The following is a 57,671-nucleotide window of genomic DNA, read 5'->3' as shown; positions in this document are numbered from 1 at the left end:
TTTATCCTTGAGGTGCCAATAACACCTCATCTTTATCAAATGACCTTTGGCTATTGGTTAACATACAAGGCGGTATGTTGATTAAGTTCGCTGTTATAAGCAGTTTCACACAAGCGTAACGGCGGCATAATAGTCTCAATGCTTGCAAATTTATGGACCGATCGGCAAGGATGCACCAGCAGGCATTGAATCTTAGGCTAAAAGCATGACCATCAGATTTGATGCTTCAGGATAAGAGGATTATTAAGTCAGGGGAAAACGAAAACACTGATTTTCGAAAAATTAAAGGTAATGGACTTTTATACATATATGCATAACGAAAAATCGTTATCGATATGGCGTGAATATGAACCGATTCTAGAGATCATCGGTATTGTTGTGGAGTAAACTAACATGTTGGGAGATTTCTTTCGTTTCGGGGGAAGCGCCAACATGGCAAAGCCTCAGTCTGACAAATCTCAGGAGGCCGTCAACGAGATACCCGCCAATGTTGTGGACACGCGTATCGCCATTGATCACTCTGCTTCCGGTGGATCTGCCGCAAAATTCACGGAAGTACCACGATTTGGCCTGGCACTCGGTGGAGGTGCTGCGCGTGGTTGGGCTCATATCGGTGTTTTAAAGCTCTTATTGCGTGAGGGCCTGCGACCCACCGTAATCGGGGGCACCTCCATTGGTGCCGTTGTTGGTGGATGTTATGCGGCCGGAAAGCTTGAAGAGCTGGAAGAGTTTGCCCGCTCACTCACGAAGCGGCGTATTGTAAGTTTGATGGATTTCCATCTGAATGGCTCCGGCCTTCTTGGAGGTGATCGCCTCCAGAAATTGCTGGAAAAACATTTGGGCATGTTGAAAATCGAAGAACTACCTATCCGCTTTGCAGCTGTGGCTACAGAGCTTGGTTCTGGCCACGAAATTTGGCTGACACGCGGTCCGTTAATAGAAGCACTGCGCGCCTCTTATGCACTGCCTGGTGTATTCGATGCAGTGCGTGTGCGTGGCCGTTGGCTGATGGATGGCGCGCTTGTGAATCCGATCCCGGTAACAACTGCACGGGTATTAGGGGCGGAAACCGTCGTGGCGGTCAATCTGAATGGCGATCCACGCGCCCGTACAACCATTGCCCCCTCGATAGATCCGGACGAGGGCGAAGATACCATCACGCATGTAAACCATCCTTCGGAAAAAATGCGTCGTCGTTTTTTCGCCCCATTCCAGAGTGGCGCTCCTTCAGCTCGCGGCAAGCAGCAGGCACGCGGCCCTGGCCTTGCTACTGTGTTGATGGATGCCTTCAATATAACGCAAGATAGAATCGCGCGCTCACGTTTGGCGGGCGATCCTCCTGATATTACAGTTTCCCCCCGTCTTGCACGCATTGGTCTCTTTGATTTCGATCGCGCTGGCGAAATCATTGATTTAGGTGAAAAAGCGGCAGAACGTGCCCTCCCGGACCTGATCGAGTATTTTCAAAACCAACTGAATAGCACTCATCAAGCTGGGTGACGTGCCGAGTGCTCATCACGCTGTCGCGATATACTCACGCATAGCCTGATGCTCGCTCTCAAATGCTGCCAAGCGATGTTTTACAACATCCCCTATCGAGACGATTCCAGAGAGCTTTCCCCCTTCCATAACCGGCACATGGCGAAAACGACCTGCTGTCATCATTTCCATAACATCATCAGCCGTATCAAAAGGCGTACAGGTTTTAACCCGGGATGTCATGATACGTGCAACTGTACTATCGAGCATTCGCGCACCCTCACTGGCCAATACCCGCACTGCATCGCGCTCTGACAAAATGCCCAGCACCGCCCCATCAACGCCGGTAACAACAAGCGCGCCCACGCCACGCTCAGCCAGCATTTCAACGGCTTCGCGCATTGTACGATGCGGAGCAATTGTTAAAACCGCATTCCCCTTGATGGCAAGAATAGAAGCAACCGTAACCATAATGACCTCCCCTTAGGTGTTGATGGGTCATCTGCTTATGGATCACACTGATCAAATTAGTCGCAGTCTCGACCCCTGGCGTGCATATAGAGTCACGCAACTTCATGGCCTCATCTTATCTGCGGGCCTTTCATAAGGGAGTGTGCCTCCTACTTTCACATATGGCAAGCTAGATACGTGCTTACCCTTTATGAGAGCGTGGCACGGGGTCGAGTGGTACAAACAGAATAAGCCCCGCCAAAAAGCCGCCTATATGGGCTTCCCATGCAATGGTGCCTTCCATACCAATAACGCCCGAGGCAAATCCTGTTATCAGATTAATGGCGAACCAGGCGATGATAAAGCCTAAAGCCTGTTTGTTCGCGATCACCTCAATAAGGGGGCGTGCGGGTGAATAGAGACCTCTCTCTTTTTCCCGACCAAAAACCCCCGGCCCGTTTTCGGAAAAGATGAAGCGTATGGCTGCTGCCATAACACCCGATATAGCGCCAGATGCCCCCACCATTGGCACAACATCAACCGGGCGCATTATCCAAAAGAATAGCGCACCAGCGACACTGCAAATCAAAAAGAGCGCCAGAAACCGCCACGCCCCAAACCGTCGTGCAACAGGTGCGCCGAAAGCCAATAGCCATAGGGAGTTAAATACAAGGTGCATCCATGAGCCATGCAGGAAAGCATAGGTCAGCACTCCCCATGGGGGGCTTCTTTCTGCCAGAACGAAGCGCGCAAGCGCCAAATGCTCACCACCAACAACGAAAGCTGCCTCAAAAATTGCCGGTGCCTTAGCCGGGTCAATGAAGACGGTGAGCCGCGCGGGTATGAATGCAAGCTTAAGCAGAAGATCAAGATCATCACTGAAAGGCAAGAAAGCCCGTATTCCATGCACTACAGCAAGTATGAGAATAATCGCAACGATCACTACAGGTGCGTTAATGGGCGGTTCTTTATGCGGCAATGGATAACCATGAGGTGAAGGATTATGTGTGTGCGATGATTCGACACCTTTATAGCGCGGATCGCATGGGGGATGGTCAGACACAGGCACCTGCACTCCAGCATATTAGTCGCGCAAAGCTGAAACCCGCGATAAGGCGCAGATTAAGGCCGGTGAACGACACACAACATTCAGCATTCACTGCTATCACATAACCACCATCGCACCAAAGAGAGGTGCCGAAGTGATTGTAAATACACTCACAGCAACCATATCTGCGCATACCCAAAAACATGTTGCGGCAAAGCAAATGCCGTCAAAATTCATCTTCATCTTGACATATGCGCTCACAACTGCATGTTTCCTATCCGTTCACGGTGTATTTGAGGTGATTCACCGAGGCATTTTTCGAAGGTAGGTGAGCAGCTATTGTTCATGGATGCCGAAACGGTTGGTTAGAGAGCTTTGCGTATCCTTTCATACGGAACACGCAGAACTTGCGAACCTTGTGTTGGCGCTTATCGACAAGAGCGCCTCTATGGTGCAAATAGCAGCGTCTGATCTTTGAGCATATGAATGGGCATGACGTTGATTGTGATGAAATTGGGCGAGCACGATGATAGATGACAGCGATCTTTTCGGCTCGGCCGTAGACAGCGCAGGCACAGCTGTGAGCATTCCCGCAAGCATTGCAGACAGCTCCTCTGATGATGGCGATGACAGAGCAGGCGCTCCAGCGCCACTCATCAGGAAAAGCGCGCCCTCTAAGGCAGAAACAACGCGTCCCTCACGCGCGAGCACACCGTTGTCTAGCGCTTCTCCCGCAACTGGTGAAGTCGCTTATGACGCGTCCTCTATCGAGGTGTTGGAGGGGCTTGAGCCGGTGCGGCGCCGTCCGGGCATGTATATTGGCGGCACGGATGAAAAGGCCTTGCATCATCTTTTCGCCGAAGTCATCGACAATGCCATGGATGAAGCTGTCGCAGGTCATGCCGGCTTTATCGAGGTCGAGCTTGAGGCGGATGGTTTCTTGAGCGTGACTGATAACGGCCGCGGTATTCCGATTGATCCTCATCCCAAGTTTCCCGATAAATCAGCGCTTGAAGTTATTCTAACGACGCTTCATGCGGGCGGTAAATTCGACTCCAAGGTATATGAGACTTCGGGCGGCTTGCATGGCGTCGGCGTTTCGGTGGTAAATGCACTGTCTGAAAGGCTGGAAGTTGAGGTTGCCCGCGGACAGATTCTATATCGCCAGGTGTTTTCCCGTGGCCTGCCATTAGGACCACTTGAAACGCTAGGACGCATCCAGAACCGGCGAGGCACAAAGGTACGCTTCAAACCTGATGCTCAGATTTTTGGCGTTGATGCACGATTTGATCCCGGTCGTCTTTTCCGCATGGCGCGCTCCAAAGCGTTTTTGTTCGGTGGCATCGAAATCCGCTGGCGTTGTGCGCCAGAACTGTTGACTGCCGCAAGTAAAGTGCCCACTGAAGCTACATTCCGTTTTCCTGGTGGCTTGAAGGATTATCTGACGCAGGAAATTGAGGGACGCGAACTGGTTGTTGATACCGTCTTTTCAGGGCGTATTGATAAATCGACGAACGGCACCAAGTCAGGTGGGCATGGATCACTAGAGTGGGCCATTGCCTGGTATGTGCAAGAAGATGGTCATGTAGCGTCTTATTGTAACACAATCCCAACTCCTGAAGGTGGCACGCATGAACAAGGCCTGCGTACAGCTTTATTGCGTGGACTGCGCGATCATGCTGAGCGCGTGAACCAGAGCAAGCGTGCAGCACAGCTCACGGCGGATGACATTATGGTGTCATGTGCGGCTATGCTGTCGGTATTTATCCGCGAGCCAGAGTTCCAGGGACAAACCAAAGATCGTCTGGCGACCACAGAAGCTGCGCGGATTGTTGAAAGCGCCGTTCGCGATGCTTTTGATCACTGGCTCGCGGCCTCTCCGCAGCAAGCATCGCGACTACTTGATTGGACAGTAGAGCGTGCTGAAGAGCGTCTTCGTCGAAGGGCGGAGAAGGAAGTTGCACGCAAGACGGCAACCCGACGCTTGCGCCTGCCAGGCAAACTTGCAGATTGCACCAAAGCAGGCGCAGCAGGTTCTGAGCTTTTTCTTGTTGAGGGAGATTCGGCAGGTGGATCAGCCAAACAGGCACGCGATCGCGCCTCGCAAGCCATCCTGCCTTTGCGCGGAAAAATTCTCAACGTGGCCTCAGCCGGACGCGATAAACTAGCCCAAAATCAGCAAATCTCTGATCTGATGCTGGCTTTGGGTTGTGGCACAGGCGCAAATTATAAAAGCGCGGATCTACGTTATGATAAGGTCATCATCATGACCGATGCTGACGTCGATGGTGCACATATCGCATCGCTCCTGATCACGTTCTTCTGGCGCCAGACACCACGTTTGATCGATGAAAAGCACCTTTATCTGGCTGTGCCCCCGCTATACCGCCTTAGCCATGGCGGAAAAACTGTCTATGCGCGCGATGATGCGCATCGGCAAGAACTGATGAAGACCGTCTTCAAGGGAAAGAAAGCAGAGATTGGTCGCTTCAAAGGTCTCGGTGAGATGATGCCGGCACAATTGAAGGAAACTACCATGGACCCACGCAAGCGGATGCTCTTGCGCGTTGTGGTCAATGATGACATGCGGCCCGAAACAAGCGATGCTGTTGAACGATTAATGGGTAATAAGCCAGAGGCCCGTTTCTCATTTATTCAAGAACACGCTGCCTTTGCGTCTGACCTGGATATATAAATAGTAAGCAGCCACCGCCTCTCGTTAGTATGCGCGAGCATCAAATAGGGAAATATTACTGATAATGCAGGGTGATACAGATTTCGCGAAAGCGCAAAGCTATAGTATCCCCTGAATTATACACTCCTTATCATTACCAGTGAATAAAGTTATCAAAAAGTGAATTTTTAGGGGTCTTTGTTGAAGATACGCTTGCGGAACACATAAAGAACTTATATGGTGTTCGTGCTTCGTTTCGAAAATTCAATTATGTGAAATTCACTCGACAAAGACCCTGGAAGGACATGTAGACCATGTTGACGCGTAAGCAACACGATCTGCTTCGATTTATTCATGAACGCATGCGGGAATCTGGGGTTCCACCTTCGTTCGATGAGATGAAAGATGCACTCGATCTACGCTCAAAATCGGGCATTCACCGCCTGATAATTGCATTGGAAGAACGCGGTTTTATCCGCCGTTTGCCTAATAGAGCGCGTGCAATTGAAGTTATTCGCATGCCTGAGGTGCCCACTGTACCAGCACAACGCACCCGCTTCAGCCCCAGTATTGTGGAGGGAGGCCTTGGCCGCCCACCAATCAGTACGCGCGGCAACGTGGATTGGCAACAAGCCGAGCGTTATAGCGGTGATAGCAGCGGATCTGATGCGAATGGTATTCTGGTACCTGTTATGGGACGAATTTCAGCAGGTACGCCGATCAGCGCTATCCAGAGCAATAGCCATTCTCTTAGCATTCCACCCGAGTTGCTAACGACTGGGGAGCATTTTGCACTTGAGGTCCGTGGCGATTCCATGATCGACGCTGGTATTCTAGATGGCGATACGGTTATTCTTCGCAAGCAGGATAATGCTGATACAGGCGATATTATTGTCGCACTTATTGATGATGAAGAAGCCACGTTAAAACGTTTGCGCAAGCGGGGCTCTTCCATTGCTCTAGAAGCAGCTAATCCTGCCTATGAAACGCGTGTGCTGGGGCCGGATCGGGTGCGCATTCAGGGCAAGCTTATCAGCCTGGTGCGCCGCTACTGACTGCTGTTACGTCTCCAAGGCCTGCCGATCTCTTCAGCAAAGCTGCTTTGATCATTCTTATTAAAGGCTTGCGCGATAACATTAATATCGCGCAAGCCTTTGAGAAACAAGGAGTCTCCCTTAAAAGTACCAGCGATTGAGCCGTATCGCTCAAGATCATTCCGATCAATAATATACTTTGCGGCACAGTTCTTTGGCGTCCGCCAGCGGGTTATGAAAATGGTGGCGCGTTTACAATCTTCTTCCGCAGCCCGTTGATCGAGAGCAAAAGCAATACTGCGCCCATCGTGCAATGTTGTGACACAGCCAAGCTTATCACATGCAACATTTTCTTTGAGGCTGGGGTCTTTAACACGTCGGGCATCTCCATCCGCACGTAGCCATTGCTCTACAACGAACCCTGATGGTCTGCCCAGAATAACAAAACGTCCGTTTACCGCACGCACAGCTGCTCCCCGCCCCTCGCGATCAATGCGAATGTCGGGACGGTCTGGTGCTGCAGCGAGCGCTATCCCCAATCCAGCAGGCAAAACGGCCAGCCACCGCAAAGGCGTTGACCACAAACATCCCCATAACAGGGCAAGAACCATAAGTGCCAGCACACCTGCGCCAAATGCAGGCACCACGACGCTTGAGCCCTCAAAGTTTGCGACGATCCTGGATCCTTCCAGGACAGGAACAGAAGCAAGACCGGCAAGATACCAAAACGGACCATCCAGCCCTAATGGATGAAGCAAAACAGCGGCGAATGACAGCGGCATCACCAAAAGCTCAACCAATGGCAGACCAAATGCATTCCCCACTAACCCCCATGGGTTCAGCGTCTGGAAGTGATAAGTGCTAAAGGGGCCAGTCGCGAGCATAGCAACTATTGTTGTAGCCAGGCTGGCCAAAATCATCCGATAAAGCTTACTTCCCGGATACCCATCGAGAGACAAATTCAGTTTACCGCCTTCACGTAAAGGCATTATAGCGCCAACTGAGTCATTGTTTTCCCAGCGTTCAAATAAGGCAATGAGCGCCGCAACACCCGCAAAGGACATCTGGAAGCTTGGCCCAAGCAAGGTTTCCGGCTGAAAAGTCAGACAGACTAGCGCGGAAAGCGCAAGGTTGCGCATAGAGAGCGCTGGCCGATCTACGAGAATCGCGCCCATGACAATTATAGTCACGAAGAGCGCGCGTTGCGTATCGATCCCTGCTCCCGAGAAAATGCAATAAAGACTTGCTCCAATGATACCTGTCACTGCTGCCATTTTTCGAATGGGATAGAGCAATGCCAAGCCTGGCACGAGCGCGAGAAGCGCACGGGTTAGAAAGAAAATCGTTCCCGCAACCAGGGTCATATGAAAGCCGCCGATAGAAACCACATGATAAATGCCCGCTGCTCGCAGCGCCTCATTGGTTTCATCCGAAAGCATACCGCGTTTTCCGGTCACAAGGGCAGCTACGAAAGCGGCTTCCTGCGCTCGCACCTGTGCAATAGCCTTGCGCCGATCCCCACCTGATGTTGCTGGCATTTCTGGTCCACCAGCACTTTGCAAAATCCGGCGCGTAAGCGCATTCCGATGGAAATCAATCCAGGCAATGAGTCGCGAACCGTAATTGGCTGTATATGGATTATCCGCAGCAAGCTCCACCTTGCCATTGACCGAGCCCACAGCGCCAATACCATTAAAAAATGCATCACGTGCAAAATCATACCCACCAGGTCGTGCAGGTTCTGGCGGCGGGACCATGCGCGCAACCGTAGAAATTATGGTTCCAGGGACAACTTCACTCCCTCTGCGGAAGCTCACACGCACATGGGCAGGCTGTTTATCTGGCTGCAAATCACCCATTTTGATGACATCAATTACTGCCCTGGGGCCTTGCAGACGCTCATCAACAGAGCGCACGAAGCCCTGTAGCGGCACAATCATAGTATGATCGAGAACAGGTTCCCTCACCATCTCTGTACGGAATGAAGCCACGAAAAAACCTAGAAACACCATTCCGATAAACAAAGTGAAAAGCTGGTATCGCCAATGGTTGCGCAAGGCCACAGCCATTGAAATCATAGCTATGGCAGCAATAGGGGCGGCCCATATTGATGGTTCCCGATCAGCTGAAAAATAAAAAGCTACGCCCAGACCATAAGCAACCGGTAGCCATAAAAATAAACGCCGACGTTCCATCTCGATATGAAACCAGCGTGATATAAGCATATACCAGTGAGACCAAAAATCATGAAAATCGACATATCTAATTCTTGCCCAGCCAAATGGACGAACTAACCATGTCATGCCCCACCGTCGCGCCCCAATCATCGATTGCCCACACCCCTCGCCGTGCAATCTCTTGCTTCACTCTCTACCCGACGGCGTAAAGTCGTGCTACACCGCCCATTATTGCCATTCCGCATGCTTGCGCCAAGGATGTTTTGACATAATTGTCTGTCATAACTGACGCAACTGGCATGGTTTGTCACCCTTGGTCTCAACGTTTTCGGATTATCCGCTGCAATGACTGCACCTGTCGTAACGCGTTTTGCGCCTTCCCCTACCGGCTATTTGCACATCGGAGGCGCACGCACTGCGCTCTTCAACTGGCTTTATGCCAAGCACCATAATGGCAAGATGCTTTTGCGCATCGAGGATACCGATCGCGAACGTTCAACTGAGGCCGCCGTTGAAGCAATTTTTGATGGCCTGCGCTGGTTAGGTCTCGATTGGGATGGTGAGGCTGTATTCCAGTTTTCACGTGTGGAGCGTCACCAGGAAGTAGCTGCAATGTTACTCGCGAGTGGCCGTGCTTATTATTGCTACGCTTCGCAGCAAGAGCTCGAAACCATGCGCGAACAAGCCCGTGCTGAAGGTCGGCCCATGCGTTATGACGGGCGCTGGCGTGATCGGGATCCGGCCGAGGCCCCCAAAGATGTTCGCCCTGTTGTCCGTTTGAAAGCACCTCAAACCGGTGAAACCGTCATTGAGGATGAAGTGCAGGGCCGCGTTGCATGGCAGAACGAAAACCTCGACGATCTCGTGCTGTTACGCTCTGACGGTACCCCAACCTATATGCTCGCGGTTGTTGTAGATGACCACGATATGGGCGTAACTCATATCATTCGCGGTGATGACCATCTCACCAATGCCGCACGGCAAAAACATATATATGAAGCGCTCGGGTGGAATGTGCCTACAATGGCGCATATTCCTCTAATCCATGGGCCTGACGGCGCAAAACTGTCGAAGCGACATGGCGCTTTAGGGGCCGATGCCTATCGTGCCATGGGCTATTTGCCTGAAGCTCTGCGCAACTATCTGGTTCGACTTGGGTGGAGCCATGGTGATCAGGAAATCTTCTCCACAGAAGAAATGATTGCTGCGTTTAGCCTGGAAACGATTGGTCGCTCTCCTGCACGATTCGACTTGGCTAAGCTAGAGAACCTTAACGGCCACTATATGCGCGCTGCCGCTGATGCCGATCTTGTGGCAGCCGTCGAACGCATTTTGCCTGAGATAGGACCTGCTCGTGGGTTGCCCGCAACCCTTGATGAAAATACACGCGCCCAATTTCTTGCTGCAATGCCGGGCCTCAAGGAACGTGCAAAGACACTTATTGAACTCATTGAAAGTGCATACTTTATTTTCGCATCTCGCCCATTGGCGCTTGATGAGAAAGCGCTTTCCTTGCTTGGCAACGGAGGGCAAGAGCGCTTGATCGCCGTGGCTGATAAACTTTCTGCATTGTCCGAGTGGACGCCGGAAGCAACGGAGGCTGTAGTACGCGAGGCTGCGTTAGAAGCAGGTGTAAAGCTTGGCCAAGTTGCCCAGCCTCTGCGCGCTGCACTCACAGGTCGTGCCACTTCTCCCGGCCTGTTTGATGTCATGAACGTGCTTGGCCGTGATGAAAGCATTGCGCGGATTCGAGATCGGTTGGCTGCAGCTTAAATTTAAGTCTGCCCTGTTGAATCTTCTTGATAAGTCGCTGAAATCGATATTAGCAGCGTAACCCAAGCATGAAGCGCCCTCGCAGAAGCTCTGCGGGGGTGTAAATATGTTGGCAAAAGCTTTGTTGCTGATAAAAATTAACGCATTAATCGATTGATAAAAGACACTCAAAATTTAATTATATTTTTGTAACCTATTGTTTTTAGTTATTAATTTATTGCCATGGTTGCTCTTTCGCCTTATAAACGACGTGCGTATTTGTGCGCAAGCGAACATTCTGTGCATTGCAGATGCTTGAACGACCGCCATGAATGCGCTAGGCAAGCAACCAACATATCTAGATCGGATCGAAAGCCACATACTGTTGCGGATTGTGCATGCTCCGTCTCAATCACGACCGTGCGTTTTCGCGAGATCGCTCACTCAGTAAAGGGAGTCATCCATGAGCGCGAAGACGAGCACGTTGACGGTCGACGGCAAGTCGGTCGAACTGCCGATTAAGGATGGCTCGATTGGCCCTAGCGTCATCGACATCGCACCGTTGTATAAGAATACCGGCAAATTTACTTACGACCCTGGCTTTACGTCTACGGCCAGCTGTGAATCGCAGATTACCTATATCGATGGTGATGAAGGTGTGTTGCTGTATCGTGGTTATCCGATCGAGCAGCTAGCTGAACACGGCGACTTCCTGGAGACATGTTACCTGTTGCTCTATGGGGATCTGCCAACCGCAGCCCAGAAGCAGGATTTCGATTACCGCATCACGCATCATACTATGGTGCATGAGCAGATGAACCGGTTCTTCCAGGGGTTCCGCCGGGATGCGCATCCTATGGCTGTGCTGGTTGCTTCTGTCGGTGCTCTTTCAGCCTTTTATCATGACTCGACTGACATTTCTGATCCGCAGCAGCGCATGATTGCATCCATGCGGATGGTCGCAAAGATTCCGACGTTGGCTGCAATGGCGTTCAAATACTCAATCGGCCAGCCATTTGTGTATCCAAAGAACGAGCTTGATTACACCTCGAACTTCCTTCACATGGCATTTTCCGTGCCCTGCGAGGAGTACAAGCCAAATCCCGTGCTTGCCCGTGCACTTGATCGGATTTTTATTCTGCATGCTGATCACGAGCAGAATGCTTCTACATCGACTGTTCGTCTGGCGGGTTCGTCTGGCGCAAATCCGTTTGCTTGCATTGCTGCGGGCGTTGCGTGCCTTTGGGGGCCTGCTCACGGCGGCGCGAATGAGGCGGCACTACGCATGCTGGAGGAAATCGGCACGGTTGATCGGATTCCACACTTTATCGCAAAGGCCAAGGATAAAGACGATCCATTCCGTCTGATGGGATTTGGTCACCGCGTGTACAAGAATTATGATCCACGCGCGAAGATCATGCAGAAGACAACGCATGAAGTGCTAAGCGAGCTTGGTATCAAGGATGACCCGCTGCTTGATGTGGCGCTTGAGCTTGAGCGTATTGCACTCAGCGACGAGTATTTTATCGAGAAGAAGCTTTATCCTAACATCGATTTCTACTCAGGTATCACACTGAAGGCCCTGGGCTTCCCCACAACGATGTTCACCGTTCTATTCGCGCTGGCGCGTACGGTTGGCTGGATCGCGCAGTGGAAAGAAATGGTTGAGGATCCATCCCAGAAAATTGGCCGTCCACGCCAGCTGTATACCGGCGCTCCTAAGCGTGACTACGTACCGCTGGGCCAGCGCTCATAAAAAATATCATAGAAAGCACGATTTTGATATATCGCGTGTTTCTATAACTCATTGATAGACCGCCATATTCATCGGGATATTGGCGGTCTTTTCATGAGTAAAATTGAAAATGTTTGAACAGCAATGGTCGTAAATGAAAGATCTGCAGCTGTTTTTTAGTCAATTGCTCTCCTATTTAGCCATTCAACGCTGGAAATTAAGCGTCAAGGCATGCAATGGGGCTGGACAATCATGCAAATTTCGACTGCTATATGCATAGGATAAATGAAAATGAAATGAGCGAATCCGAGAATAGCAAAAGCGATGTTTCCTTCTCAATGCGCCTAAAAGTAAGATGTCCGTTTGTGCATGTCATTCAAATGCAAGAATAAATGTCTAGGCACGGCTTTTTGATCCATGGCTAAGCAATACAAAGGGTGTTTTGCTAAAACTCGCAGATAAATTGTCTGCAACCGTACGAGCAGAAAACGGGTAACGATGGCTCAGGCAATCTCCATATAATCCAGGGGGCACTTCGTCGATGGAAGTTTTCGTGCAGCAGCTCATCAATGGGCTGACTCTCGGTTCGATTTATGGGCTGATAGCCATTGGTTACACCATGGTTTTCGGCATTATCGGCATGGTGAACTTCGCGCATGGCGATGTGTTCATGGTGTCAGCATTTATCGCGCTAATTTTCTTCCTGCTATTGACCACCTGGCTTGGTATTGGCTCCGTTGCGCTAGCGCTCCTTCTTGTTCTGGTCCTTGCCATGTTGATGACGGCATTGTGGGGATGGACACTTGAACGCTTGGCTTACCGACCCTTGCGCGGTTCATTCCGTTTAGCGCCAATGATTTCAGCTATTGGTGTGTCGATTTTTCTGTCAAATTTCGTTCAGGTGTCACAGGGCGCACGTAATAAAGCCCTTCCACCAATCATCACTGATGTGTTTGTACTGTTTGAGCGTAATGGTTATGCTGTTACTCTTTCCTATAAACAGATCATCATCATGGCTGTCACCACAGTGTTGCTGTCCGGATTCTGGTATGTCGTGCGTAAAACCTCGTTGGGGCGCGCACAAAGGGCATGTGAACAGGATCGAAAGATGGCAGCCCTTCTCGGTATAGATGTGGACCGTACAATTTCGCTGACCTTCGTACTTGGTGCTGCGCTGGCTGCGGTGGCGGGTACCATGTACTTCCTTTACTACGGCGTAGTCGGATTTTCGGATGGCTTCGTTCCTGGTGTCAAGGCATTTACGGCGGCGGTACTTGGCGGCATTGGCTCGCTGCCGGGAGCTGTGCTGGGCGGCTTGATCATCGGTCTTGTTGAGACATTTTGGTCAGCGTATTTTTCCATCGAATACAAGGATGTTGCGGCGTTTTCGATCCTTGCCATCGTGCTGATTTTCATGCCATCGGGAATACTCGGTAGGCCTGAAGTCGAGAAGGTTTAAGGACAGGGATACTTAATGAGCACGATGCATAACGCCCTCGCCTCACCTGCTGATAAGCAGCCTTCAACGCTTGCACGTGCCTTGCGAGAGGCCGCTTTCGCAGCATTGGTTATGCTGGGGCTGGCGATTCCCATACTCTTGTTTCGCACCGAGCAAGGCGCTGGCCTGCAACTCATTCTTACGCCCCGCGTTGGTCTGGTTGCAGTTATGTGCGCGCTGGTTTTCGTTGCACGTTTTTTGGTGTCACTTTATCACGCCCGAAAACGCTCGCGTCAGATTGCTCGAATGGCGCGGGAGACAACAAGTGTCGAGAAACCCGGCATAGCTCACTTGGTAATGACTATCGGTATACCTTTGTTTCTTGGTATCGCGGTCACATTTCCTATCTTGATGAGCTTTGCAACTGGCAGTCTAAACAGTGCACGGTACTGGATCGATCTGGGGATTCTGATCCTTACTTACGTGATGCTGGGGTGGGGATTGAATATCGTGGTCGGCCTGGCTGGTCTTCTCGACCTTGGCTATGTGGCTTTTTACGCTGTTGGTGCATATACTTATGCGTTGTTATCGACCACTTTCGGGCTGTCATTCTGGATCTGCTTACCACTTGCGGGAATTCTGGCATCCTTCTGGGGCATTTTGTTGGGGTTCCCCGTTTTACGACTGCGTGGCGATTATCTTGCTATCGTAACGTTGGCGTTTGGTGAGATCATCCGGCTAGTGCTTATCAACTGGGTAGACCTGACAAATGGCGGGGCTGGCATCTCGTCGATTCCACGCGCGACTTTCTTTGGTCTACCCTTTGAGCGAGGCGAAGGCGGGTTCGCAGCATTCTTCGACATCCCCTTCAATGCCATGCACCGAATGGTGTTTCTATACTACCTTATTCTCGTTCTGGCGCTGATTACGAACGCTGTTACGATGCGGCTTCGCAGGCTACCAATTGGACGTGGCTGGGAAGCGTTGCGTGAGGATGAGATTGCGTGTCGTTCGCTGGGCATGAACACGCGCAACACTAAATTGACAGCCTTTTCACTTGGCGCATGCTTTGGAGGACTTGCGGGATCATTCTTCGCTGTGCGACAGGGATTTGTCAGTCCGGAAAGCTTTAACTTTCTGGAATCAGCGATTATTCTCTCGATCGTGGTATTGGGAGGAATGGGATCGCAGTTTGGCGTTGCCATTGCGGCAGTTGTGATGGTCGGTGGGCCTGAATTGCTGCGACATCTGACTTTTACCAAGGCGATTTTTGGTCCGGATTTTGATCCAAATGATTATCGCCTTTTGATTTTTGGTCTGGCGATGGTCGTCATGATGGTATGGCGTCCCCGGGGCTTGATAGCCCACCGCAATCCTTCAATTGTTTTGAAGGAGCGCAAGGCAATATCGGGATCGCTTGTTAAGGAGGGGAACGGATAATGCGTTGGGAGAATGATCCCATCCTCCATGTGGAGCATCTGAAGATGCGCTTCGGAGGGCTTGTGGCGGTCAACGACCTGTCGTTCAAGGTCGGCCGAGGCGATGTCACGGCACTGATCGGCCCCAATGGCGCGGGCAAAACAACCGTCTTCAACTGCATCACTGGTTTTTATAAGCCAAGCGAAGGCATGCTGACGCTCAAGCAAACGAATGGATCTTCCATACTGCTTGAACGTTTGCCAGGCCACAGAATCGCGCAGGACGCACACGTTGCACGCACGTTCCAGAACATCCGACTATTCTCCGGCATGACCGTGCTGGAGAACCTGTTGGTAGCCCAGCACAACACGCTGATGCAGGCTTCGGGGTTCTCTTTGGCGGGGCTTTTGGGGCTGCCGGTTTTTCGCAAGGCGGAGAAGGCAGCCGTTGAAAAGGCACGCTATTGGCTTGAAACGATTAATCTTCTGGATCGCGCTGACGATCCTGCAGGTGATCTGCCTTACGGTGACCAGCGCCGGCTTGAGATTGCACGCGCCATGTGTACGGATCCGGTATTGTTATGCTTGGACGAGCCTGCTGCAGGTTTGAATCCGCGTGAAAGTGCGCAGCTCAATACGCTGCTGCTATCTTTGCGGGCAGAGCACAATACGGCCGTGCTGTTGATTGAACATGACATGTCCGTGGTAATGCAGATTTCCGACCACGTTATTGTGCTGGATTATGGGACTAAAATCGCGGATGGCACCCCCGCTGAAATTCGCAATGATCCACGTGTAATCGCAGCATATCTAGGCGTTGATGATGAAGAAGTTGAACAGGTTGAAGCGGAGGTGCGGTTATGAGCGCTGTCATACAACAGCCTGATGCTGCACGTGCTCCCCTGCTATCTGTGCGTGGCGTTAAAACGTATTATGGCAATATCATCGCCCTTAAGGGGGTTGATATTGATGTAAACCAAGGTGAAATCGTAACCCTGATCGGGGCGAATGGCGCGGGTAAATCCACGCTTATGATGACGATTTTTGGTAATCCACGCGCCCGCGAAGGCACCATTACCTATGCCGGCCGCGACATCACCAACATGCCCACGCACGAAATTGCACGACTTAATATCGCGCAATCACCTGAAGGTCGGCGCATTTTTCCGCGGATGACGGTTTACGAAAACCTGCAAATGGGCGCGGCTATCAACCAGTTTGCGCATTTCGATGCTGATCTGGAGCGGGTCACAACCATGTTCCCCCGCCTCAAGGAACGCCTGCATCAACGTGGCGGCACCCTCTCTGGCGGTGAGCAGCAGATGCTGGCAATTGCACGTGCACTCATGAGCCGCCCTAAACTGTTACTGCTTGATGAGCCATCGCTTGGTCTTGCGCCTTTGGTGGTAAAGCAGATTTTTGATGTCATCCGCGAGCTCAACGAGAAGGACGGTATGACCGTGTTTCTGGTGGAGCAGAATGCATACCATGCGTTAAAGTTAGCACATCGTGCCTATGTAATGGTAACGGGCGCGATTACATTGACCGGCAGCGGACAAGAGCTGCTGGAGGATCCTCAAGTGCAGGCTGCCTATCTTGAGGGTGGGAGATAATGATGCAGGGCATACTTTATGAAGAGCCATCGGTTTGGCTTTTTCTGCTTGTCACATTGGTGATGGGCGGTGGTGCTGCATGGATGACGGGGCGCGCCATGGCGCTGACATGGGCACCCGTATGGCAGAGCATCATTTACTTTTTTCTTCTGGCAGCAGCTGTGCGATTCATCCACTTTGCGTTGTTCCATGGCACACTGCTCTCTTTGCACTACTATCTGGTTGACGCGCTTTTTGTGATCGTCATTGGTCTTGCCGGCTTCCGCTTTAAGCGGACGCAGCAGATGACGACACAATACTCGTGGCTTTACATGCGCACTGGTCCTTTCACCTGGCGCAATAAGGCCTAAAACTCCGTGAACAGAGGGAAACGGCAATGAAAAAATCGATTGTGGGAACGCTCGTGCTCGGTCTGGGACTCGCCCTGACGGGCACAGCTCAGGCGCAGATCAAAATTGGTGTCGGCGCGCCGCTGACTGGCCCAAATGCAGCCGTAGGTGATCAGTTTCGCAACGGTGTTCAACAGGCTATTGCAGACCTGAATGCAGCAGGCGGCATCCAGGGGCAGATGCTCGAGATCAGCCTTGGCGATGATGTATCCGATCCCAAGCAAGGCGTTTCGGTTGCCAACAAATTCGCGGGCGAAGGCGTGAAGTTTGTTGTTGGACATTATAACTCGGGTGTATCGATCCCCGCTTCTGAGGCTTATGAAGAAGCTGGCATTCTGCAGATCTCACCGGGTTCCACCAATCCCGTCTATACGGAACGTGGACTGTGGAATACTTTCCGCACATGCGGTCGCGATGATCAGCAAGGTGCTGTTGCTGGCGAGTATCTTGCAAATCACTACAAGGGCAAGAACATTGCCGTTGTCCACGACAAGACCCCTTACGGCAAGGGCCTTGCTGACGAAACCATCAAGGCACTTGAGGCAAAGGGCATTAAGCCTGTTGTCTACGAGGGTGTAAACACGGGCGAGAAAGACTACTCGGCTCTCGTATCCAAGCTGAAGGCAGCCAATGTTGATGTGCTATACTTCGGCGGTCTGTACACTGAGGCTGGCCTCATCACCCGCCAAATGCGCGACCAGGGCTTATCTGCACCGCTCATGGGCGGCGATGGTATTGCTTCATCTGAATTCGCAGCAATTGCTGGACCAGGCGCTGTTGGCACCTTGATGACATTCAGCCCGGACCCACGCAAGAACCCTGCAGCACAGGAAGTGGTTGAGAAATTCAAGGCCAAGAATTTCGATCCAGAAACCTACACCCTCTACAGCTATGCTGCAGTGCAAGTCATCGCGCAGGCAGCTGAAGATGCCAAGTCGGTTGATCCTGAAGCCATAGCCAAGGTCATTCACTCCGGTAAGACCTTCTCGACGGTAATTGGTGATTTGTCCTTTAATGAAAAGGGCGACATCACGCGTCCTGATTACATCGTTTACGAATGGAAGAAGGGCGCTGACGGTAATGTTGGTTACTCCGGCAACGAAGTAAACTGAACACTCAGTGAGGTTTCCTCCTCATGAAATTAGCCCCCGACGATTCACTCGTCGGGGGCTTTTTATTTCAATATTCCAGTGGATACTTTCTTGAAAGCCATAGGAGAAGAAGCCCTACAACCGGCAAAAGAATATCCGAGTAAAGCATAATTCCTGCGTTTCCCGGGGCAAAGTTCCCTTTGGTAACGATCTGTATAATATGGCCGATGCTCGCCCCCCAAAGAAAGCAAGCAGGGCCTGCTATTGCAGCCAATTTCATCTCAAAGCCACGTGATACGGCTAATAATGCAACAAGTGCAAAGCCTAAGCTGGCATAGCCAACCTCTGCCTGGAAGGGGCTGTTTTGCCAACCAATAAAGGCAGCGCTCATCTCTCCAAAAAAGACGTGCATTATAAAGTTGTAAAAGAAGGCCAGCCCAATTGAAAACAATAGGAAGTAACGTAGAAGCGCTTCCACAATCGTGTCGATGCCAACTGGCCTTGGTGCCCGTGCGATGCGTATGGCTGAAGCTATTAACCCAATGATAAAGAACGTTAAAGTGAAATTAGACAGTGCAAATCGAATTGTGCTTTCCATCATGCCCCCCCTGTAAGAAATCAGGGCAGAGACTATCCGATTTGCCCTAGTGCAGGAAATGTTTCCAACAACCAGAACGAGAATTGGTTGATACTACCTGTTAAAAACGCAATGCCCGTGAGAACAAGAAAGCCGCCCATAATCCTTTCAATCAATACAAATTTTGATCGCATCCGCTTGATGAGCGAGACAAGTGGCTTCATTGCAAAAGCTGTGACAATAAAGGGAATACCAAGCCCCAAAGAATAAGCAGCCAGCAGGCTCGCCCCGCGCCCCACACTGTCTTCTGATCCCGCAACAGCAAGGATCGCTGCAAGAATGGGACCAATGCAGGGGGTCCAGCCAAAGGCAAAGGCTAACCCCATCACATAAGCCCCCCAAAGGCCTGCGGGCTTATCAACCTGCACACGCGCCTCGCGGTATAAGAAACCAAGACGGAAGACGCCCAGAAAATGCAGCCCCATAATAATGATAATAAGACCGGCCAGCGTACCAAGCACATCCAGATACTGACGAATAGTCTGTCCTAGCACAGAAGCCGTAGCGCCCAGCAACACAAATACGGTTGAAAAACCAGCCACGAATAACAGCGCCGCGATAAATGCCCGGCGCGTGACATCTGCGCTTTGACGCTCCGTAAGATTGTCGAGCGTAGTGCCTGTCAGAAACGTCACATAGGGCGGCACCAGAGGCAAAACACAGGGACTTAAAAAGCTCAGTAGGCCGGCAAATGCCGCCGCTGGATAAGTAACATTGATCATGCGTCACGTTGTAGCCGCGTCAGGGATAATCCGGCAAGATGCCATGCAGCCGCATAACGAAGTTTTGCAACGGCCATAGCACTTTGAAGTGCCCTGCCCTTGCTTACGGAGAACATGATGAACGAAAAGTCGCACAATCTCATCACAGATGTTCCAGGATTACGTGTTGGGAACGCGGATGATCCGGCGGCAGCTACTGGTGTCACGATTGTTGTATTTGATGAGCCGGCCGTTGCTTCGCTTGCCATTATGGGCGGAGGACCTGGCGTGCGTGATACGGCGCTACTTGAACCAGAAATGACTGTGCAAACCGTAGATGCACTGGTGCTATCCGGTGGATCGGCTTTCGGGCTTGATGCCGCGGGCGGCGCCATGAGTGCGCTTGCCCGCCATGGGCGTGGTTTTACTGTTGGCTCAGCGCGCGTCCCTATTGTGCCGCAAGCTGTGCTATTCGACCTCATCAATGGGGGGCAAAAACCATGGGCCTCGGGAGATGGTCCCCCTCCCTATCGTCATTTGGCAGAAGAAGCGGTTGAGGATGCGCTTTCATCATCATCTGGTGTCTTTTCTTTAGGCACACGGGGAGCCGGATATGGCGCAACGACCGTCAATTTGAAAGGTGGACTTGGCTCAGCTAGCGCAAAAACGCCTGAGGGGCATTGGGTCGGTGCGATTGTCGCTGTCAATGCGGTTGGTTCTGGCGTGATTGGCAATGGTCCACATTTTTGGGCTGGCGTATATGAGAACGCAAATGAATTTGGCGGTTTAGGCATGCCCTCTTCCCTTCCCGCTGATGCGCTTACCCCCCGCTTCAAAGGAGGGCCGGGAGAAAATACAACGATCGCCATTATTGCGACTGATGCCATATTGACCAAAGCGCAGGCCAAACGTTTGGCGCTTGCATCCCACGATGGTATGGCGCGCGCTCTAAGACCGTCACATGCTTTGCTGGATGGCGATCTTGTTTTTGCAGCATCGACAGGCAAAAGGCCTCTTGGTCCCTCTCCTTATGAGCTATCAAACCTTGGCGTCGTTGCAGGAGATTGCCTTGCGAGAGCCATTGCGCGTGGCATTTATGAAGCTACGGCACTCTCGATGGAAGAAGCACTTCCTGCATGGCAGGATATTTATACCGGAGTACGTTAACGAGCGGAAATAGCTTCATTCCGAACCTCAATACCCTTTAAGATAAGCCTCACTAACATACTGACAGTGAGGCTTAATTTTTTATCAGCGTTATATTATTTCGATAACACCCTCATATGCTTTTATTGCACCGCAGAAAGAAAAATACAGAAAAAACATTATCCATTAAATACCACTATCATACTACATATATTATATTCATTTACATTAAATTTAAAAAAATACTATAAAAATATTAAATATAGATTAAATCAAAATGTTGACATAATTCAAAAATCGATAATACTCACTATACAGCGTTTTATAGTACGAAATTCATGCTGATAAATTAACTATAACTGCGCGAATACACGGTTCAATGCCAACAAGAGGCATTTCGAGGAACAAACTATGAGCATTCGTACAAAGTTACTGTTTATCGTTTTGGTTGTCAGTGCCTTCTCGCTTGTTATCGCCGCCTCAAGTCTATACGTATCTAGTGAATATACTAAAAAAACAAATGAACTAGATAAAAGCCAGCATAGGGCATACTATGGCGAGCGTTTGAACCGTCTTGTAGCCAGCATAGTTTCTGAATCGCGTGGAATTTACTTATCTAAAACTCCCGAAGATACAAAACCATTTGCAGCTAACATTACAAAGCTTCTGGGTGATGTCGATCAATTGTTTAAGCTGTGGCGACCGATTGTTTCTCCCGATGATTCTGAAGAATTTGGGAAAGTCGTTGATCTTTCTACGAAATTCCGCGAAATGCGTGAAAATATTGCGCAAAAAGGTCAGACTGAAGGCCCGGATGCAGCTGATTTATTGGGAAACAATGAGAGTAACCGCGCTAACAGAATAGCGTATCAGACTGCGATTGATGCCTTGATCCTGGACGATCAAAGGAAAGCAGACTTAATCGAGGAAGACATTAAAGCATTTACTGAGTGGGAATTTAAATTTGTCATTTCCATTGCTATTGCCAGTATCATTGCTGGCATTGCCGTAGCACTGTTCATTGCCACGAGACAGCTCAGCAACCCACTGAAAAATTTGGCTGAAGCGCTTAAGCGTATAGCCAAAGGCGATTACAACGTCTCAATTCCTGAAAAGCGTAGTAATGATGAAATAGGTGAAATTTGGGGAATTGTCGGCCATGTCGTCCAGGCATTAAGGGAAGCAGAAGAGCTTAAACTTCAACAAGCGCAAACTGAAGAGCGCCGTAACATTGAAAAGCGCTCAATGATGGCTGAACTCGCCAACTCTTTTGAGAATGAAGTGATGGGCGTTGTGCGCTCTGTTTCAAGCGCTGCGCATCAGCTGCAACAGAATGCATCCCGCATGGGTATTGTCTCTGATGAGACGAGCCGTCAATCGACTGTCGTTGCAGCAGCGTCCGAGCAGGCCACAATGAATGTCGAAACTGTTGCCAGCGCAGCTGAAGAGCTTTCTGCCTCAATCCGCGAAATAAGCTCGCAGGTTTCTACAGCTGCAAATGTAGCTGATAACGCATCAAACCATGCTCACACAACAACCAATACAGTCAATGGTTTGGCAAACCGGGCCCAACGCATTGGTGAGGTGGTCAGCCTAATTAATGATATCGCCGCACAAACAAATCTGCTTGCACTCAACGCGACGATTGAAGCGGCACGTGCTGGTGATGCCGGCCGGGGCTTTGCTGTGGTTGCCAATGAAGTGAAGAGCCTTGCCGCTCAAACAGCAAAAGCAACTGAGGAAATATCGATGCAGGTGCGAGATGTGCAGACAGCCACCTCAGACGTCGTTATCGCAATGACTACAATCTCCGCTATCATCGAGCAGGTGAATGCGATTTCAATGTCCATTGCTTCAGCGATTGAAGAACAGGGGGCAGCTACTGCTGAAATCGCGCGTAACGTTTCGCAAGCTGCAGCTGGTACAAGTGAGGTAACTGTCAACATCACCAGCGTAAGCCAGGCAGCTGGCGAGACAAAAAGTGTTTCCAACCAGATTGTACAAGCTGCCAACGAGCTATCAAATCAATCTGAGACGCTGCGAGATCAGGTGGATAGCTTCATATCACGGGTACGTGCAGCCTGATTTTTGGTTCAGTTTCTGGATAATTAAAACTCCCGGTCGCTCTCGTGATCGGGAGTTTTTTATGAAGCTGTCTGCATGCGTTATTCTGCTAACGTATTCAGCAGATTAGATAATAACACTTGACGATCTTGCGCACGCATGGCACCGCCCATAACTGCTATGCCTGTAACGCCAGCATGCAAACATATCGGCGCTGAAAAATGATCTATGCCACCAATTGCAATAACGGGTAAACATGCCCCCTTCACCATAGCCTTCAGGCCGGTTTCACCAAGTGCGGGCCCATACCCTGGCTTGCTTTGTGTGACAAAAGCGGGACCAACAATAAGATAATCAAGATATCGTGGATCAGCAGCTTTTACCTGATTAATGGAGTGGGCTGACTGACCGATCAGCGCCCCCTCCCCAAGCAATGCACGTGCCGCAGCTGCGTCAGCGCCCTCAGGCAAATGCACGCCATCAGCACCGGCGCACACTGCAATTTCTGGTGAGCCATGCACACTTACACACCCCCCATATGGGATAGCGCGGCGCTTGAAATCAACAACAAGCGCAATCTGCTCCTCAACGGAAAGATCCTTCTCCCTCAGGCTGATCCACCTTATGCCGCTCGCGAAAACCGCATCTGCCATCGCCCCCATTGCTGCGATGCCACCATCGAGCTGGTGCCTGTCCGTCACAACAAGCACGGGAGGGCGTGGCAGTTTGCCACTCATGATTCGATCAAGCCCAGCTGCGGACTGGATGCTTCTGCGTTACAGCGTTTAGGGATTCGTCCGGCAAGATAAGCCAATCGCCCACCCTCGACGGCATATTTCATAGCACTGGCCATCGCGACCGGATCATTGGCCTTGGAAACAGCCGTATTCAGCAGCACTGCAGAGCATCCCAGCTCCATCGCCAGCGCCGCATCTGATGCCGTGCCGATGCCCGCATCAAGAACCACAGGCACAGAGCTGCGGGCGCAGATCATTTCAATCATGTGCGGATTGGAGATCCCCAACCCTGAACCAATCGGTGAACCCAGCGGCATGACAGCCGCTGCCCCTGCATCCGCCAGCTTACGACATGAGATCGGATCATCAGTGCAATATGGCAGCACGATAAAGCCCTTGCTCACGAGCTCAGCCGTTGCGCGCAGCAACTCTTCTGTATCGGGATAGAGTAACTCACGGTCACCCACGACCTCGACCTTGACCCAATTCGTACCAAGGGCCTCGCGCGCAAGCTCAGCCGTCAACACGGCATCGCGGGCCGTTTGGCAACCTGCAGTGTTAGGCAAAAAATGCACCGTATCGCCCAATACATCCACAAGGCTTTCAGCTGCTCCTGAAAGATCAATGCGCCGGATGGATGCGGTCGTCATCTCGGTGCCACTCGCCTGAACAGCATCCAGCATGACTTTCTGGTTCGGATAACCGGCCGTGCCAAGAAACAACCGCGATGAAAAAGTGCGGCCCGCGATAACCAGTGAATCATGCAGTGTAGAGCGTGTCATGGCGCTTAACCACCCTGTCTTGCGTGAACAATTTCAATGCGATCATTGGCATTGAGTTTCGTATCAATCCATTCTGCACGCGGTAGCATTGTTCCATTCAATGCGATAGCAACGCCTTTCGTATCAGGAGCGATATCATGGCGCGCTAAAAGCGCAGCCATAGTTGCCTCCATCAATACCTCTGGCAGACCATTTACACGCACTTCGATTTCACTCATCAAACTATCCTCGGCTTATCGCTGCTGGACGAAAACGGCTGGCATCAAATGGCAATGAAATTTCATCCCGCTGCCCGTCCAAAATTAAGCGTGTGATGGCATCGGCGGTTACTGGCGTTTGCAGAATACCGTTGCGATGATGACCTGTTGCATAAACAAGCCCCGGCACCGCCGACGGCCCTAAAATTGGCGCATCATCACGGCTACCAGGGCGAAATCCAGTCCATGTTTCAATCAACGGCAATTCTTCGATACCAGGCAGCGCACGCCATGCGTTTTGCAAGAGGGAAAGCATCCCACCTGCTGTGAGGCACTCATCGAAACCGCGCTCTTCAACTGTGGCGCCCACAATCAACCGGCCATCCAGGCGCGGAACAAGATAAATGCCCGAAGCCCAGATTACATGGCGAATGAGTGGATTATCCGCCTCCATCCCAAGCGCAAGCATCTGCCCTTTAATGGGGCGAACCGGCGGACGGATATCAGGTGTAAGGCCACAAATCCCCCGCGACCACGCCCCCGCAGCAAGCACGATCGTTGTTGCACTATGATGTTCACCCGCTATCTCAACAGCAGTTGCGTAACCATCCTCAATGATGATGCGATCAACCTGCGTCTCTTCATGTAATGTAACGCCGACCTTGAGTGCAGCAATGCGTAAAGCCTGCGCGAGCTTGCGGTTATCAACCTGATGATCTTCCGGACTCCAGATCCCGCCTGCGGCTCCCGCTAGGAGCGGTTCTCGCGCTCTCACCTCGGCGGCAGAAAGCCAGTTCACCGGAAGTGCCATCTTTTCCTGTAGAGCAAGATGATGACGTAAGCGTGCATGCTCATCAGCATTCAACGCTACATGCAGCGTGCCTTCCTGACGAAGGTCAATTGACATGCCAGAGACGTGCTCAAGCTCTTCAGCAAAAGCGGGCCAGAGACGCTGGCTCTCACGATTGAGTGGCAATAACCATTCTTCGCCTGGCTCAATCTCTGTGCAGGCGGCGAGCATTCCGGCAGCGGCATGGCTTGCGCCAGATCCTGCCTTGGCCCGATCATAAACAGAAACCCGCGCCCCTCGGCTTGCCAAACGCCATGCTATAGACAGCCCAATGACGCCAGCGCCAATAATGATAATAGAGTCAGACAATTGCGATCCCAACGGCGCCTCCCTACGCTGGCATGACCCAGACAGGTTCTATGGGTATTTCTCAGCCGCGCCCAACGCACGGCACCCCAGTGCCTAATGCTGCAACATCGTATCTTTTGTCGTCTTTCGCAAGTGGAAGTTGCCGCATTTGCATAAGCAGTGAATGCAGATCGGCTCGTCAGTCCGCATCATCATCGGGGATGTCTTCATCCTCATCGAGAATATCTTCATCTGACGGCATGGGCATCGAAAAGCCCAGCGGCAATTGCCCATCAAGAAATCCCGTGCCCTTCAGCTCATCAAGGCCCGGAAGGTCATCAATGGAGCCAAGGCCAAAATGAGACAGGAAATCAGCCGTTGTGCCATAAGTAACGGGACGGCCAGGTGTGCGACGTCTTCCACGCAACTTTATCCAGCTGGTTTCCATCAGCGTATCGAGTGTTCCGCGTGACGTAGCCACACCGCGAATCTCTTCAATCTCGGCCCGCGTCACCGGCTGGTGGTATGCAATGATCGCCAGCACTTCCATGGCGGCGCGCGACAGCTTTCGCGGATCCTCCACTTCCTGCACCAGCGAGGGCGCAAGGTCAGCAGCCGTACGAAACGCCCATTTACCCGCCACCCTGACCAGCACAACGCCACGTGCAGCATATTCCGTCTGCAATGTTGCCAGCAGGGCTTTAAGGTCGATCCCCGTGGGAATGCGGGAGGCGAGCTCCTCCTCCCCCACCGGCTCTCGGGAGGCAAACAGAATCGCCTCAACCACACGCAATGCATGGCGATGGATGCTCATCAGGCACCCCCTTGAATTGGTTCTGCAACATCCAAGCGGCGACGGCGCATCATCAGCGGTGCAAATGGAGCGTCCTGACAGATATCAAGCTTGCCCTCGCGCACCATTTCGAGCATTGCCGAAAGGGCTGAGGCCCGCACGGTAGCGCGCATTTCAGGCTCGGCCATATAAGCCTCCAGATATGGATCCAACGCAACCCAATCTGCAGCATCACCAATCAGGCGTTGCAATGCCTCACGTGCTTCTACCAGTGACCATACAAGCCGTTTGTGCAGCACCACACGTGAATTCATTTGGTGCTGGCGATTAGTCGTATAAGCAGAGAGCAAATCGTAAAGAGTTACATCCCATTTGGGACGCTCAACGATTGCCATTTCCTCTGGCTCGCCACGTGCAAGGACATCGCGGCCTAATTGGGGGCGTTGAACAAGCTTCGATGCTGCACTTCGGATTGCTTCAAGCCTGCGCAGACGAAGAGCCAGAATCGTTGCCAGATCACCAGCCTCTGGCACCTCGGGCGGCATGGCGCTAGGCAATAGAAGGCGCGATTTCAAATAGGCAAGCCATGCTGCCATCACAAGATAATCGGCAGCAAGCTCCAGACGCAATTGTCGGGCAGCATCGATAAATGAAAGGTATTGCTCAACCAATGCCAATATAGAGATCTGTGTTAGATCAACCTTTTGGCGTCGCGCAAGCTCTAGCAGAAGATCGAGTGGACCTTCAAAGCCATCAACATCAACAATAAGTGCAGGCTCTGCCTCGCTGCGTTCAGCGGGCAAGAAACCATCCGTATCGGCTTTCCGCAGATATGCCCCAGCTGACACGCCCTACTCTCCTTGATCTTCATATCAAGCGTTGATCGTTGAGGCCAGATTCGCAAGCGCCGTTTCAAGACGCGTCCGACCTTCCACAGGATCAAATGGTTCAGGCGGATGATTGATGCGTTGCAAGGCTGCATTGGCGCGCCTTAGCGCATTGCCTGAAAGCTCGGCAACTTCAGGAATGAGTGCAGTCATCTCGTCAAAATCACCATTGCAATGCAGCGCGATATCACATCCTGCCGCCAGCGCCGCTTTGGCGCGCATAGGTATGCTGCCCTGCAAGGCATTCATCGACAAGTCATCGCTTAAAAGCAAACCATCGAAGCCGATTTCACCACGAATTATATTCTCTATCACAACTGGTGATACAGTGGCTGGGCGCTCGCGATCAAAGGCGGTGAAAACGATATGCGCACTCATGGCAATGGGCATATCCGCCAAAGCGCGGAAGGGTACGAAATCATGCGTAACCAAAGTTTCAGCGCTCGCCTCTACTACCGGTAGCGATAAATGACTGTCCGCATTGCCGCGCCCATGCCCCGGAATATGTTTGATGACCGGCAAAACGGAGCCCGCCAGATAGCCTTCAGCCACAGCTCGGCCGAGAACAGAAACAACAGCGGGATCATTATGATAGGCGCGATCGCCAATAACATCGTTAGCCCCGGCAACAGGCACATCGAGTATTGGCGCGCAATTGACGTTGATGCCAACCTCATACAGGTCATGCGCGATAAGACGCGCCCCTTGCCATGCAAGGGCACGGCGCATAAGCGGATCCTGCTCAGCCAATTGTCCATAAACACTACCAGCAGGATAACTGGTCCAATGTGGCGCGCGCATACGCTGAACGCGTCCGCCTTCCTGATCGATCAGAATGGGGACATCTGCACGGCCAACGCAGTCGCGTAGACTTGCGGTGAGGCTGCGCACCTCATCAGGAGTACCGATATTGCGCTTGAAAAGGATAAAGCCCCACGGATCTGCTTCTTTAAACAGCGCCCGCTCCGCATCCGCCAGTCGGGGGCCGGAACAGCCCAAAATCAACGCTTTCATGGGTTCCGTCCAAGCACTTCAGCCTACAGCAGTTGCGAAAAATGATAGTAAGAGCGGATTGCATCTAGGCTTATGGCGCAGGGAAAATGCAAGCCGCTCTATCAGGATTTAAAAGCTGATCGGCACAACGGCGATCAGCTTTATCTTAGTTACGCGCCACGAAGCACTGGCCACCTGTTGCCTGGATGCGCACGCAAAGAGCAGTAGCAGCATCACGAGATGGGAAGGAGCCAACGCGCAAGCGATAGATCGTACGCCCGCCTGTCTCGGCCCGCACAACATTAGGAGAAAAACCAGATAACTCACTGTGCTTACGCTGAAGTGTCGAGAACAGGTTGCGCGCTTCGTTTTCGCTACCAGGTGCTGCAAGCTGCACCGTATAGCTGCCTGCTGTTACAGGAGTTGCAGCAGGGGCAGGAGCTTGCGCGCTCTGTGTCGCAGAAGCTTGAGGTGATATTTGCATTGGCCCAAGCTGCAACGGTGCCCGCGTTGCAGGACGGTTAGCACTTGAAGGACGCGGAACAGGTCCGGCAGCTGGCGCAACAGCGCCTTCCGAAACAGCAGCTTCAGCCTGTATCGGCGCTACCGGGCTAGCCACAGACGGCGTTGTCGGAGAAGGTACAGCCGGTGTAGCAGATGCAAGCTGATCAATGCTTGGCGCAACAGGCTGTGCAGGTGCATTAGGTCCGTTGGAAGGCACAATACTACCATCTGGGCGCACAGAAACGGTACGTACGCGTTTGGGTTCCCCTAGGGACACAATGGCAGGGCTTGTGGGCTCCGGCGCCTCCGGCAACGTTACATTAGCTGCGCTACCTGTCGTCGTAGTATTGGTCGTCGTTGTGGTAACACCCTCAGCCTGTTGTGCAATGGCAGCGGCCTCTGTTTCAGCTGCGGCGCCCTGCTGCACCAGCATCTGACTGACATCAACAGGCTGCTCGCGGTTATCAACGACAACAGCGCCCTCACCTGTAGGCACCTGATTCGTATGCTCGTAAATCGCCTTGTTAGTGTTTGGAACCTCTTCGCCACCAGGGGTTTCTGGCTCTACCCGCACTGGCTGACTATCTGCAGCAATAATAGGTGCCTCGCCGCTAATCACGCCATTTGTACGGAATGCAAAGCTCCCAGCTACAGCAATAGCACCAATGCCGATCGCAATCGCAGCATACATCAGCCCCCGACGACGCGTCGGTGCCGGCGCAAGATAAGCATCGTCGCCATATTCACCCTCAGCAAAGTCTGTATTGTAGGTTCCGTAAGAGCTATAACCGCTCTCATCATATTGCTGATCGGCCAGCTGATTGTTGACGGGCGCATTATCCCAAGCACCATCCCACTGCTGACCAGGCAGCCCGGTGTCATTATTACCGGCAGCAAGTTGATACGCATCATCCGCATAATAAGCATTGGAGACGCTAGCGACTTCATGATGGAATGTCTGCGCAAAGGCATCAGGGTTTAGACGTGGATCAGGCTGGCCTTCCGGAACGGGCAATTGCGGAACCATGGCAGGACTGCGAAGCCACGCGGGCATTCCTGGCGCTGCCTGTCCTTCATCCTGGGATGCTGCAGGCTGATCATGGCGAGGAGCGGCATGAGCAAAAGCACGTTCAATCTGGTTCACCCAGTCATCCTGCTCACGCGCAGCAGAACCAACAGGATGCATGGAACGAGGATGTGTGGCATTCGATGTGCTGGTTGGAGGTACCGGATACCCCTGTCCGACAATACGCGCTAATTCCGCCAGCGGATCACCGCTGCGCGGCGCACCAGGCGCCTGTGTCTGCCAGAGTTGCTCTTCAAGACCGTCTTTATCACGCATGACCTGGGCTCTGCTGTTGTTATTCATGGGTGAGATCCGATCCATCAGGCAAGACCGTTCCTTTACGGTCATGCCAATCCACCATTCTTACGCTGATCAGGGGGCCATCGATCGGCCCCCCTCCTGCATGCACTCAGCGCATTTCATTCGGCGCGGTCACACCCAACACGGTTAGACCTGACGCCAGCACAGACCGAACCGCTTCAACCAGTGCCAATCTTGCTAATGTTGACTCTCTGTCAGTTTGATTAACAAAACGTAATTGCGGCGCATCCTTGCCTCTGTTCCACAACCCATGAAAGGCTGCGGCGAGCTCATAAAGGTAGAATGCAACTCGATGTGGCTCATTTGCCTGAGCACTGGATTCGATCACACGCGGGTACTGAGACAGTAATTTGAGAATGTTTATTTCAGCCTCATCACTCAAAACTGAAAAACGCGCTGATTGCAGCGAATCCATCTTGATATCAAGATCGGGCAGCATTTCGCCCGCCTGCCGGAAAATCGAGGCGCAACGCGCGTGAGCATATTGCACATAGAAAACCGGGTTATCCTTTGATTGTTCGACAACTTTTGCCAGATCGAAATCAAGCGCAGCATCATTCTTGCGATACAGCATCATAAAGCGCACAGCATCACGGCCGACTTCGTCGATCACCTCGCGCAACGTGACAAAACTGCCAGAGCGTTTGGACATCTTCACCGGTTCACCATCGCGTAGCAGCTTCACCAGCTGAGCAAGAAGCGCGATCACTTTTATGTCATCACCACCAACTGCTCGGCCAACAGCTTCCAGCCGCTTTACGTAACCACCATGGTCAGCACCCAAAACGTAAATCAGTTCCTTGAATCCTCGCTTATACTTATCGCGCAGATACGCAACATCTGCTGCAAAATAAGTATAACTGCCATCAGATTTGACAAGGGGACGGTCGATATCATCACCAACATCTGTTGCGCGGAAAAGGAGTTGCTCACGATCCTCCCAATCCTCGGGAAGCTGCCCCTTCGGCGGCGGCAGACGTCCAGTGTAAACATACCCCTGCTTCTCAAGCTCACGAATAGTCGCTGTAATCGCGCCCTCATTACCACCAGCATGTAGTGAGCGTTCTGAGAAAAATACGTCGTGCCTCACACCCAATGCTGCTAGATCGTCACGGATCATTGCCATCATGGCATCAATGGCAATATCACGTACCTGTGGAAGCCACTCGCTTTCAGGCCTATCGAGTAATGAGCGTCCGAATTCCTGTGCCAGCTTTTGCCCAACGGGCACAAGGTAATCGCCAGGATACAAGCCCTCAGGAATGGCGCCGATATCCTCACCCAGAGCCTCGCGGTAACGCAGCATGGCCGAGCGCGCCAATACATCAACCTGTGCACCCGCATCGTTGATGTAATACTCACGCGTAACCTTATGCCCCGCAAAGTCCAGCAATGAAGAGAGCGCATCCCCGAAAACAGCGCCACGTCCATGGCCTACATGCATAGGGCCTGTTGGATTGGCCGAAACATATTCTACATTAACCGGACGCGCATCTTTAACATCACCGCGTCCGAACCGAACGCCGTCAGCCAGCGATGCTGCGAGCACGTTGTAAAATACATCAACGTTCAAACGCAGATTAATAAAACCAGGTCCAGCTGCCTCAGCACTTGTCACGCCATCAACCTGCGTCAATGCGGCCACAAAAAGCTCTGCAAGTGCGCGCGGGTTTGTTTGCGCAGGCTTAGCCAGCACCATGGCAGCATTAGTGGCAAGATCACCATGTGCTGGATCACGCGGTGGCTCGACCACAACGCGCGAAAGATCCAGCCCCTCTGGGAGTTTTCCATCCGCCACCAGTTGCCCGATGACGCCGATGAGCTTGCGCTGGTAGATGTCAAAAATATTCATAAATGCCTCGAAACGCGGCCACCAGGGCTCGCATCTTTCTTTATTCAATGTCCAGTGAGCGGCTAACGCAATTCGGGCGTATCGTCAAACAGCCGTTTATGCGCGTCGATCGCGTAGCTGTCCGTCATACCCGCAATGTAATCAGCTACACGTCGTCGCAAGCGCGCTTCATCGGAGCCATCAAGATCGATTTGCCACTCCACCGGTAACAGGCGCGGCTGAGAGAGAATGCGCTCAAACAGATCCCGCACAACCCGATCAGCCCCGGCCCGCACGTGCATCACGCGCGGATGCCGATACATATAAGAAAACAGAAAAGCCTTGATATCCTTATCGGCCTGCATGACCACCGGCGAGAATGCCACGATCGCCTCATGGGCTCCACGAATATCAGATGCCGATTCAGGCTGCAGGGCAGAGATGCGTTGTTCGCTAACCCTGATTACATCCTCTACAAACCGCGTAATGAGCCGCCGTACCAGTTCATGCGCAGCACGGAATGGTTCCACCCCGGGATAAGCCGCATAGACCTCATCAATTAGCCCGCCGATGAAGGGGATGGCATGAAGGTCAGCAAGCGTGAATAGACCTGCGCGCAAACCATCATCAAGATCGGCAGCGTCATAAGCGATATCATCTGCAATAGCTGCCACCTGTGCTTCGCCGCTTGCGAAGGTCGATAACTCCAGATCATGGATTGCATCATACTCAAGAATGGCCCCCGGCACGCCAGAAATCGCATACCGCGCATAAGGATGCCCTGAGGCATCGCAGAGGGGACCATTATGTTTGACGAGTCCCTCTAATGTCTCCCATGTCAGGTTGAGGCCATCGAAACCGGCATAACGGCGCTCCAGACGCGTGACAATCCGCAACGCCTGTGCATTGTGATCGAAGCCACCATACCCTTCCATGCAGGCATGCAGCGCATCCTCACCCGTGTGCCCGAAAGGAGTGTGCCCTAAATCATGGGACAACGCCAAAGCCTCTGCCAGGTCCTCATCCAGCCCCAGAGCGCGGGCTAAAGAGCGTGCGATCTGTGCTACTTCGATTGTATGGGTCAGGCGTGTACGGTAATGATCGCCCTCATGATAGACGAACACCTGCGTCTTGTGTTTCAAACGCCTGAATGCCGTTGAATGAATGATCCGATCCCGATCCCGTTGAAAATCGGAACGCGTTGGCGACAACACTTCTGGATATAATCTTCCGCGACTAAGCGCGGGATCGCAAGACCAAGGCGCACGCCACCGCTCACCATACAGACGCTTTTTAAATAGATTCAACTGATCACACCCCTACCATACGACGTTTATGCGCCCTATTTTTGCACTCAGTCGATAATGACATGCCTGCATACCGAACCAACCATTGCAGCGTGCTGCTTCACGCATTAGTTTTAGCAAACATAATGATTGTTAGCTTATCGCAAACAAAGGTTTCCGCGCTATGACCATTCCAACCTCCATCGACGCAGCAACAGCCATCCCGTTGACATTAACGGATAGCGCCGCGCGTCGCATCAAGCGGGTATTATCGCGAGAATCTGAAGGCGCAGCACTGCGTGTAAGTGTCAATGGCGGTGGTTGCTCGGGATTTCAATATGCTTTTGATATCGAGAACACACGCAATGAAGATGACGTTGTAGTGGAGAAAGATGGCGCAGTTGTGCTCATCGATTCTGTTTCATTGCAGTATCTTGATGGTTCAGTGCTCGACTTCGTAGATGACTTGATCGGCCAATCTTTCAAAATCAGCAATCCCCACGCTACTGCATCATGCGGTTGTGGCACATCATTTTCTATTTAAGACAGCTTGCGTAAATTAATTTACATTGATATAAGATAAATCCTTACAGATGGCATGAATTTTACATTTGCGAGAGATCTAATTTTTGCTTTTCGATAAAAGACGTTTCAAATGATTTAAAGAAAAGCATAGTATGCGATAATCACATCTACCGTTTATTCTTATACATCACATATTGATCATCAGCATAAAATTATCTTTAGCGTAAAATTAAAATTTATTGCTATGCATATAGAGTATATTTTTTTAAATTTAAGGATTTTACGAGCATGTCCAATACATATCGCAACTACAAGTCCAATAACTGCTATCCGGCACCATATGCTAACACCTCAGGAGAGGTAAATTCGCATAGAAAAAGCAACAAACACCAAAAACATCCATCCAGGAATTTACATAGAACGAATGTGCTACACCCAAATTATAAGAGCGGATATCTGTTTCCCATTAAGGAAGAGCCTGCCGATAAAAGGCAATGGAACGATGCAGAAGAGAGCTTTGCAGTTTTAAAAAATCCCTCAAAAACAAATATTGCAACAAAACAAGCTTTATTTCACACAAATGATATAAACACAAAGTTACAATACGACAATGAAAATTCAAATGAATACGCACATTCTGATGATGAACAATGGGACGAGTTTTTGAACTACGATGACGTTTGAGACCCAAAGTTTTCAGAAACGCAATTTATTTGTAACGCTGCTGACCGTTCCCACTTGTCAAATCAACCTTCACCTGCCATAAGCACCGCTTCATCAGAATCGCCCGGCTGAAAGGGCTGCCGTGGCGGTTTGATGTGCTTTCGAGCAACACATTCGCCGTATCTTTCTCGTTTTTAACGAGGCTCATGGAGATACGGCACCACGAAAGGAAGCCAAATGCCCAAGCTGAAGACGAAATCGGGCGCTAAAAAGCGCTTCAAGATCACCGGCACCGGCAAGGTCGTAGCTGCCCAAGCGGGCAAGCGTCACGGCATGATCAAGCGGACCAAGAAGTTCATCCGCAACCAGCGCGGCACGATGACCCTTTTTGAGGGTGATGCCAAGAACGTGAAGCAGTACTTCCTGCCAAACGGCTGAACTTAATCCGCTTTTCCCACCCGGTATTTTGAGGAGCCAAAATTATGGCCCGCGTAAAACGTGGCGTAACTGCTCACGCCAAGCACAAGAAGGTTCTAAAGGCCGCCAAGGGCTTCTACGGCCGTCGCAAGAACACCATCCGCACTGCCAAGGCAGCTGTTGATAAGTCACTGCAGTATAACTACCGCGATCGTAAGGCCAAGAAGCGCACGTTCCGCGCGCTCTGGATCCAGCGCATCAACGCAGCTGTACGTGAATACGGTCTGACATACAGCCGATTTATCGATGGTCTCGGTAAGGCTGGCATCGACGTGGATCGTAAGGTGCTTTCCGACCTCGCAATTCGTGAGCCGGAAGCGTTCAAGGCGATTGTTGAGAAGGCAAAGTCGGCTATGCCGGCAGCTGCTTGATCAATTTATACTTCGATGGCCGGATGTGAATACGTCCGGCCCTTCTCCTTCCCGAGATCCGTGCGTGACGGCAAAGTTTTGCTGAGAAACGTATAGATTTGGCTGGGAGGACTTGACGGTTCCCCGGTCTTTGCCGACAAGCAGGCAATCAGTGCCACATCGAGGCGCGCCGAGGAACAGATGTCAGAAATAGCTACTCTCGAAAATTCCCTTGTCGAAGCCATTGCCGCCGCTCATGATGAAGCGACACTAGAAGCCGTACGTATATCGGCCCTTGGCAAAAAAGGCTCCGTTTCCGAACTGCTCAAAACGCTAGGCAGCATGACGCCAGATGAACGCAAGGTGCAAGGCCCTGCGATCAATGGTCTGCGCGACCGCGTTGCAACAGCACTGGGCGAGCGCAAAAACATCCTGCAGGAAGAAGCGCTAAACGCTCGCCTAGCACAAGAGCGCGCGGACGTAACATTGCCCGTACAGGAAGGGCCACAGACACGTGGCCGTATCCATCCTATCAGTCAGGTAATTGACGAGTTGACGGCGATATTCGCTGACCTCGGTTTTGCTATTGCTGAAGGGCCAGATGTCGAAAGCGATTTCTATAACTTCACTGCACTGAATTTCCCGGAAGGCCACCCGGCGCGTGAGATGCATGACACGTTCTTCTTCCCACCGGATGCGACGACGGGGGAACGCAAAGTGCTACGCACTCACACGAGTCCTGTGCAGGTGCGAACCATGCAAATGCAAAAACCTCCGATTCGTGTGATTTGCCCCGGTCGTACTTATCGTTGCGATTCGGATCAGACCCATACGCCGATGTTCCATCAGGTGGAGGGTCTCGTCATCGACAAGACCGCCAACTTCGGTCATTTGAAATGGATTTTGGAAGAGTTTTGCAAGGCCTTCTTCGAAGTTCCGAACGTCAAGATGCGCTTCCGCCCCTCGTTCTTCCCTTTTACCGAGCCTTCTGCTGAGGTTGACATTCAGTGTTCGCGCAAGGGTGGTGATATCCGTTTCGGCGAGGGAGACGACTGGCTGGAGATACTTGGCTGCGGCATGGTGCATCCTAATGTGCTGCGCAACGTGGGTATCGATCCCGATGAGTATCAGGGCTTTGCCTGGGGTATGGGCATCGACCGCATTGCGATGCTGAAATACGGTATGCCAGACTTACGTCCCTTCTTCGAGGCAGATGTGCGTTGGTTATCGCATTATGGCTTCCGCCCATTAGACCTGCCATCACTGGCTGGTGGTCTGAGCGTCTGATCCTGAAATCCGAGATAAGAAGCAATAGCAATGAAATTCTCACTCTCATGGCTTAAGGATCATCTCGATACCGAAGCCACTCTCAATGACATTCTGGATGCCCTCAACCGTATCGGACTTGAGGTCGAAGGCGTTGAAGACAAGGCAAAAGACCTTGCTGCCTATCGCATCGCACACATCATTTCTGCCGAGCAGCACCCGAATGCTGATCGGCTGCGGGTATGCTCGGTTGATACTGGTGAAGGTGCTCCGATCCAGGTGGTCTGTGGCGCCTCTAACGCTCGCGCTGGACTGAAAACCGTATTCGCCCCCCCCGGCACCTACATTCCCGGCAAGGACATCACCATTTCAGTGGGGTCAATTCGCGGCGTGGAAAGCTGCGGCATGATGTGCTCACCCGAAGAGCTTGATCTGCCTGGTGATAGCGACGGCATTTTTGAACTTCCCGATGATGCGCCAGTAGGCACCCCCTATGCCATATGGGCGGGCCTTGATGATCCTGTGATCGATATCGCTGTTACTCCTAACCGTGCAGATGCCCTGGGTGTTGCGGGAGTTGCCCGTGATCTCGCAGCTGCTGGCCTTGGACGCATTATCTCTTCCGCTATCATGCCGGTGAAGGGCGAAGGCAAGACGCCAGTTAATGTTGTTCGGGCCTTTGCGGAAGGTGATGAAAAGCTCAATCCGGCTTTTGCATTACGTCTTGTTCGTGGGGTGAAAAATGACCCATCGCCTGAATGGTTGCAAAAGCGTCTGACTTCAATTGGCCTGCGCCCCATCAATGCACTTGTCGATATTACCAATTACGTGACATTCGACCGTGGTCGTCCGCTGCACGTATTCGATGCGGGCAAAGTAAAGGGTGATCTCGTTATCCGTCGTGCGAAGGCAGGCGAGGAATTGCTTGCCCTAGATGGCAAGACCTACAAGCTAAGCGAAAACAACATTATCATTGCGGATGACAATGGCCCGGAATCGCTTGCCGGTATCATGGGTGGCGAGCATTCGGGTTGTGATGAAAACACAACCGATGTGCTGATTGAAGCGGCACTTTGGGATGCCCTCACAATCGCCCGCACCGGCCGTGAACATAGCATCATCACCGATGCACGCTATCGTTTTGAACGTGGCGTCGATCCTGCCTTCATGCTAGCAGGCATTGAACTTGCTACAAAGCTCGTGCTTGAGCTGACGGGCGGTACGCCATGCGAGGTGACGCTTGCTGGCGAAATCCCTGACACGACCCGTGTCATCGCATTTCCATGGAACGAAGTGAAACGCCTCACTGGCCTTGATGTGCCTGTAATGGAAGCGCGCGCGACGCTCACCGCGCTTGGCTTCACGGTATCGGGTGACGGTGAAGTGGTCGATGTTACGCCGCCCTCATGGCGCGCTGATATCGAGGGCAAAGCTGATCTGGTTGAAGAAGTCCTGCGCATAACTGGCATCGACAACGTCACCTCAACGCCTCTACCGCGCCTGATCCCTGGTATTGGCAAGTCGGTTTTGACGCTTCAGCAAAAACGTACGCGTCTTGCACGCCGTCTCTTTGCATCCCGCGGACTGGTTGAGGCAATCACGTGGTCGTTTGTGAGCAAGGCAGATGCAGAGACTTTTGGCGGCGGCGATGCGCGACTTGCACTCGCGAACCCAATTGCAGCTGACTTGTCTGACATGCGGCCAAGCCTTTTGCCTGGTTTGGTCCGCGCTGCGCAGCGCAATGCTGATCGTGGACTGGGCGACGTGGCCCTGTTTGAAGTTGGACAGGTCTTTGCCGACAACACTCCCGAAGGACAGACCACAAGTGCGGTATCGTTGCGCCGTGGAACTGCACGCATGCAGGGCGCAGGCCGTCACTGGGATGGAGCGGTGAAAAACGTTGATGTTTTTGATGCGAAGGCAGATGCGTTCGCGCTTCTCACTGCTCTTGGCATCGCAACTGCTGGTATCCAAATCGTCCCAGGAGGGCCTGCCTGGTATCATCCCGGCAGGTCTGCAACATTGCAGTTTGGGCCCAAAAATATCATCGGTGCATTTGGTGAGCTGCATCCCAAGGTGCTCCAGGCGCTAGATGTCAAAGGGCCGCTTACGGTTGCAGAAATTACACTTGATCGTTTACCGGCCCCTAAGGACAGGCCCACGAAGGCGCGCCCTAAACTTGCTCTTTCGGATTTCCAGCCGCTCAGCCGCGACTTCGCCTTTGTTGTTGATGCATCAGTGCAAGCTGGTGAGATCATCAAGGCAATCCAAAGCGCTGAACGCGCCCTGCTCTCGGATGTTAGTATTTTTGACATTTATGAGGGGGCTGGCGTGGAAGCTGGCAAGAAGTCTGTGGCCGTTGCTGTCACACTTCAGCCAACAACCAAAACGCTCACAGATACCGAGATCGATGCCATTACCCAGCGCATTGTTGAGAACGTCACCAAGAAGACTGGTGCAAGTCTGCGTGGATAAGCTTTCCTGGTGAAGCTCATTTAACTACAATTGCTGAAAAGGGTCGTGCATTCACGGCCCTTTTTTGCAAGCGTTTGATGCTATAGAATGCTTTGATCTTCACATCAGAGTTTCCTGAAAATTGCAGTTTTCAAAAAGCCTGAATGCGATGAACTTTTACCCCCGCAAAAAATGCTGAGAACATTTTTGCTGCTTGATAAAACGCGATATATCCCCCGGAATGGGAAACATCAATGATTACACCCCGCGCTGCCCAACGCGATCTGCCAGCCATTACTCGCCTCGCTCCCATTCTTGAACAGATTGAGCAAGCGCATGCTGATGATCCGGTAGCACTTCGTGCTGCTCTTGTTGAAGCACTGCGTCGTACGCTTGACGAGGGTCGGGCGGAAGCCGAATCGGCGTTGATGGACGAGCAAAACGGCTTTGCCTGTGCACGCTGGCTGTCCAATCTTACTGATGCGATCATACGTGCAATTCATACTTTTACTGTCCGCTATTTCCATCGCATCAGCAATCCATCAAACGGTGAGCATCTGGCACTTGTGGCGGTTGGTGGATACGGACGTGGCACGATGGCACCATATTCGGATGTCGATCTGCTTTTTCTGTTGCCCTACAAAAAGACGGCATGGAGCGAAAGCGTCGTCGAGACGATGCTCTATATCCTGTGGGATCTTAAGCTGCAGATCGGTCATGCAACACGCTCGGTCAACGAAACGCTTCATGAAGCACGGGGCGATATGACCATTCGCACTGCTCTGCTGGAAGCGCGCTTTCTAACTGGTGAAAGCTCGTTGTTCGATGAGCTGGTACAGCGTTTCGAAACTGAAGTGATTGCCGGTACAGAACAAACGTTTGTGGCCGCCAAAATGGAGGAGCGCGACAAACGCATCGCCCGCGCAGGTGCTTCACGCTATGTGGTTGAGCCAAATATAAAAGAAGGAAAAGGCGGCCAGCGCGATCTCAATATCCTGTTGTGGCTGGCAGAATATGTCTACCGTGCCCGCACTCCGGATGCACTTGTGCGTGTTGGTCTGTTTGACAATTCTGAAGCCGCGATGTTCCGCCGCTGTAGCGAGTTTCTATGGCGTGTGCGCTGTCACATGCATTTTGCCACGGGACGCGCAGAAGAGCGTCTTTCCTTCGATCTGCAGCATATTGTTTGCGAGCGCATAGGCTATGCAGGCCGGGACGGTATGTCGGCGGTTGAGCGTTTCATGAAGCGCTACTTTCTCGTGGCAAAGGACATCGGCGATCTCGCTGCAGTTGTCTCAGCAGCGCTTGAAGCAAGACACACAAAGCCCATGCCTATGATAGGCCGGTTTATGCGCGGCCTACGTCATCCTTATCCTGTTCAACTCGGTGTGGATGGATTTACCATCGAGAACAATCGCATCAACATCACGGACAATGATGTTTTCCGCCGCGATCCCATAAACCTCATTCGTCTTTTCTGGTTAGCCGATAGACACGCGCTTGCGATCCATCCTGATGCTACGAGGCTCACACGCCGGTCACTGAAACTCATTAATAATTTGGTCCGCACAGCGCCAGAAGCAAACCGGCTGTTTCTCGATATTTTAACCTCTCATAATGCCCCCGAAACCGTGCTGCGAATGATGAATGAAACTGGTGTGCTTGGCCGTTTCATACCGGAGTTCGGACGGGTTGTTGCGTTGATGCAGTTCAATATGTATCACCATTATACGGTGGATGAGCACCTCATTCGCTCTCTTGGCGTGCTGGCGCGTATCGATTCGGGCGCAATGGAACAGGAGCACCCATTAGCCCATGTCATTCTCCCAACTATCCAGCATCGGCGCGCACTTTATGTCGCGACCTTTCTGCATGACGTCGCCAAAGGGCGTCCGGAAGACCATTCTATAGCTGGCGCACAGTTGGCTCGCACGCTAGGGCCACGGCTGGGGCTTGATGCTGCTGAGACAGAAACGGTAGCGTGGCTGATCGAAAATCATCTTGTGATGTCGAACATTGCGCAGAGCCGCGATCTCGCAGACCCGGAAACTATCCGCAATTTTGCTTCCATTGTCCAAACTCTGGAGCGATTGAAGCTGCTCCTGATTCTTACCGTATGTGATATTAAAGCCGTGGGGCCCGGCGTTTGGAACGGCTGGAAGGGCGAGCTGCTACGCACCCTTTATTATGAAACAGAGCCACAACTGACGGGGGGGCATTCGGCTATCTCCACCCACCAGCGCACAGCGTATGCGCAGGCGCGATTGCGTGGCTCGCTCGCTGATTGGGACGATGAAACATTCGATACCTATAAAGCCCGCCATTATCCCGCTTATTGGCTTAAGGTCGATGATGCTCGCAAGGTAAAACATGCGCGCTTTATTCGCGCGACTGAGGCAAGTGAGCAAACACTTGCGATATCGATTGCCACCAACAAATTTCGGGGCATTACGGAATTAACCGTCTTCGCACCCGACCATCCACGTCTGCTGGCAGTGCTCACTGGGGCGTGCGCGGCGTCCGGTGCTAATATTGCGGATGCACAGATCTTCACAACCACCGATGGTCTTGCCCTTGATGATCTCTTTCTCACGCGCGCTTTTGAGGAAGATGAGGACGAGATTCGCCGCGCCGAAAAAATTGCACGCACTATTGAGAATGCGCTGAAAGGCGAATTGCGCATTTCAGATGTTGTCAATCAACGTCGCCCGCGAAGCCCCAAGCGCCCCTTTACTGTACCAACTGAACTGATTATCGATAATAGCCTGTCGAAATTTTATACAGTGCTTGAAATTTCAGGCCTAGACAGACCAGGCTTGCTCTATGATCTCACAACAACATTGGGTAAATTAAATCTCAATATTGCTTCAGCGCACATTGCAACGTTTGGAGAGAAGGCAGTTGATGCTTTCTATGTGACAGACTTGTTGGGTGCCCAGATTACCCAACCAGAGAAACAAGCCATAGTACGGAAGGCAATTGAGACCGTATTCGATGAACCACCTGCGAAACTGAAAACGGGTGCGGATGTCATTAGCATCAGTTGAGGTTGTTCCCCTTGATTTTCTGACGCTAAACCCTGATATCGTCGATATGAGTTTTCCGTGCTCAAGAATCGGAAGCTGGTTATTGTCTGTGACAGAACCACCTTCACATGGTGAGGCCATGCTTGAGCGTTTTGCTTTGCCACACTTAATAATTGATGGATCATGACCCAGCACATCAACGAGCCTGCCGAAGCAGCAACTGAAGGTACTTCAGACACCGGTGCATCCTTCGATCAGACGGTAGATGCCGGAGTGGTCGCCCAACTCGAGGCGGAAAAAGCAGATCTTAAAGACAAGCTTTTACGCACCCTTGCAGAGATGGAAAACCTGCGCCGCCGTACAGAACGCGAGCTCGCAGACGCCCGCGTTTATGGCATCACCTCATTCGCACGCGATGTATTATCGGTTTCTGACAACATTCGCCGCGCACTTGATGCCATCCCAGCCGATCAGCGATCTGCTGAGGGACCTCTAAAAGCCTTCGCTGACGGTATTGATCTTACTGATCGGGAACTTGTGAAGACGCTGGGACGCCATGGCGTAAAGGAAATCTCACCGAAAGGGGAGAAATTCGATCCCAACATGCATCAGGCAATGTTTGAGGTACCGGATGCTTCAGTGCCAAACGGCACTGTGGTTCAGGTTATGCAGACTGGTTTCTCTATCGGCGAGCGTGTGCTGCGTCCTGCTCTGGTTGGTGTATCGAAGGGTGGTGCGAAAGCAGCTCCTCCCATCGACAACGACACTCCGATCGTTTGATTTCAGACTTACTCTAAAGAACAAGAGCCCCGGTTTCCTCGGGGCTCTTTTTTCATTTCTCTGTATCGTCCTTGCTTACGGCCTCTGTCCGCAAATTAACCGTTTTACGCAACATATCGAGGAATCGCATCGTTTCCTCGCGCGCATCTTCGCGCATTACTGTCACGAAGCGGATGAAATGCGTACGATCAAATCGGATCGCTTGAATTACTTGTACCTTGGCACCAGTCTCAGCATCTTCAGCATCAGCTTCGATTTCATGCCAGCTGACACCATCGCGTTCCACGCCTTCACCACGACGAACCTGCATGGAACGCACCCCCGCAAGACCACCGAATGCCTGTCTTGCAAACCGATCCTGCTCTAATGCACCAGCAACTGCCGCTTCGCCTCCACCAATCACGATAACCGGCTGCTCAGCTCCTTGAACCAGATCCTTTGGGCCATTCGTCAGCATCACTGAATTGCCGGGAATGACGCGGGCGATACGGAAACCAGTACGATCACCTGGAACCTTGTCATCCAACGTTTCATCAATAGTGAATGGAAGTTTGGAAACCTCAACCTGCATCTCAGTATGATCGCGCGTGGCAAGTGAACGTAAGGTTCGGCGTACCAGATCTTCAGTGTAGATCTCGCGGGCATCTTCAGCTACCTGGAACGTAATAACCGATGCGCTGGCGGGCGTGCTGCGTGCCAATACCCACTTGTAGACAGTTTCACCGTCGACAAGCTGTGCGCCTTCCACCAGAAAGCCCTTGCCGCCTTCTACAGGCCAGGCTTCGCGGCTCACAAGCGTGAAGCCCACCGGCTCGCGCTCAGGGTCGCGCAGATCTTTTTCCAACTTTGCATATAGTTCGGGGGGCATTTCCATCATCATGATGGCTGAATGGTGCTTGTCATCCTCAAAACCGGGAAAGCGCGTTGACACTTTCATATCCGCGGGCGGTACGACGCCAATTCCTAATCCCATTGGAAAAACACGCGTAGGTGCCTCCTCCGCGATAGCAACTTCAGAACTGATAACTGCACCTGACTCGGAATTTCCAAATTTAACATTTGCAAAATGGAACCCGAGCCCCCCCGCAAAGGCCAGCGCGACTAAAATACTCTTCGCGCCCGTTATGCCGTTTTTCATAAAATTTCTCCGCGTGACATTCACGCATTCAATATTGTCTTGGTGTCAACCGTGCTGTCTGCATTGAGACGATAAACGAGAGGCACGCCAGTAGCGAGTTCAACTGTTGGAATCGTCTCCGGCGTCAAATGATCAAGCACCATCATCAATGCGCGCAACGAATTACCGTGTGCCGCCACAAGAACATTCTCACCCCGTAATACAGCCGGCAGGATATTCTGAATATAATATGGCAGAACGCGGGCGGCGGTATCTTTAAGGCTTTCTCCACCCGGAGGAGGCACATCGTAGGAACGGCGCCAAATATGAACCTGGTCCTCTCCCCAACGTACACGTGCTTCATCCTTGTTAAGCCCTGACAGATCACCATAATCACGCTCATTGAGCGCAACATCACGTATGACAGGCAGGTCGTGCTGGCCGATTTCTTCCTGAATCAACGACAAAGTACGCTGAGCGCGCGTCAAGTCAGAAGTGAAAGCGCGATCGAAAACAATCCCTAATGATTTCAGTTGCTTGCCGGCAGCGCGCGCCTCCGCGACACCTACATCGGTAAGATCAGGATCTTTCCAGCCTGTGAACAGGTTTTGCAGATTCCACTCACTCTGACCATGGCGAACAAGCACGAGAACACGCGACATCTTTATCTCCTCAGAGAAACAGAAAGGTTATAGGCGACATTAGCTAAATGTCAGAAATTCCAAGTACATCCGCCATAGAATAAAGCCCGGGAGCACGCCCCTTACCCCAAATCGCAGCTTTCACTGCGCCGCGCGCGAAAATAGCACGGTCCTCAGCCTTATGGGACAGTTCGATACGTTCGCCCTCACCCGCGAAAATCACGCTATGATCTCCCACTACCGATCCGCCGCGCAAGGTCGCAAAACCGATATCGCCGGGAATCCGTGCACCTGTATGGCCATCACGCACACGTTGTGCGTGATCTTTTAGAGAAATCCCCCTGCCGCTGGCCGCCGCCTCTCCAAGAAGCAAGGCCGTGCCTGATGGGGCATCAACCTTATGCCGATGATGCATTTCCAGTATTTCGATATCGAAGTCGGCATCAAGTGTCTTTGCAACCCGCCGCACCAGCGCCGCAAGCAAATTCACCCCAAGACTCATATTACCTGAGCGCACGATAACTGTCTTATGAGCAGCTTCATGGATAACTTGAAGATCGGCTTCTGATAAACCCGTCGTCCCAATCACATGAACTATCCCCGCCTGTGCCGCCTCTTTAGCGAATACGCGTGATGATTCCGGGCTGGTAAAGTCAATCACGCAATCAGCGTGCGCAAATGCTGACTGCGCATCATCACTCACCTTCACATCCAGCGCATCAATTCCAGCGAGTACACCAGCATCCTGCCCAATAATCATAGAACCAGGACGCGTAAGAGCCGCAGCAAGAGTTACGCCTGTGGTTTCCGCAATAGTGCGCACAAGTGCACGGCCCATCCGCCCACCAACACCAACAACCACAAGCCGGAGCTCACTCATTGCCCTCTCCTAATTGATATTAAATCAATGCGTTAAAGAAAGTAATTAACTTATACCTTCAACAATAACAAATTCCGCAACTCCTGCTGCTTCACGTTCTTTCTTTGCAGCCTGATAATCATCAGAGAAATAATATGCGCGCGCCTGTTCGAATGAATCGAACTCCAGCACAACGTTACGCTCACGCACAGCGCCTTCCAAAGTTTCGAAGCGCCCACCACGCGCGAGCGCGCGTGCACCATGCTTGGCGCTAGCAGCGCCCGCAAGCTTGGCATAAACCGCAAACTGCTCAGGATCGGTTACGTTAATACGAGCAATCAAATAGCCTTTAGCCATCGTTTCCTCCTTAGGGAAAGTGTTTGAAACGCTGTAAAATCAGGCTGAAGCTTGAGCAATCTCATCAATGATAGCAGCCGCTGCTGCGCGTGGGTCAGCCGCTGCTGTAACAGGACGTCCAACAACAAGATGGTCTGCACCTGCGCGAATGGCATCTCCCGGCGTCACTATGCGTTTTTGGTCGTCAGCATTGCTCCCAGCGGGGCGAATGCCGGGGGTAACCAGCAGAAGATCCGAACCAACCAACTTGCGTAGTGAGGCAACCTCAGCAGCTGAAAGAATGAGGCCATCAATGCCAGCATCGCGCGCTTGCAATGCACGGCGTTCAACCATTTCCTTAACACCGGAAATATATCCTGCAGCCGCCAGATCAGCGTTGTCGTATGAGGTCATAACAGTCACACCCAGGATCTTAAGCGATGATCCAGCGCGGCCAGCTGCAGCCGCAGCCATCGTTTGCGGATAGGCGTGTACTGTTAAAAAAGTTGCGCCAATGCTTGCGACCTGTGCTGTTGCACGCTCAACAGTCGTAGGGATATCGTGCAGTTTAAGATCCAGAAAGACCTTTTTGCCGCTGCTAACAAGCCGACGAGCAAGCTCCAGCCCGCCACCATAGATAATTTCCATACCCAGCTTATAAAATGAAACCGTATCACCAAGCCGCGCAATAAGCGCCTCTGCCTGTGCAACACTGGAGACATCAAGCGCAACGATAAGCTTGTCACGTGCGGTATCGATACGATCACTTATCACAACGATATACCCATACACGAGCCGGTGGCAGGTTTAGCCATACGCGACCGGAGGCTTTTGCCGTATAATGCTCGCCTGTTTTAGGGATAGGTGGCACCATAGCATATGTAAACTGCACAAACGGCGCACCGGAATGCATAAGTGAAAAGGCATCTTCTAGCAGGCCGAGGCGTTGTGGGAGGGGTTTGGTGAACAATGGCAAGCTGGAGACAATCCCCGCCGCTGGTTCGCTCAGAATACCACGAAGGGTCTCACCAAGCCCGTAAGCATCCCCTTGCACAACATTCACGCCCGGAAAACGCTTACGCAACAAAGTACAAAAATCTGGATTAAACTCCACCAGCACCAGGCGCTCAGGCGCCAATCCCCGTTTGAGCAACGCTTCTGTTACAGGCCCTGTACCTGGTCCCAGTTCAATCACTGGCCCCGGAACTGCAGGATCCACATAGCTGGCCAGAGTGCGGGCAAGCCCACGTCCTGAAGGCGCTACAGCGCCCGTCACCAGCGGCCGCTCCACCCAGGATTTCAGAAAACGCGCGTCATCCCGGAATCCGCGAGATTTCTTTTTCTGCGCATCCAATGGCTTAGCCTGAACACTGCAGACGCGATGTCTGATAACGGGGTGCTCGGACACAGAAGTGGCCTTCCTCGCGGTTGGTGATTACCGTAGCGCTCCCCTGCGGAGAGCCACGACCACCATGAAAATTACACAGTAGCGATTCTTGAAGTCTAATACATCAGACTAAAAAACGAGCGCATTTTCTTGGATAAATCTGATGCATTAACAAATAGATAGATCGTCGTTATTATGCCTGATTAATCTAGCTTAGCCAAAAATCATGAGCCAACACGGATATCGGCTCATGCAATTGTCGGCGAAGGAACTATCGTCAACGTGCGGCGTTTTTGAGACAATGAGCAAACGCTTAGGTAGTGCCACCCAGGCCCTCAAAAAAGTCCTTTACGCGCGCCAAGAAACCCATGCTTTCAGGATGGGTATCATGTGACGACATCTCATCAAATTCGGTTAAAAGTTCTTTCTGACGGCGAGTCAGGTTTTGCGGCGTTTCAACGACGACCTGGATATAAAGATCACCAAAATCACGTGACCGCAAAACCGGCATCCCCTTGCTACGTAAGCGGAATTGCTTGCCAGTCTGCGTGCCCGCCGGCACCTGCACGCGGACTTCTTGCCCACCAACGGTTGGCACGTCAAATTCACCGCCAAGGGCTGCCGTTACCATTGAAATCGGTACGCGACAGAACAGGTCTGCCCCATCACGCTGATAAAGATCGTGCGGGCGCACCGAAAGAAAAATGTATAAATCACCAGCTGGACCACCACGTAGCCCTGCCTCGCCTTCACCCGCCAACCGAATGCGCGTGCCATCTTCCACACCGGGTGGAATGTTGACCGATAAGGTACGCGTACGCGTCACCCGGCCAGCGCCAGAGCACGCATCACATGGATCTTCAATAATCTGTCCACGACCATCACAAGTTGGGCATGTACGCTCAATTGCAAAAAAGCCTTGCTGAGCACGCACCCGGCCCGCACCACCACAGGTGGGGCATTGACGCGGCTTTGAACCAGCTTTCGCACCGCTGCCTGAGCATGCTTCACAGGACATGGCAGATGGAATTTCAAGGGTCTCAGCCTTACCATTAAAGGCATCTTCCAGCGATATCTCGAGATTGTAGCGCATATCTGCGCCGCGCTCACGTCCACCACTATTACCGCCACGCTGGCGCGCATTTCCTCGCGTATCGCCAAAGAACGTGTCGAAGATGTCCGTCATGAAATCTGAGAAATCATTGCCGAATCCCGGCCCACCAGGCGCACCGCCTTGCTCAAACGCCGCATGGCCATAGCGATCATAAGCACTGCGCTTATTGGGATCCTTGAGGATCTCGTAAGCTTCGTTGATTTCCTTGAATTGCGCTTCAGCGTTTGCATCACCCGGATTCCTGTCGGGATGATACTGCATGGCCAATTTGCGGAAGGCCACTTTGAGTTCGCCATCAACCGCGCTGCGTGAGACACCAAGCGCCTCGTAATAGTCTCTTTTGGCCATCCATTCCTGCCTTTGACGACCGGTCCCACGTCCCACCAAATAATCCCACAATATACATCCGGATCAAAAGGTGGTGCCCGCAAGTTACCATCTTTTAGAACACCTTCGCGATTCCACAAATCGCCCTAAATGCTCTAACTTATTGAGTTCAAGCGTTTTAATGCCGAAAAGGCCAAGCTTGTCTTCCTGAAAACCCTGTCAGCCTTCGATAAACGAAAGTGGCCCGACATATCAGCCGGGCCACTCACGCGTCAATCAGGCGCTCTTTTTCTTGTCGTCGTCAACTTCCTGGAAGTCGGCATCAATGACGTCCTCATTCTGGCTGTCAGCGTTTGCTGAAGCATTTTCACCAGCTTCGGCGCCTTCTTCCGTCTGACTTGCCTTGTAGATAGCTTCGCCAAGCTTCATCGATGCCTGCATCAGATCATTGGTGCGCGCCTTAATCGCCTCAACGTCCTCACCTTCCAGCGCCTTGCGCAGGTCTGCGATCGCATTTTCGATGGCGGTCTTTTCAGCAGCAGCGACCTTATCCCCATGCTCCTGAACGGACTTTTCCGTGGAGTGGATCAGGCTTTCAGCATGGTTCTTCGCTTCAACGACCTCACGGCGCTGCTTGTCTTCCGCAGCGTGCGATTCGGCATCCTTGACCATCTTCTCGATATCAGCATCCGACAAGCCACCGGAAGCCTGGATGCGGATCGTTTGCTCCTTGTTCGTCGCCTTGTCCTTAGCAGACACGTTAACGATGCCATTAGCGTCGATATCGAACGTCACCTCAACCTGTGGCATGCCACGAGGTGCTGGTGGAATGCCGATCAGATCGAACTGGCCGAGCATCTTGTTATCTGCGGCCATCTCGCGCTCACCCTGGAACACACGAATGGTAACCGCCGTCTGATTATCATCAGCGGTGGAGAACACCTGGCTCTTCTTCGTAGGGATCGTCGTATTACGATCGATCAGACGCGTGAACACACCACCCAGCGTTTCGATACCGAGCGACAGAGGCGTTACATCGAGCAGCAGCACATCCTTGACGTCGCCCTGAAGCACGCCAGCCTGCACAGCAGCGCCGATAGCAACAACTTCATCAGGGTTCACACCCTTGTGTGGCTCCTTACCGAAGAACTGCTTGACGACTTCCTGCACCTTCGGCATGCGCGTCATACCGCCAACGAGCACAACCTCATCAATGCCCCCGGCAGCAAGGCCGGCATCCTTGAGTGCCTTGCGGCATGGCTCAATGGTGCGCTCCACGAGATCAGCAACAAGCTGCTCGAACTTGGCACGCGATAGCTTCAGCGCCAAATGCTTGGGGCCAGAGGCATCCGCCGTAATGTATGGCAGGTTGATTTCAGTTTGCTGCGCGGAAGAAAGCTCGATCTTGGCCTTTTCAGCAGCTTCCTTCAGGCGCTGCAGCGCGAGCTTGTCCTTGCGCAGGTCAATGCCCTGTTCGCGCTTGAACTCGTCAGCAAGGTATTCGACCAGACGGTTGTCGAAGTCTTCACCGCCGAGGAATGTATCACCATTCGTCGACTTCACTTCGAATACACCATCGCCAATTTCAAGAATCGACACGTCGAATGTACCGCCGCCGAGATCGTAAACCGCAATCGTACCGCTGGACTTCTTGTCGAGACCATAAGCGAGCGCTGCCGCAGTTGGTTCGTTGATGATGCGCAGAACTTCAAGGCCGGCAATCTTGCCTGCATCCTTGGTTGCCTGGCGCTGAGCATCATTGAAATAAGCAGGAACGGTAATGACTGCCTGCGTAACAGGCTGCCCGAGATGCGCTTCAGCCGTTTCCTTCATCTTCTGAAGGGTAAAGGCAGAAATCTGCGAAGGTGAATAATCTTTATCGTCAGACTTCACCCATGCATCGCCGTTGTTGCCACGCACGATGTGATAAGGCACGAGGCCGATATCTTTCTGGGTCAGCGGATCTTCAAAGCTACGACCGATCAGACGTTTGATGGCGAAGAACGTGCGCTCTGGATTCGTCACAGCCTGGCGCTTGGCTGGCTGACCGACAAGGCGTTCGCCGTCATCTGTAAATGCGACAATGGAAGGCGTTGTACGCGCACCTTCAGCGTTTTCAATAACCTTTGGCGTTGTTCCATCCATCACTGCAACGCAGGAGTTGGTTGTACCAAGGTCGATACCGATAACTTTACCCATGGAGATCCCTCAACTTTCAAGCAGACCGCCGCGCCGGACCCCGAAGCGATCCAGTTAATGGCTTGACTGTAATAAACATCCTGACGAGCCCGGTGAAGAACCCGCCGCGCGAACCGCGCATCGGCCGCGTATATAAGACCACCTAAGCCTGGCCGCAAGTCCGTTACAGACAAGTTCCAGACTTGATGCCGAAAAGAATGACGAATGCCTTTATTCTCTTCAGCTTGAGTTACCTACATACCCGATGGCGATATAACACCTGCCAGACAAGTGGTTCCTGCAAACGCGCTTCGCAAGCCCCAAATGCATTCTCCACTCAACAATTTCGTCCGGCAACGTTCAGGCTATACCTAATTGCCTAGATTATTTTATTATTCAGCGTCATGAAGCAAGCGCTTATAAGAAATACAGCGCCACCTAAAATAAATGATACCTGGAGATTTCCAGAGGCTATCAAGCCATTGAAGATCGCTGCAATAAGCCAAGCGAAACCAATAATGCTATTTTGCAAACCTATAGCAGCCCCCTGCCCAGCCTGCCCCTTTAAGTTTGAGATTTTCGTCATAAAAACAGGCGTACTGAGAGCCGTTGCGATGGCAACACCCGCGTTGAATATTAAAAATAAATAAAAATTACCTCCGCCGAGGCCTATTAAAGCCATGGATATAGCGCCAATAAATAATGCACCAATATTCATCAAATTGTCAGGGATTTTTTTCCTCAATTTGGGCAACAGGAATGCCAATATTAAAATATAAAATAGAATGAGACCTGAAAAAAACACTCCAACTAAAAATGGAGTAAACGCCCAATGAATAATAATATATGGCGTTATAGTCAAAAAATATAAATACCAACCACATTGAAATAAAAAGAATACGGAATATACATTTAATGACTTCCCAGAAAATAAGGAATTTTTCTTACCCTCATTTACAGAAACGATTTCCTTATATTTCCCCCTAAGAATTAAAATAATATTCAACGAAATAATTAATAGCATGAAAACGATTGGTGCTGAATAGTCACGTAAGGTCGAACCATTAGCACTCCCTATCAACGCTCCACTCGCTATAGGACCTAAAAGCAAACCTGCAGCATTCATTATTTCCGCACGCTTAAAAGACGTTGTCTTTTCTTTAGATTCACGTGATATCATAGCAAGAGCAATAGTTCTTCGACCGGCCATAGCACCATCAATCCACCTTCCAATAAAAAATAACGGGAATACTGCATAAAATAAGCCCATCAAGCAAAGAGCATATCCTCCTAGACTTCCGGCCAGCGCCCAAATAATAGATCTTTTTCCCCCAATTTTATCAGAAATCACCCCCCAGGTTGGATTTCCCAATATCTGACCAAATGCATAAACGCCCATTATAAGTGAATATGCTTGCATTCTGAACTCAATATCAGCATCAGAAAAAAAACCGTGGTCAGAAAATATAAGTGGTCCAATCATAGGAGAAATAATACCAGAGCCCATACCAATGAATAGTATTACTGCAAACAAACTATTCATTAGCACACTCCAATAAACCTACCTAAATCCAGACACTCTTCAACATAGCCACAAATGCACGTTACTAACTATGTTTATTTAACTAGGCTGAGGATTCAAATTAAGTAATACGAGAATAAGATAGCGATTGTTACGGCGTTGAGGAACGATTGAGCTGATTTGTCATATCGTGTAGCGATGCGGCGCCAGTTTTTGAGTTTGGCAAAGCATGCCTCCACCCTCCATCTTTTTTTATAAAGCTCTGTATCAATTGTATTTTTGACTTTTGCATTTTTTCGGTCTGGCACACAATATGTGATGTTTGCGGCTTCAACGCAGGCGCGGATGTCTTTGGAAACATAGCCTGTATCCGCCAGTATCTGGCGTAAATTTGGATGATTGCAGGCGTTGATCAGCAGCGGGGCGAGGCAAACATCGTGAATGTTGCCACCCGTGATCAACCATGCGACGGGTTTGCCGCGCCCGTTACAGGCCAGGTGGATTTTACTCGTCCAACCGCCGCAAGATCGACCTGTGGCAGGACATCCTTTTTTTGGGCGCCAAGAGCCGAACGCTGTACCCGTATCGTGGTCGAATCTATCATAAGTGTCTCATCTTGCGCGTCTTTTTCGGATAAAGCCTGAAAAATACGCGTCCAGACGCCCTGAGCGTTCCAGCGTTGATAGCGCGTGTAAAGTGTTTTGTGTGGTCCGTAAATCGCCGGAGCCTGCCGCCACATCACACCCGACTGAAGAACATAAACAATCCCCGATACGACCCGCCGATCATTTACACGCCGCCGTCCCCGCTTCACCTTCGGCAACAAATCCTGCAATTTGGACCAGGCAATGTCATTGATATAAAAAGGATATCCACCCATCAGAAACCTCAAAATTAAAGCGATGATGGGAGTGAATCAAAACACTTATAAATATTCGTTAATTTGAAGGCTTAACCTAGCTAAATTGCAGCAATGCAGTTGTCTCTTCAGCCCACTAACATGCCTATGCTGCCATTTATGTGACAAACTTATCCATCAGAAGGTTTTTAGCATGGGTAAACATCATTATGGATTCAAGCGGCGCCAAACCAGCCACTCGGAAGGAGGCACAGGACTAATCATTGTCACTCCAAGATGCCTTAAACTTCCGCTTACATGAGCATCAGATTGATTTTGGGAGCGCTCATTTAGCTATTTAGCAAGTGCGGATGGCTGATGTAAAAACAACAACCGCTCAATAAATCTTCCATCAATCAAAGACGCTATAAACTCGCTGGCATAGTGTATATTCCACAAGTTTCTTTTCCATTTCCCCTTGAAAAGAAACGTATTTTTCAAACACATCGCTAACCAGAAATACCATTTTACAAGCACGATTGACACGCTATTCTCAATTTTATCCAGTCCGATGGGAGGATAAGCTTTGTAAAAAACTTTTACCTTCTCTGAATCAAGAGATAGTTTTCCATTTTCATATACGGTGCACCACGCTAAAAGTGTATCTAAGTAATCAGCACTTACATCAAATAGTCCTGCCGCGTCCCAATCTATAACCCAGAATTTATGATCAGATCCCCATAAAACATTCTTAGGTTTTAAATCATTATGGCAGACACCATCACCAGACAGGTGATTAACAGCAAATGACAGCTTATTTTTATTCTTTATTATATAATCAGATGCTATATTTAAACTTGGAAAAACATAAGATTTATGAGTAAGCGCTCTAACAACCTTCCAGGCAGGAGAATCTATTATAACTTCACCTATCTCTTTATAGTGAGCTACCTTTTTTTCAGCAAATTCCCGCTCTATATTTAATGGCGATCTATGCAATTGCGTTAAAAACAATGCAATTTCTTGCACCATATCAGATGAAATCTCAACGCCGTCGCGCATGCGACCATCTGCGAAAGGATAAACGGTTAACACACTGCCACCAACATTCAATAAGCAATCATCACCCATCATAAGCGCCGAAACCGTTCTTCCGGTAAAGGACATCTGACGAGCTATAATCTCAGAAAATCGAATTGAGTTAGCGATGAGATTGTCATCCAAGCTATGGCGTGTAGCGCTCTCATCTAGAGCTATTTTTTTTATAAAATAGCGCTCACGAACGCTATTCACCACATAAGCTTCGTTAACGTCTCCGCCGTCTATTTTTTGCACCACTGCGCTATTACTAAAGATAGGCCCGAGCTTCTTATTGATAAAAAGCAAATCACCAGAAGAAAGCATAAGAAACCGCCTCCATCCTCATGGACCCAAAAGACGATGATTGCTTACAAACGAAACAACACCCTCTTTTCACTTTAAGTAATCTATATATACATACAATTACTTATGGTTACTGTAGTCGAAAGCTAAGCCTTTAGCTAGCTAAAAAACACACAGTCACAATTTAGTGATTAAGACGGTTTTATGACAGCGATCAATATCAACAACAAACACCAGAAAAAACAATCAATATAACACAAACAAATAAATGATTCTAACAATATAATAAATAAACATTATTAAAAAACATATTGAGTTGATAAATAAGTATAACCGCTATTATCCCCATTAATTCGCGTTAAAGATTCAATAAATTGGTTATATCTTTTATCGTATACTGTCTTTTTATAACCTGCGCGCGGGAGGCGCGGTTAACAGCGGAGGCGTAGGCAATGGCTGAAACTGTTGTTGACGCATTTGCTGACCGCGCAGCTGATTTAACTCAAACTGCATCTGCTGATCCCGCTGCTGATCATTTAGCTGCTGCTGCAATTGTCGATTTGTATCTCGCAATTGCTGCTGTTGCCGATTTTGCTGTGCATGCGCTCCCGAAATCGAGATTGCAACGCCAACTGTCAACGCAAGAAGTGTAAACAAACGACCAGTTTGACGTTGACGCATCGGTCTTACATCTTTACCCGTTGCGTACATAACGTAACTCCCCCATCAAGCTGTATGCACAGGGAGTATATAGGAAATGCAGCTTACCGTGTGATCGATTTTATCAGCGGCTGTTATTAACATTGGGTGCTTGCACCCCCAAATCCGATTCTCCGCCCTCTGGCTTTGAAAGCACTTAGACGTCCGTGACAGATCCGCACTCCAACATTCCGCTTGCCGGCCCCTCTCTTTCGCTTAGCGAACGTGCACGACAAGCGGCGCGTCCGGCAGCGACTTATCTTTCAGGATTGAACGAGGAGCAACGGCGCGCAGTTGAAACCCTGGAAGGGCCGCTGCTAGTTCTGGCAGGTGCCGGCACAGGAAAAACGCGGGTGCTGACCACACGTATCGCCCATCTGATTGCTACAGGCGCAGCCTTCCCATCGCAGATTTTGGCCGTAACATTCACCAATAAAGCCGCGCGCGAAATGAAGGAACGCATCACCACCCTGGTTGGTGCGGTGGCAGAGGGCATGCCCTGGCTCGGCACGTTCCATGCTATTGGCACGAAAATTCTACGCCAGCATGCTGAACTTGTCGGTCTTAAATCAGATTTCACCATTCTTGATACCGACGATCAGATCCGGCTACTCAAACAAATTCTGAAGGCAGAGAAGGTCGATGACAAGCGTTGGCCCGCGCGCCAGTTAGCGCATCTGATAGATGGATGGAAAAACCGCGCACTTTCCCCGGAACGCGTTTCTGCAGGCGAGGCGCAGGGTTTCGCCAACGGCCGCGGTGTTGAGCTTTACAAGCTGTATCAGGAGCGGCTTAAGGTTCTGAATGCGGCTGACTTCGGCGATTTGCTGGTTGAAAACATCCGCCTGTTTCGCGAAAATCCAGATGTATTGACCCGATATCAAGAGCGATTCCGCTACATTCTGGTGGATGAGTATCAAGATACCAACGTCGCGCAATACCTCTGGCTGCGACTGCTTGCACAGGGGCGTCAGAACGTCTGTTGCGTGGGGGATGATGATCAGTCGATCTATGGCTGGCGTGGGGCAGAGGTCGATAATATTCTGCGTTTCGAGCATGATTTTCCAGGCGCGGCTGTCGTTCGCCTGGAACGGAACTACCGCTCGACAGCGCATATTCTGGCAACGGCCTCACATCTTATCGCTCATAACGAAGGTCGCCTTGGCAAAACACTGCACACGCAGGATATCGCTGGCAATCCAGTCAGTATCTCCGGCGCGTGGGATTCGGAAGAAGAGGCACGCCAAATTGGCGAAACCATCGAAACCCTGCAATTGCGGGGCGAGAGCCTATCGCAGATAGCGGTGCTAGTACGTATTTCAGCCCAGATGCGTGAGATCGAAGATCGTTTTGTGCAGCTTGGCCTACCCTATCGCGTGATCGGCGGCCCGCGCTTTTATGAACGGCTCGAAATTCGCGATGCTCTCGCATATTTCCGCTGCGTCATTTCGCAGGCGGATGATCTAGCATTCGAGCGTATATTTAACACGCCCAAACGCGGACTGGGTGATGCTACATTGCAGATTATGCACGCCTATGCGCGTCATGCTGGTATTCCGCTGATTCAGGCAACGCGTGCACTGCTGGAAACGGAAGAAATCAAACCGCGCCAGCGCACCACTTTACGTGAACTGCTGGCGTCCTTCGACCGCTGGTCGCGCAATCTTGAAACGCAGTCTCACACAGAGCTGGCCGAGACGATCCTTGAGGAATCTGGATATACGGCCATGTGGCAGAATGACCGTTCACCAGATGCTGCAGGCCGCCTCGAAAATCTCAAAGAGCTTATTCGCACGCTTGAGGAGTTTCCTGATCTGCCAAGCTTCCTGGAGCACGTCTCTCTGGTTATGGATGCGGCCGATGGCGACACAAACGAGCGCGTATCAATTATGACCCTGCATGCAGCCAAGGGCCTCGAGTTCGATACGGTGTTTCTGCCGGGTTGGGAGGAAGGCCTCTTTCCCAATCAACGCGCACTTGATGAGCAGGGGCGCGCTGGCCTTGAGGAAGAACGTCGTCTTGCCTATGTCGGTATAACGCGCGCACGTAAAACAGCAAAAATCATGTTTGCATCCAATCGACGCATTCATGGCCTTTGGAATGCAACAGTCCCGTCACGTTTTGTCGACGAATTGCCGGAAGCCCATGTTGAAGTGATAGAAGCACCTGCTGCTTTCTCTTATGGGAACTATGGTCGTAGCCGCTTTGATCAAGCAGGGGCAAACAAATCGTTTGGCTCAACTTATGAAACGCCGGGCTGGGCGCGGGCGCGGAACAACAGCTTTACAAGCAGTTCTGCACCAGGGGCACGCCGTGGCGGCAAAGGCACCTTGATTGAAGGCGAAGTG

48 protein-coding genes, 1 pseudogene and 1 riboswitch (1 of these 50 only partly in view) are annotated in these 57,671 nt (G+C 51.3%); of the genes and pseudogenes, 23 read left to right on the top strand and 26 right to left on the bottom strand.

Features of this window, described 5'->3' with window-relative positions; translation table 11 throughout:
* Window positions 1-432 precede the first annotated feature (432 nt).
* A complete protein-coding gene (locus VRZ32_RS12985; protein ID WP_414526135.1) occupies window positions 433-1,500 on the top strand; it encodes a patatin-like phospholipase family protein in 1,068 nt (355 codons plus the stop codon).
* Between the two features lie 15 nt (window positions 1,501-1,515).
* On the opposite strand, the gene VRZ32_RS12980 is transcribed toward VRZ32_RS12985, so the two are convergent.
* Both VRZ32_RS12980 and VRZ32_RS12975 read right to left on the bottom strand, forming a co-directional pair.
* The gene (locus VRZ32_RS12980; protein WP_414526134.1) at window positions 1,516-1,950 is read right to left on the bottom strand and encodes a CBS domain-containing protein; all 435 of its coding nucleotides are present in this window, start codon (window positions 1,948-1,950) and stop codon (window positions 1,516-1,518) included.
* Between the two features lie 181 nt (window positions 1,951-2,131).
* A complete protein-coding gene (locus VRZ32_RS12975; protein WP_414526133.1) occupies window positions 2,132-2,992 on the bottom strand; it encodes a rhomboid family intramembrane serine protease in 861 nt (286 codons plus the stop codon).
* Window positions 2,993-3,503: 511 nt separating this feature from the next.
* Here VRZ32_RS12975 and parE point away from each other — a divergent pair.
* Window positions 3,504-5,672, top strand: a complete 2,169-nt coding sequence (parE, locus tag VRZ32_RS12970; protein WP_414526132.1) for a DNA topoisomerase IV subunit B — start codon at window positions 3,504-3,506, stop codon at window positions 5,670-5,672.
* A gap of 293 nt (window positions 5,673-5,965) precedes the next feature.
* On the top strand, window positions 5,966-6,706 hold the full coding sequence (gene lexA, locus VRZ32_RS12965; RefSeq protein ID WP_414526131.1) for a transcriptional repressor LexA: 741 nt from the start codon (window positions 5,966-5,968) through the stop codon (window positions 6,704-6,706).
* Here lexA and VRZ32_RS12960 read toward each other — a convergent pair.
* Window positions 6,700-8,880, bottom strand: a complete 2,181-nt coding sequence (locus tag VRZ32_RS12960; RefSeq protein WP_414526130.1) for a ComEC/Rec2 family competence protein — start codon at window positions 8,878-8,880, stop codon at window positions 6,700-6,702. The genes lexA and VRZ32_RS12960 overlap by 7 nt on opposite strands.
* Window positions 8,881-9,207: 327 nt before the next feature.
* Here VRZ32_RS12960 and gltX point away from each other — a divergent pair, with 327 nt between their 5' ends.
* The 8 genes from gltX to VRZ32_RS12920 all read left to right on the top strand — a co-directional run bounded on the left by gltX (window position 9,208) and on the right by VRZ32_RS12920 (window position 18,319).
* Complete coding sequence (gltX, locus tag VRZ32_RS12955) at window positions 9,208-10,635, top strand: glutamate--tRNA ligase (protein ID WP_414526129.1); 1,428 nt, start codon at window positions 9,208-9,210, stop codon at window positions 10,633-10,635.
* Between the two features lie 442 nt (window positions 10,636-11,077).
* Complete coding sequence (gltA, locus tag VRZ32_RS12950) at window positions 11,078-12,370, top strand: citrate synthase (protein ID WP_414526128.1); 1,293 nt, start codon at window positions 11,078-11,080, stop codon at window positions 12,368-12,370.
* 520 nt (window positions 12,371-12,890) lie between these two features.
* Complete coding sequence (locus tag VRZ32_RS12945) at window positions 12,891-13,808, top strand: ABC transporter permease subunit (RefSeq protein ID WP_414526127.1); 918 nt, start codon at window positions 12,891-12,893, stop codon at window positions 13,806-13,808.
* Window positions 13,809-13,823: 15 nt separating this feature from the next.
* Window positions 13,824-15,227 (top strand): high-affinity branched-chain amino acid ABC transporter permease LivM, encoded by a 1,404-nt coding sequence (livM, locus tag VRZ32_RS12940; protein WP_414526126.1) that lies wholly within the window; start codon window positions 13,824-13,826, stop codon window positions 15,225-15,227.
* Window positions 15,227-16,069, top strand: a complete 843-nt coding sequence (locus VRZ32_RS12935) for an ABC transporter ATP-binding protein (protein ID WP_414526125.1) — start codon at window positions 15,227-15,229, stop codon at window positions 16,067-16,069. Before livM ends, VRZ32_RS12935 begins: the two co-directional genes overlap by 1 nt.
* Window positions 16,066-16,818, top strand: coding sequence for an ABC transporter ATP-binding protein (locus tag VRZ32_RS12930; protein WP_414526124.1), 753 nt, complete (start codon window positions 16,066-16,068; stop codon window positions 16,816-16,818). Before VRZ32_RS12935 ends, VRZ32_RS12930 begins: the two co-directional genes overlap by 4 nt.
* 2 nt (window positions 16,819-16,820) lie before the next feature.
* Window positions 16,821-17,168: a DUF6867 family protein gene (locus tag VRZ32_RS12925; protein ID WP_414526216.1), complete on the top strand. Its 348-nt coding sequence runs from the start codon at window positions 16,821-16,823 to the stop codon at window positions 17,166-17,168.
* A 26-nt stretch (window positions 17,169-17,194) separates the two neighbouring features.
* Window positions 17,195-18,319, top strand: a complete 1,125-nt coding sequence (locus VRZ32_RS12920) for an ABC transporter substrate-binding protein (protein ID WP_414526123.1) — start codon at window positions 17,195-17,197, stop codon at window positions 18,317-18,319.
* A gap of 67 nt (window positions 18,320-18,386) precedes the next feature.
* Here the strand turns inward: VRZ32_RS12920 and VRZ32_RS12915 are convergent, their stop codons facing one another.
* Together VRZ32_RS12915 and VRZ32_RS12910 are read right to left on the bottom strand one after the other, a co-directional pair.
* Complete coding sequence (locus VRZ32_RS12915) at window positions 18,387-18,896, bottom strand: DUF6790 family protein (RefSeq protein WP_414526122.1); 510 nt, start codon at window positions 18,894-18,896, stop codon at window positions 18,387-18,389.
* Between the two features lie 32 nt (window positions 18,897-18,928).
* Window positions 18,929-19,657 carry a cytochrome c biogenesis CcdA family protein gene (locus VRZ32_RS12910; protein WP_414526121.1) on the bottom strand — a complete coding sequence of 243 codons (729 nt, stop codon included), beginning with the start codon at window positions 19,655-19,657 and terminating at the stop codon, window positions 18,929-18,931.
* Window positions 19,658-19,774: 117 nt separating this feature from the next.
* Here VRZ32_RS12910 and VRZ32_RS12905 point away from each other — a divergent pair, with 117 nt between their 5' ends.
* Both VRZ32_RS12905 and VRZ32_RS12900 read left to right on the top strand, forming a co-directional pair.
* The gene (locus VRZ32_RS12905; protein WP_414526120.1) at window positions 19,775-20,803 is read left to right on the top strand and encodes a P1 family peptidase; all 1,029 of its coding nucleotides are present in this window, start codon (window positions 19,775-19,777) and stop codon (window positions 20,801-20,803) included.
* Window positions 20,804-21,193: 390 nt separating this feature from the next.
* Complete coding sequence (locus VRZ32_RS12900) at window positions 21,194-22,867, top strand: methyl-accepting chemotaxis protein (protein WP_414526119.1); 1,674 nt, start codon at window positions 21,194-21,196, stop codon at window positions 22,865-22,867.
* Between the two features lie 80 nt (window positions 22,868-22,947).
* On the opposite strand, the gene VRZ32_RS12895 is transcribed toward VRZ32_RS12900, so the two are convergent.
* The 10 genes from VRZ32_RS12895 to VRZ32_RS12850 form a co-directional block, all read right to left on the bottom strand.
* Window positions 22,948-23,583, bottom strand: coding sequence for a thiamine phosphate synthase (locus VRZ32_RS12895; RefSeq protein ID WP_414526118.1), 636 nt, complete (start codon window positions 23,581-23,583; stop codon window positions 22,948-22,950).
* Window positions 23,580-24,365 (bottom strand): thiazole synthase, encoded by a 786-nt coding sequence (locus tag VRZ32_RS12890; RefSeq protein WP_414526117.1) that lies wholly within the window; start codon window positions 24,363-24,365, stop codon window positions 23,580-23,582. Before VRZ32_RS12890 ends, VRZ32_RS12895 begins: the two co-directional genes overlap by 4 nt.
* Before the next feature lie 5 nt (window positions 24,366-24,370).
* Complete coding sequence (gene thiS / locus VRZ32_RS12885; RefSeq protein ID WP_414526116.1) at window positions 24,371-24,583, bottom strand: sulfur carrier protein ThiS; 213 nt, start codon at window positions 24,581-24,583, stop codon at window positions 24,371-24,373.
* Between the two features lie 4 nt (window positions 24,584-24,587).
* Window positions 24,588-25,721, bottom strand: a complete 1,134-nt coding sequence (gene thiO / locus VRZ32_RS12880) for a glycine oxidase ThiO (protein WP_414526115.1) — start codon at window positions 25,719-25,721, stop codon at window positions 24,588-24,590.
* A gap of 1 nt (window position 25,722) precedes the next feature.
* Window positions 25,723-25,820: riboswitch (TPP riboswitch) on the bottom strand.
* Window positions 25,821-25,899: 79 nt separating this feature from the next.
* A complete protein-coding gene (scpB, locus tag VRZ32_RS12875) occupies window positions 25,900-26,514 on the bottom strand; it encodes an SMC-Scp complex subunit ScpB (protein WP_414526114.1) in 615 nt (204 codons plus the stop codon).
* On the bottom strand, window positions 26,514-27,341 hold the full coding sequence (locus VRZ32_RS12870) for a segregation and condensation protein A (RefSeq protein ID WP_414526113.1): 828 nt from the start codon (window positions 27,339-27,341) through the stop codon (window positions 26,514-26,516). The genes scpB and VRZ32_RS12870 overlap by 1 nt, the downstream gene beginning before the upstream one ends.
* Window positions 27,342-27,365: 24 nt before the next feature.
* Window positions 27,366-28,394 (bottom strand): beta-N-acetylhexosaminidase, encoded by a 1,029-nt coding sequence (gene nagZ / locus VRZ32_RS12865; RefSeq protein ID WP_414526112.1) that lies wholly within the window; start codon window positions 28,392-28,394, stop codon window positions 27,366-27,368.
* A 145-nt stretch (window positions 28,395-28,539) separates the two neighbouring features.
* Window positions 28,540-30,219 (bottom strand): SPOR domain-containing protein, encoded by a 1,680-nt coding sequence (locus VRZ32_RS12860; protein WP_414526111.1) that lies wholly within the window; start codon window positions 30,217-30,219, stop codon window positions 28,540-28,542.
* A 133-nt stretch (window positions 30,220-30,352) separates the two neighbouring features.
* Window positions 30,353-32,116 carry an arginine--tRNA ligase gene (argS, locus tag VRZ32_RS12855; RefSeq protein ID WP_414526110.1) on the bottom strand — a complete coding sequence of 588 codons (1,764 nt, stop codon included), beginning with the start codon at window positions 32,114-32,116 and terminating at the stop codon, window positions 30,353-30,355.
* A 62-nt stretch (window positions 32,117-32,178) separates the two neighbouring features.
* A complete protein-coding gene (locus tag VRZ32_RS12850) occupies window positions 32,179-33,402 on the bottom strand; it encodes a deoxyguanosinetriphosphate triphosphohydrolase (protein WP_414526109.1) in 1,224 nt (407 codons plus the stop codon).
* Window positions 33,403-33,565: 163 nt separating this feature from the next.
* Here VRZ32_RS12850 and erpA point away from each other — a divergent pair, with 163 nt between their 5' ends.
* The 8 genes from erpA (at window position 33,566) to grpE (ending at window position 42,922) form a co-directional block, all read left to right on the top strand.
* Window positions 33,566-33,925, top strand: coding sequence for an iron-sulfur cluster insertion protein ErpA (erpA, locus tag VRZ32_RS12845; protein ID WP_414526108.1), 360 nt, complete (start codon window positions 33,566-33,568; stop codon window positions 33,923-33,925).
* A gap of 269 nt (window positions 33,926-34,194) precedes the next feature.
* The gene (locus VRZ32_RS12840; protein ID WP_414526107.1) at window positions 34,195-34,590 is read left to right on the top strand and encodes a hypothetical protein; all 396 of its coding nucleotides are present in this window, start codon (window positions 34,195-34,197) and stop codon (window positions 34,588-34,590) included.
* A 216-nt stretch (window positions 34,591-34,806) separates the two neighbouring features.
* Window positions 34,807-35,007: a 50S ribosomal protein L35 gene (gene rpmI / locus VRZ32_RS12835; protein WP_166948567.1), complete on the top strand. Its 201-nt coding sequence runs from the start codon at window positions 34,807-34,809 to the stop codon at window positions 35,005-35,007.
* Window positions 35,008-35,051: 44 nt separating this feature from the next.
* A complete protein-coding gene (gene rplT / locus VRZ32_RS12830; RefSeq protein ID WP_414526106.1) occupies window positions 35,052-35,417 on the top strand; it encodes a 50S ribosomal protein L20 in 366 nt (121 codons plus the stop codon).
* A gap of 180 nt (window positions 35,418-35,597) precedes the next feature.
* Window positions 35,598-36,683 (top strand): phenylalanine--tRNA ligase subunit alpha, encoded by a 1,086-nt coding sequence (gene pheS / locus VRZ32_RS12825; RefSeq protein ID WP_414526105.1) that lies wholly within the window; start codon window positions 35,598-35,600, stop codon window positions 36,681-36,683.
* A 30-nt stretch (window positions 36,684-36,713) separates the two neighbouring features.
* Entirely contained in the window at window positions 36,714-39,137 is a 2,424-nt protein-coding gene (gene pheT / locus VRZ32_RS12820) for a phenylalanine--tRNA ligase subunit beta (RefSeq protein WP_414526104.1), read from the top strand.
* A 233-nt stretch (window positions 39,138-39,370) separates the two neighbouring features.
* The gene (locus VRZ32_RS12815) at window positions 39,371-42,163 is read left to right on the top strand and encodes a [protein-PII] uridylyltransferase (RefSeq protein ID WP_414526103.1); all 2,793 of its coding nucleotides are present in this window, start codon (window positions 39,371-39,373) and stop codon (window positions 42,161-42,163) included.
* A 162-nt stretch (window positions 42,164-42,325) separates the two neighbouring features.
* Entirely contained in the window at window positions 42,326-42,922 is a 597-nt protein-coding gene (grpE, locus tag VRZ32_RS12810) for a nucleotide exchange factor GrpE (RefSeq protein WP_414526102.1), read from the top strand.
* 52 nt (window positions 42,923-42,974) lie between these two features.
* Here the strand turns inward: grpE and VRZ32_RS12805 are convergent, their stop codons facing one another.
* From VRZ32_RS12805 to VRZ32_RS12755, 11 genes and pseudogenes are all read right to left on the bottom strand, one after another.
* Entirely contained in the window at window positions 42,975-44,060 is a 1,086-nt protein-coding gene (locus VRZ32_RS12805) for a hypothetical protein (protein ID WP_414526101.1), read from the bottom strand.
* 20 nt (window positions 44,061-44,080) lie between these two features.
* Window positions 44,081-44,701 carry a 2,3-bisphosphoglycerate-dependent phosphoglycerate mutase gene (locus VRZ32_RS12800; protein ID WP_414526100.1) on the bottom strand — a complete coding sequence of 207 codons (621 nt, stop codon included), beginning with the start codon at window positions 44,699-44,701 and terminating at the stop codon, window positions 44,081-44,083.
* 43 nt (window positions 44,702-44,744) lie between these two features.
* The gene (dapB, locus tag VRZ32_RS12795) at window positions 44,745-45,560 is read right to left on the bottom strand and encodes a 4-hydroxy-tetrahydrodipicolinate reductase (RefSeq protein WP_414526099.1); all 816 of its coding nucleotides are present in this window, start codon (window positions 45,558-45,560) and stop codon (window positions 44,745-44,747) included.
* A gap of 45 nt (window positions 45,561-45,605) precedes the next feature.
* Window positions 45,606-45,896, bottom strand: coding sequence for a DUF1330 domain-containing protein (locus VRZ32_RS12790; protein ID WP_414526098.1), 291 nt, complete (start codon window positions 45,894-45,896; stop codon window positions 45,606-45,608).
* 39 nt (window positions 45,897-45,935) lie between these two features.
* On the bottom strand, window positions 45,936-46,646 hold the full coding sequence (pyrF, locus tag VRZ32_RS12785) for an orotidine-5'-phosphate decarboxylase (protein WP_414526215.1): 711 nt from the start codon (window positions 46,644-46,646) through the stop codon (window positions 45,936-45,938).
* Window positions 46,639-47,229: a class I SAM-dependent methyltransferase gene (locus VRZ32_RS12780; RefSeq protein ID WP_414526214.1), complete on the bottom strand. Its 591-nt coding sequence runs from the start codon at window positions 47,227-47,229 to the stop codon at window positions 46,639-46,641. Before VRZ32_RS12780 ends, pyrF begins: the two co-directional genes overlap by 8 nt.
* A 346-nt stretch (window positions 47,230-47,575) precedes the next feature.
* The gene (dnaJ, locus tag VRZ32_RS12775) at window positions 47,576-48,724 is read right to left on the bottom strand and encodes a molecular chaperone DnaJ (RefSeq protein WP_414526097.1); all 1,149 of its coding nucleotides are present in this window, start codon (window positions 48,722-48,724) and stop codon (window positions 47,576-47,578) included.
* A gap of 255 nt (window positions 48,725-48,979) precedes the next feature.
* The gene (gene dnaK / locus VRZ32_RS12770; protein ID WP_414526096.1) at window positions 48,980-50,902 is read right to left on the bottom strand and encodes a molecular chaperone DnaK; all 1,923 of its coding nucleotides are present in this window, start codon (window positions 50,900-50,902) and stop codon (window positions 48,980-48,982) included.
* Between the two features lie 358 nt (window positions 50,903-51,260).
* On the bottom strand, window positions 51,261-52,424 hold the full coding sequence (locus tag VRZ32_RS12765) for an MFS transporter (RefSeq protein WP_414526095.1): 1,164 nt from the start codon (window positions 52,422-52,424) through the stop codon (window positions 51,261-51,263).
* A 95-nt stretch (window positions 52,425-52,519) separates the two neighbouring features.
* Window positions 52,520-53,248, bottom strand: a pseudogene (locus VRZ32_RS12760) (IS5 family transposase); the annotation flags it as partial.
* Window positions 53,249-53,595: 347 nt separating this feature from the next.
* Window positions 53,596-54,645, bottom strand: a complete 1,050-nt coding sequence (locus VRZ32_RS12755) for a phosphotransferase family protein (protein WP_414526094.1) — start codon at window positions 54,643-54,645, stop codon at window positions 53,596-53,598.
* Between the two features lie 431 nt (window positions 54,646-55,076).
* On the opposite strand from VRZ32_RS12755, the gene VRZ32_RS12750 reads away from it, so the two are divergent.
* Both VRZ32_RS12750 and VRZ32_RS12745 read left to right on the top strand, forming a co-directional pair.
* On the top strand, window positions 55,077-55,277 hold the full coding sequence (locus tag VRZ32_RS12750; protein ID WP_414526093.1) for a hypothetical protein: 201 nt from the start codon (window positions 55,077-55,079) through the stop codon (window positions 55,275-55,277).
* Window positions 55,278-55,490: 213 nt separating this feature from the next.
* Window positions 55,491-57,671, top strand: partial view of an ATP-dependent helicase gene (locus VRZ32_RS12745; protein WP_414526092.1) — the 5' portion only. 168 nt of this gene lie beyond the right edge of the window; the window shows 2,181 of its 2,349 coding nt (coding positions 1-2,181); the start codon lies at window positions 55,491-55,493; the stop codon falls past the right edge of the window.

This window comes from Pseudochelatococcus sp. G4_1912, from assembly GCF_047501465.1.
Lineage (GTDB): Bacteria > Pseudomonadota > Alphaproteobacteria > Rhizobiales > Beijerinckiaceae > Pseudochelatococcus.
Note: the sequence above shows the minus strand (reverse complement) of the source record. Positions and strands in the feature narration are given on the sequence as shown.

Excerpts from the sequence above, each read along its gene's own strand:
- VRZ32_RS12985 (WP_414526135.1), top strand. The coding sequence starts at position 433 with ATGGCAAAGCCTCAGTCTGACAAATCTCAGGAGGCCGTCAACGAGATA.
- VRZ32_RS12980 (WP_414526134.1), bottom strand. The coding sequence starts at position 1,950 with ATGGTTACGGTTGCTTCTATTCTTGCCATCAAGGGGAATGCGGTTTTA.
- parE (WP_414526132.1), top strand. The coding sequence starts at position 3,504 with ATGATAGATGACAGCGATCTTTTCGGCTCGGCCGTAGACAGCGCAGGC.
- lexA (WP_414526131.1), top strand. The coding sequence starts at position 5,966 with ATGTTGACGCGTAAGCAACACGATCTGCTTCGATTTATTCATGAACGC.
- VRZ32_RS12960 (WP_414526130.1), bottom strand. The coding sequence starts at position 8,880 with ATGGAACGTCGGCGTTTATTTTTATGGCTACCGGTTGCTTATGGTCTG.
- gltX (WP_414526129.1), top strand. The coding sequence starts at position 9,208 with ATGACTGCACCTGTCGTAACGCGTTTTGCGCCTTCCCCTACCGGCTAT.
- gltA (WP_414526128.1), top strand. The coding sequence starts at position 11,078 with ATGAGCGCGAAGACGAGCACGTTGACGGTCGACGGCAAGTCGGTCGAA.
- VRZ32_RS12945 (WP_414526127.1), top strand. The coding sequence starts at position 12,891 with ATGGAAGTTTTCGTGCAGCAGCTCATCAATGGGCTGACTCTCGGTTCG.
- livM (WP_414526126.1), top strand. The coding sequence starts at position 13,824 with ATGAGCACGATGCATAACGCCCTCGCCTCACCTGCTGATAAGCAGCCT.
- VRZ32_RS12935 (WP_414526125.1), top strand. The coding sequence starts at position 15,227 with ATGCGTTGGGAGAATGATCCCATCCTCCATGTGGAGCATCTGAAGATG.
- VRZ32_RS12930 (WP_414526124.1), top strand. The coding sequence starts at position 16,066 with ATGAGCGCTGTCATACAACAGCCTGATGCTGCACGTGCTCCCCTGCTA.
- VRZ32_RS12925 (WP_414526216.1), top strand. The coding sequence starts at position 16,821 with ATGCAGGGCATACTTTATGAAGAGCCATCGGTTTGGCTTTTTCTGCTT.
- VRZ32_RS12920 (WP_414526123.1), top strand. The coding sequence starts at position 17,195 with ATGAAAAAATCGATTGTGGGAACGCTCGTGCTCGGTCTGGGACTCGCC.
- VRZ32_RS12915 (WP_414526122.1), bottom strand. The coding sequence starts at position 18,896 with ATGGAAAGCACAATTCGATTTGCACTGTCTAATTTCACTTTAACGTTC.
- VRZ32_RS12910 (WP_414526121.1), bottom strand. The coding sequence starts at position 19,657 with ATGATCAATGTTACTTATCCAGCGGCGGCATTTGCCGGCCTACTGAGC.
- VRZ32_RS12905 (WP_414526120.1), top strand. The coding sequence starts at position 19,775 with ATGAACGAAAAGTCGCACAATCTCATCACAGATGTTCCAGGATTACGT.
- VRZ32_RS12900 (WP_414526119.1), top strand. The coding sequence starts at position 21,194 with ATGAGCATTCGTACAAAGTTACTGTTTATCGTTTTGGTTGTCAGTGCC.
- VRZ32_RS12895 (WP_414526118.1), bottom strand. The coding sequence starts at position 23,583 with ATGAGTGGCAAACTGCCACGCCCTCCCGTGCTTGTTGTGACGGACAGG.
- VRZ32_RS12890 (WP_414526117.1), bottom strand. The coding sequence starts at position 24,365 with ATGACACGCTCTACACTGCATGATTCACTGGTTATCGCGGGCCGCACT.
- thiS (WP_414526116.1), bottom strand. The coding sequence starts at position 24,583 with ATGAGTGAAATCGAAGTGCGTGTAAATGGTCTGCCAGAGGTATTGATG.
- scpB (WP_414526114.1), bottom strand. The coding sequence starts at position 26,514 with ATGAGCATCCATCGCCATGCATTGCGTGTGGTTGAGGCGATTCTGTTT.
- nagZ (WP_414526112.1), bottom strand. The coding sequence starts at position 28,394 with ATGAAAGCGTTGATTTTGGGCTGTTCCGGCCCCCGACTGGCGGATGCG.
- VRZ32_RS12860 (WP_414526111.1), bottom strand. The coding sequence starts at position 30,219 with ATGCGTGATAAAGACGGTCTTGAAGAGCAACTCTGGCAGACACAGGCG.
- argS (WP_414526110.1), bottom strand. The coding sequence starts at position 32,116 with ATGAATATTTTTGACATCTACCAGCGCAAGCTCATCGGCGTCATCGGG.
- erpA (WP_414526108.1), top strand. The coding sequence starts at position 33,566 with ATGACCATTCCAACCTCCATCGACGCAGCAACAGCCATCCCGTTGACA.
- VRZ32_RS12840 (WP_414526107.1), top strand. The coding sequence starts at position 34,195 with ATGTCCAATACATATCGCAACTACAAGTCCAATAACTGCTATCCGGCA.
- rpmI (WP_166948567.1), top strand. The coding sequence starts at position 34,807 with ATGCCCAAGCTGAAGACGAAATCGGGCGCTAAAAAGCGCTTCAAGATC.
- rplT (WP_414526106.1), top strand. The coding sequence starts at position 35,052 with ATGGCCCGCGTAAAACGTGGCGTAACTGCTCACGCCAAGCACAAGAAG.
- pheS (WP_414526105.1), top strand. The coding sequence starts at position 35,598 with ATGTCAGAAATAGCTACTCTCGAAAATTCCCTTGTCGAAGCCATTGCC.
- pheT (WP_414526104.1), top strand. The coding sequence starts at position 36,714 with ATGAAATTCTCACTCTCATGGCTTAAGGATCATCTCGATACCGAAGCC.
- VRZ32_RS12815 (WP_414526103.1), top strand. The coding sequence starts at position 39,371 with ATGATTACACCCCGCGCTGCCCAACGCGATCTGCCAGCCATTACTCGC.
- grpE (WP_414526102.1), top strand. The coding sequence starts at position 42,326 with ATGACCCAGCACATCAACGAGCCTGCCGAAGCAGCAACTGAAGGTACT.
- VRZ32_RS12805 (WP_414526101.1), bottom strand. The coding sequence starts at position 44,060 with ATGAAAAACGGCATAACGGGCGCGAAGAGTATTTTAGTCGCGCTGGCC.
- VRZ32_RS12800 (WP_414526100.1), bottom strand. The coding sequence starts at position 44,701 with ATGTCGCGTGTTCTCGTGCTTGTTCGCCATGGTCAGAGTGAGTGGAAT.
- dapB (WP_414526099.1), bottom strand. The coding sequence starts at position 45,560 with ATGAGTGAGCTCCGGCTTGTGGTTGTTGGTGTTGGTGGGCGGATGGGC.
- VRZ32_RS12790 (WP_414526098.1), bottom strand. The coding sequence starts at position 45,896 with ATGGCTAAAGGCTATTTGATTGCTCGTATTAACGTAACCGATCCTGAG.
- dnaJ (WP_414526097.1), bottom strand. The coding sequence starts at position 48,724 with ATGGCCAAAAGAGACTATTACGAGGCGCTTGGTGTCTCACGCAGCGCG.
- dnaK (WP_414526096.1), bottom strand. The coding sequence starts at position 50,902 with ATGGGTAAAGTTATCGGTATCGACCTTGGTACAACCAACTCCTGCGTT.
- VRZ32_RS12765 (WP_414526095.1), bottom strand. The coding sequence starts at position 52,424 with ATGAATAGTTTGTTTGCAGTAATACTATTCATTGGTATGGGCTCTGGT.
- VRZ32_RS12755 (WP_414526094.1), bottom strand. The coding sequence starts at position 54,645 with ATGCTTTCTTCTGGTGATTTGCTTTTTATCAATAAGAAGCTCGGGCCT.
- VRZ32_RS12750 (WP_414526093.1), top strand. The coding sequence starts at position 55,077 with ATGGCTGAAACTGTTGTTGACGCATTTGCTGACCGCGCAGCTGATTTA.